Source organism: Phyllobacterium trifolii (genome assembly GCF_014192095.1).
GTDB lineage: Bacteria > Pseudomonadota > Alphaproteobacteria > Rhizobiales > Rhizobiaceae > Phyllobacterium > Phyllobacterium trifolii.
In genome coordinates this window covers 57,672-112,669 of record NZ_JACHXN010000009.1, presented here as the reverse complement: position 1 = coordinate 112,669, position 54,998 = coordinate 57,672, and the positions used below count along the sequence as shown (strand labels likewise).

Annotated in this window: 59 protein-coding genes and 8 pseudogenes (1 of these 67 only partly in view); 28 read left to right on the top strand and 39 right to left on the bottom strand. The window is 57.1% G+C overall.

Annotated elements, in window-relative coordinates; translation table 11 throughout:
• From FHS21_RS15250 to FHS21_RS15235, 4 genes are all read left to right on the top strand, one after another.
• On the top strand, positions 1–901 hold the 3' portion of the coding sequence (locus FHS21_RS15250; RefSeq protein ID WP_183662567.1) for an ABC transporter substrate-binding protein. Its footprint begins 74 nt before the window's first position; the window shows 901 of its 975 coding nt (coding positions 75–975); its start codon lies beyond the left edge, outside the window; the stop codon is at positions 899–901.
• A 104-nt stretch (positions 902–1,005) separates the two neighbouring features.
• Complete coding sequence (locus FHS21_RS15245; RefSeq protein WP_183662745.1) at positions 1,006–1,788, top strand: ABC transporter ATP-binding protein; 783 nt, start codon at positions 1,006–1,008, stop codon at positions 1,786–1,788.
• Positions 1,789–1,792: 4 nt separating this feature from the next.
• The gene (locus FHS21_RS15240) at positions 1,793–2,704 is read left to right on the top strand and encodes an ABC transporter permease (RefSeq protein ID WP_183662565.1); all 912 of its coding nucleotides are present in this window, start codon (positions 1,793–1,795) and stop codon (positions 2,702–2,704) included.
• Positions 2,705–2,810: 106 nt separating this feature from the next.
• The gene (locus FHS21_RS15235; RefSeq protein ID WP_183662563.1) at positions 2,811–3,644 is read left to right on the top strand and encodes a hormone-sensitive lipase; all 834 of its coding nucleotides are present in this window, start codon (positions 2,811–2,813) and stop codon (positions 3,642–3,644) included.
• An 86-nt stretch (positions 3,645–3,730) separates the two neighbouring features.
• Here the strand turns inward: FHS21_RS15235 and FHS21_RS15230 are convergent, their stop codons facing one another.
• Positions 3,731–3,997 (bottom strand): helix-turn-helix domain-containing protein, encoded by a 267-nt coding sequence (locus tag FHS21_RS15230; protein ID WP_112532543.1) that lies wholly within the window; start codon positions 3,995–3,997, stop codon positions 3,731–3,733.
• 266 nt (positions 3,998–4,263) lie between these two features.
• Between FHS21_RS15230 and FHS21_RS15225 the strand changes: the two genes are divergently transcribed.
• Positions 4,264–4,446 (top strand): hypothetical protein, encoded by a 183-nt coding sequence (locus FHS21_RS15225; protein WP_158482324.1) that lies wholly within the window; start codon positions 4,264–4,266, stop codon positions 4,444–4,446.
• Between the two features lie 43 nt (positions 4,447–4,489).
• Here FHS21_RS15225 and FHS21_RS15220 read toward each other — a convergent pair whose 3' ends face one another.
• Both FHS21_RS15220 and FHS21_RS15215 read right to left on the bottom strand, forming a co-directional pair.
• A complete protein-coding gene (locus FHS21_RS15220) occupies positions 4,490–5,131 on the bottom strand; it encodes a 3-oxoacid CoA-transferase subunit B (protein ID WP_112532544.1) in 642 nt (213 codons plus the stop codon).
• Position 5,132: 1 nt separating this feature from the next.
• Positions 5,133–5,855: a CoA transferase subunit A gene (locus FHS21_RS15215; RefSeq protein ID WP_112532545.1), complete on the bottom strand. Its 723-nt coding sequence runs from the start codon at positions 5,853–5,855 to the stop codon at positions 5,133–5,135.
• 79 nt (positions 5,856–5,934) lie between these two features.
• Between FHS21_RS15215 and FHS21_RS15210 the strand changes: the two genes are divergently transcribed.
• Positions 5,935–6,522: a helix-turn-helix transcriptional regulator gene (locus FHS21_RS15210; RefSeq protein ID WP_281386102.1), complete on the top strand. Its 588-nt coding sequence runs from the start codon at positions 5,935–5,937 to the stop codon at positions 6,520–6,522.
• Here the strand turns inward: FHS21_RS15210 and FHS21_RS15205 are convergent, their stop codons facing one another.
• On the bottom strand, positions 6,523–7,632 hold the full coding sequence (locus tag FHS21_RS15205) for a Fic family protein (RefSeq protein ID WP_183662561.1): 1,110 nt from the start codon (positions 7,630–7,632) through the stop codon (positions 6,523–6,525).
• Between the two features lie 69 nt (positions 7,633–7,701).
• A complete protein-coding gene (locus FHS21_RS15200; protein WP_183662558.1) occupies positions 7,702–8,916 on the bottom strand; it encodes an ROK family transcriptional regulator in 1,215 nt (404 codons plus the stop codon).
• A gap of 181 nt (positions 8,917–9,097) precedes the next feature.
• Here FHS21_RS15200 and FHS21_RS15195 point away from each other — a divergent pair, with 181 nt between their 5' ends.
• The 6 genes from FHS21_RS15195 to FHS21_RS15170 all read left to right on the top strand — a co-directional run bounded on the left by FHS21_RS15195 (position 9,098) and on the right by FHS21_RS15170 (position 15,172).
• Positions 9,098–10,336: an extracellular solute-binding protein gene (locus tag FHS21_RS15195; protein ID WP_112532583.1), complete on the top strand. Its 1,239-nt coding sequence runs from the start codon at positions 9,098–9,100 to the stop codon at positions 10,334–10,336.
• Positions 10,337–10,412: 76 nt separating this feature from the next.
• A complete protein-coding gene (locus FHS21_RS15190; protein ID WP_183662556.1) occupies positions 10,413–11,294 on the top strand; it encodes a carbohydrate ABC transporter permease in 882 nt (293 codons plus the stop codon).
• Positions 11,294–12,139, top strand: coding sequence for a carbohydrate ABC transporter permease (locus FHS21_RS15185; RefSeq protein ID WP_183662554.1), 846 nt, complete (start codon positions 11,294–11,296; stop codon positions 12,137–12,139). The genes FHS21_RS15190 and FHS21_RS15185 overlap by 1 nt, the downstream gene beginning before the upstream one ends.
• Positions 12,136–13,158, top strand: a complete 1,023-nt coding sequence (locus FHS21_RS15180) for an SIS domain-containing protein (RefSeq protein WP_246411048.1) — start codon at positions 12,136–12,138, stop codon at positions 13,156–13,158. The genes FHS21_RS15185 and FHS21_RS15180 overlap by 4 nt, the downstream gene beginning before the upstream one ends.
• Positions 13,159–13,163: 5 nt before the next feature.
• Complete coding sequence (locus tag FHS21_RS15175; RefSeq protein ID WP_183662550.1) at positions 13,164–14,099, top strand: carbohydrate kinase family protein; 936 nt, start codon at positions 13,164–13,166, stop codon at positions 14,097–14,099.
• Positions 14,096–15,172 carry an ABC transporter ATP-binding protein gene (locus tag FHS21_RS15170; protein ID WP_183662548.1) on the top strand — a complete coding sequence of 359 codons (1,077 nt, stop codon included), beginning with the start codon at positions 14,096–14,098 and terminating at the stop codon, positions 15,170–15,172. The genes FHS21_RS15175 and FHS21_RS15170 overlap by 4 nt, the downstream gene beginning before the upstream one ends.
• 2 nt (positions 15,173–15,174) lie before the next feature.
• On the opposite strand, the gene FHS21_RS15165 is transcribed toward FHS21_RS15170, so the two are convergent.
• The 4 genes from FHS21_RS15165 to FHS21_RS15150 all read right to left on the bottom strand — a co-directional run bounded on the left by FHS21_RS15165 (position 15,175) and on the right by FHS21_RS15150 (position 17,622).
• The gene (locus tag FHS21_RS15165; RefSeq protein ID WP_112532553.1) at positions 15,175–15,549 is read right to left on the bottom strand and encodes a YbaN family protein; all 375 of its coding nucleotides are present in this window, start codon (positions 15,547–15,549) and stop codon (positions 15,175–15,177) included.
• Between the two features lie 67 nt (positions 15,550–15,616).
• Positions 15,617–16,042 (bottom strand): hypothetical protein, encoded by a 426-nt coding sequence (locus FHS21_RS15160; protein WP_183662546.1) that lies wholly within the window; start codon positions 16,040–16,042, stop codon positions 15,617–15,619.
• A 109-nt stretch (positions 16,043–16,151) separates the two neighbouring features.
• Complete coding sequence (locus FHS21_RS15155) at positions 16,152–16,844, bottom strand: hypothetical protein (RefSeq protein ID WP_112532555.1); 693 nt, start codon at positions 16,842–16,844, stop codon at positions 16,152–16,154.
• Positions 16,845–17,157: 313 nt separating this feature from the next.
• On the bottom strand, positions 17,158–17,622 hold the full coding sequence (locus FHS21_RS15150; protein WP_183662544.1) for an Lrp/AsnC family transcriptional regulator: 465 nt from the start codon (positions 17,620–17,622) through the stop codon (positions 17,158–17,160).
• Between the two features lie 104 nt (positions 17,623–17,726).
• Between FHS21_RS15150 and FHS21_RS15145 the strand changes: the two genes are divergently transcribed.
• Positions 17,727–18,338 carry a LysE family translocator gene (locus FHS21_RS15145; protein ID WP_183662542.1) on the top strand — a complete coding sequence of 204 codons (612 nt, stop codon included), beginning with the start codon at positions 17,727–17,729 and terminating at the stop codon, positions 18,336–18,338.
• Between the two features lie 169 nt (positions 18,339–18,507).
• Here the strand turns inward: FHS21_RS15145 and FHS21_RS15140 are convergent, their stop codons facing one another.
• The 10 genes and pseudogenes from FHS21_RS15140 to FHS21_RS15095 form a co-directional block, all read right to left on the bottom strand.
• Complete coding sequence (locus FHS21_RS15140) at positions 18,508–18,843, bottom strand: hypothetical protein (protein ID WP_183662540.1); 336 nt, start codon at positions 18,841–18,843, stop codon at positions 18,508–18,510.
• Positions 18,844–19,370: 527 nt separating this feature from the next.
• Positions 19,371–21,032: an IS66 family transposase gene (locus FHS21_RS15135; RefSeq protein WP_183662538.1), complete on the bottom strand. Its 1,662-nt coding sequence runs from the start codon at positions 21,030–21,032 to the stop codon at positions 19,371–19,373.
• Positions 21,033–22,185: 1,153 nt separating this feature from the next.
• On the bottom strand, positions 22,186–22,326 hold the full coding sequence (locus FHS21_RS15130; RefSeq protein ID WP_183662536.1) for a hypothetical protein: 141 nt from the start codon (positions 22,324–22,326) through the stop codon (positions 22,186–22,188).
• A 923-nt stretch (positions 22,327–23,249) separates the two neighbouring features.
• A pseudogene (locus FHS21_RS15125) lies at positions 23,250–24,045 on the bottom strand (recombinase family protein).
• A 124-nt stretch (positions 24,046–24,169) separates the two neighbouring features.
• Positions 24,170–24,466 (bottom strand): type II toxin-antitoxin system RelE/ParE family toxin, encoded by a 297-nt coding sequence (locus FHS21_RS15120; protein ID WP_183662533.1) that lies wholly within the window; start codon positions 24,464–24,466, stop codon positions 24,170–24,172.
• Positions 24,463–24,768, bottom strand: a complete 306-nt coding sequence (locus tag FHS21_RS15115) for a type II toxin-antitoxin system RelB/DinJ family antitoxin (RefSeq protein WP_183662531.1) — start codon at positions 24,766–24,768, stop codon at positions 24,463–24,465. The genes FHS21_RS15120 and FHS21_RS15115 overlap by 4 nt, the downstream gene beginning before the upstream one ends.
• Before the next feature lie 526 nt (positions 24,769–25,294).
• Positions 25,295–25,999, bottom strand: a complete 705-nt coding sequence (locus tag FHS21_RS15110) for an IS6 family transposase (protein ID WP_183662529.1) — start codon at positions 25,997–25,999, stop codon at positions 25,295–25,297.
• Between the two features lie 343 nt (positions 26,000–26,342).
• Positions 26,343–26,683, bottom strand: a pseudogene (locus FHS21_RS15105) (DUF302 domain-containing protein).
• 222 nt (positions 26,684–26,905) lie between these two features.
• Complete coding sequence (locus tag FHS21_RS15100) at positions 26,906–27,208, bottom strand: DUF982 domain-containing protein (RefSeq protein ID WP_183662527.1); 303 nt, start codon at positions 27,206–27,208, stop codon at positions 26,906–26,908.
• Positions 27,209–27,539: 331 nt separating this feature from the next.
• Positions 27,540–27,764 carry a hypothetical protein gene (locus FHS21_RS15095; RefSeq protein ID WP_183662525.1) on the bottom strand — a complete coding sequence of 75 codons (225 nt, stop codon included), beginning with the start codon at positions 27,762–27,764 and terminating at the stop codon, positions 27,540–27,542.
• 819 nt (positions 27,765–28,583) lie between these two features.
• On the opposite strand from FHS21_RS15095, the gene FHS21_RS15090 reads away from it, so the two are divergent.
• Positions 28,584–29,366 carry a putative universal stress family protein gene (locus FHS21_RS15090; RefSeq protein WP_183662523.1) on the top strand — a complete coding sequence of 261 codons (783 nt, stop codon included), beginning with the start codon at positions 28,584–28,586 and terminating at the stop codon, positions 29,364–29,366.
• A 73-nt stretch (positions 29,367–29,439) separates the two neighbouring features.
• Here FHS21_RS15090 and FHS21_RS15085 read toward each other — a convergent pair whose 3' ends face one another.
• Entirely contained in the window at positions 29,440–29,760 is a 321-nt protein-coding gene (locus tag FHS21_RS15085; protein WP_183662521.1) for a hypothetical protein, read from the bottom strand.
• A 169-nt stretch (positions 29,761–29,929) separates the two neighbouring features.
• Between FHS21_RS15085 and FHS21_RS30705 the strand changes: the two are divergent.
• A pseudogene (locus FHS21_RS30705) lies at positions 29,930–30,113 on the top strand (PhnA domain-containing protein).
• Positions 30,114–30,431: 318 nt separating this feature from the next.
• Here FHS21_RS30705 and FHS21_RS15070 read toward each other — a convergent pair.
• A pseudogene (locus FHS21_RS15070) lies at positions 30,432–31,192 on the bottom strand (YoaK family protein); the annotation flags it as partial.
• 133 nt (positions 31,193–31,325) lie between these two features.
• Positions 31,326–31,589, bottom strand: coding sequence for a helix-turn-helix domain-containing protein (locus tag FHS21_RS15065; RefSeq protein WP_183662517.1), 264 nt, complete (start codon positions 31,587–31,589; stop codon positions 31,326–31,328).
• A gap of 130 nt (positions 31,590–31,719) precedes the next feature.
• Here FHS21_RS15065 and FHS21_RS15060 point away from each other — a divergent pair, with 130 nt between their 5' ends.
• The 4 genes from FHS21_RS15060 to FHS21_RS15045 all read left to right on the top strand — a co-directional run bounded on the left by FHS21_RS15060 (position 31,720) and on the right by FHS21_RS15045 (position 32,924).
• Positions 31,720–31,914, top strand: coding sequence for a hypothetical protein (locus FHS21_RS15060; protein ID WP_183662515.1), 195 nt, complete (start codon positions 31,720–31,722; stop codon positions 31,912–31,914).
• Positions 31,915–31,981: 67 nt separating this feature from the next.
• Entirely contained in the window at positions 31,982–32,368 is a 387-nt protein-coding gene (locus FHS21_RS15055; RefSeq protein ID WP_183662513.1) for a hypothetical protein, read from the top strand.
• The gene (locus tag FHS21_RS15050) at positions 32,365–32,670 is read left to right on the top strand and encodes a hypothetical protein (protein WP_183662511.1); all 306 of its coding nucleotides are present in this window, start codon (positions 32,365–32,367) and stop codon (positions 32,668–32,670) included. Before FHS21_RS15055 ends, FHS21_RS15050 begins: the two co-directional genes overlap by 4 nt.
• A 29-nt stretch (positions 32,671–32,699) precedes the next feature.
• A complete protein-coding gene (locus FHS21_RS15045) occupies positions 32,700–32,924 on the top strand; it encodes a hypothetical protein (protein ID WP_183662509.1) in 225 nt (74 codons plus the stop codon).
• A gap of 701 nt (positions 32,925–33,625) precedes the next feature.
• Here the strand turns inward: FHS21_RS15045 and FHS21_RS31540 are convergent.
• From FHS21_RS31540 to FHS21_RS14995, 12 genes and pseudogenes are all read right to left on the bottom strand, one after another.
• Positions 33,626–33,691: pseudogene (locus tag FHS21_RS31540) on the bottom strand (hypothetical protein); the annotation flags it as partial.
• A gap of 139 nt (positions 33,692–33,830) precedes the next feature.
• Entirely contained in the window at positions 33,831–33,953 is a 123-nt protein-coding gene (locus FHS21_RS31200; protein ID WP_281386101.1) for a hypothetical protein, read from the bottom strand.
• Between the two features lie 131 nt (positions 33,954–34,084).
• On the bottom strand, positions 34,085–34,336 hold the full coding sequence (locus FHS21_RS31360) for an acyl-CoA thioesterase (RefSeq protein WP_312879884.1): 252 nt from the start codon (positions 34,334–34,336) through the stop codon (positions 34,085–34,087).
• A gap of 25 nt (positions 34,337–34,361) precedes the next feature.
• Positions 34,362–34,580, bottom strand: coding sequence for a hotdog family protein (locus FHS21_RS31355; RefSeq protein ID WP_312879883.1), 219 nt, complete (start codon positions 34,578–34,580; stop codon positions 34,362–34,364).
• 98 nt (positions 34,581–34,678) lie between these two features.
• Positions 34,679–35,188, bottom strand: a complete 510-nt coding sequence (locus FHS21_RS15030; RefSeq protein WP_183662507.1) for a hypothetical protein — start codon at positions 35,186–35,188, stop codon at positions 34,679–34,681.
• Positions 35,185–35,718, bottom strand: a complete 534-nt coding sequence (locus FHS21_RS15025) for an NADH-quinone oxidoreductase subunit B family protein (RefSeq protein ID WP_183662505.1) — start codon at positions 35,716–35,718, stop codon at positions 35,185–35,187. The genes FHS21_RS15030 and FHS21_RS15025 overlap by 4 nt, the downstream gene beginning before the upstream one ends.
• A 12-nt stretch (positions 35,719–35,730) precedes the next feature.
• The gene (locus FHS21_RS15020) at positions 35,731–37,245 is read right to left on the bottom strand and encodes a hydrogenase large subunit (RefSeq protein ID WP_183662503.1); all 1,515 of its coding nucleotides are present in this window, start codon (positions 37,243–37,245) and stop codon (positions 35,731–35,733) included.
• Between the two features lie 19 nt (positions 37,246–37,264).
• Entirely contained in the window at positions 37,265–38,716 is a 1,452-nt protein-coding gene (locus tag FHS21_RS15015; RefSeq protein ID WP_183662501.1) for a hydrogenase 4 subunit F, read from the bottom strand.
• Positions 38,713–39,381 carry a hydrogenase-4 component E gene (locus FHS21_RS15010; RefSeq protein WP_183662499.1) on the bottom strand — a complete coding sequence of 223 codons (669 nt, stop codon included), beginning with the start codon at positions 39,379–39,381 and terminating at the stop codon, positions 38,713–38,715. The genes FHS21_RS15015 and FHS21_RS15010 overlap by 4 nt, the downstream gene beginning before the upstream one ends.
• A complete protein-coding gene (locus FHS21_RS15005) occupies positions 39,381–40,337 on the bottom strand; it encodes a respiratory chain complex I subunit 1 family protein (protein WP_183662497.1) in 957 nt (318 codons plus the stop codon). Before FHS21_RS15005 ends, FHS21_RS15010 begins: the two co-directional genes overlap by 1 nt.
• Entirely contained in the window at positions 40,328–42,349 is a 2,022-nt protein-coding gene (gene hyfB, locus FHS21_RS15000) for a hydrogenase 4 subunit B (protein WP_183662495.1), read from the bottom strand. The genes FHS21_RS15005 and hyfB overlap by 10 nt, the downstream gene beginning before the upstream one ends.
• On the bottom strand, positions 42,346–42,666 hold the full coding sequence (locus FHS21_RS14995; protein ID WP_183662493.1) for a helix-turn-helix domain-containing protein: 321 nt from the start codon (positions 42,664–42,666) through the stop codon (positions 42,346–42,348). The genes hyfB and FHS21_RS14995 overlap by 4 nt, the downstream gene beginning before the upstream one ends.
• A 167-nt stretch (positions 42,667–42,833) precedes the next feature.
• Here FHS21_RS14995 and FHS21_RS14990 point away from each other — a divergent pair, with 167 nt between their 5' ends.
• Positions 42,834–43,151: a hypothetical protein gene (locus tag FHS21_RS14990; protein WP_183662491.1), complete on the top strand. Its 318-nt coding sequence runs from the start codon at positions 42,834–42,836 to the stop codon at positions 43,149–43,151.
• Positions 43,152–43,394: 243 nt separating this feature from the next.
• On the top strand, positions 43,395–44,399 hold the full coding sequence (locus FHS21_RS14985; RefSeq protein WP_183662490.1) for an ABC transporter substrate-binding protein: 1,005 nt from the start codon (positions 43,395–43,397) through the stop codon (positions 44,397–44,399).
• Between the two features lie 8 nt (positions 44,400–44,407).
• Here FHS21_RS14985 and FHS21_RS14980 read toward each other — a convergent pair whose 3' ends face one another.
• Positions 44,408–46,171, bottom strand: coding sequence for an adenylate/guanylate cyclase domain-containing protein (locus FHS21_RS14980; protein ID WP_312879882.1), 1,764 nt, complete (start codon positions 46,169–46,171; stop codon positions 44,408–44,410).
• A gap of 245 nt (positions 46,172–46,416) precedes the next feature.
• Here FHS21_RS14980 and FHS21_RS14975 point away from each other — a divergent pair.
• Positions 46,417–46,665 (top strand): annotated as a pseudogene (locus FHS21_RS14975) (DDE-type integrase/transposase/recombinase); the annotation flags it as partial.
• Positions 46,666–47,311: 646 nt separating this feature from the next.
• On the top strand, positions 47,312–47,593 hold the full coding sequence (locus FHS21_RS14970; protein ID WP_183662488.1) for a hypothetical protein: 282 nt from the start codon (positions 47,312–47,314) through the stop codon (positions 47,591–47,593).
• Between the two features lie 159 nt (positions 47,594–47,752).
• On the opposite strand, the gene FHS21_RS14965 is transcribed toward FHS21_RS14970, so the two are convergent.
• From FHS21_RS14965 to FHS21_RS30695, 3 genes and pseudogenes are all read right to left on the bottom strand, one after another.
• Positions 47,753–48,058, bottom strand: coding sequence for a hypothetical protein (locus FHS21_RS14965; protein WP_183662487.1), 306 nt, complete (start codon positions 48,056–48,058; stop codon positions 47,753–47,755).
• 275 nt (positions 48,059–48,333) lie between these two features.
• Positions 48,334–48,486, bottom strand: a pseudogene (locus FHS21_RS30700) (IS6 family transposase); the annotation flags it as partial.
• Positions 48,487–48,705: 219 nt separating this feature from the next.
• Positions 48,706–48,897 (bottom strand): annotated as a pseudogene (locus FHS21_RS30695) (transposase); the annotation flags it as partial.
• A 294-nt stretch (positions 48,898–49,191) separates the two neighbouring features.
• On the opposite strand from FHS21_RS30695, the gene FHS21_RS14955 reads away from it, so the two are divergent.
• The 3 genes from FHS21_RS14955 to FHS21_RS31345 all read left to right on the top strand — a co-directional run bounded on the left by FHS21_RS14955 (position 49,192) and on the right by FHS21_RS31345 (position 51,838).
• Complete coding sequence (locus FHS21_RS14955; RefSeq protein ID WP_183662739.1) at positions 49,192–50,763, top strand: carboxylesterase/lipase family protein; 1,572 nt, start codon at positions 49,192–49,194, stop codon at positions 50,761–50,763.
• A 41-nt stretch (positions 50,764–50,804) separates the two neighbouring features.
• Positions 50,805–51,266, top strand: coding sequence for a DUF1254 domain-containing protein (locus tag FHS21_RS31350; protein ID WP_312879881.1), 462 nt, complete (start codon positions 50,805–50,807; stop codon positions 51,264–51,266).
• Between the two features lie 62 nt (positions 51,267–51,328).
• Positions 51,329–51,838 (top strand): DUF1214 domain-containing protein, encoded by a 510-nt coding sequence (locus FHS21_RS31345; RefSeq protein ID WP_312879880.1) that lies wholly within the window; start codon positions 51,329–51,331, stop codon positions 51,836–51,838.
• Here the strand turns inward: FHS21_RS31345 and FHS21_RS14945 are convergent.
• The gene (locus FHS21_RS14945) at positions 51,835–52,122 is read right to left on the bottom strand and encodes a hypothetical protein (protein ID WP_183662485.1); all 288 of its coding nucleotides are present in this window, start codon (positions 52,120–52,122) and stop codon (positions 51,835–51,837) included. The genes FHS21_RS31345 and FHS21_RS14945 overlap by 4 nt on opposite strands.
• An 82-nt stretch (positions 52,123–52,204) precedes the next feature.
• Between FHS21_RS14945 and FHS21_RS14940 the strand changes: the two genes are divergently transcribed.
• Together FHS21_RS14940 and FHS21_RS14935 are read left to right on the top strand one after the other, a co-directional pair.
• Positions 52,205–52,753: a transporter gene (locus FHS21_RS14940; protein ID WP_183662483.1), complete on the top strand. Its 549-nt coding sequence runs from the start codon at positions 52,205–52,207 to the stop codon at positions 52,751–52,753.
• Between the two features lie 1,125 nt (positions 52,754–53,878).
• Positions 53,879–54,934, top strand: a complete 1,056-nt coding sequence (locus FHS21_RS14935; RefSeq protein WP_183662481.1) for an ABC transporter transmembrane domain-containing protein — start codon at positions 53,879–53,881, stop codon at positions 54,932–54,934.
• Positions 54,935–54,998: the final 64 nt, after the last annotated feature.

Genomic DNA, 54,998 nt, shown 5'->3' with positions numbered 1-54,998 from the left:
CTCGGCCGAAACCAAAATCGGCATCGCACAATTCGGCAAGCACCCGCAGCTGGACGAAACGGTCACCGCATTCAAGGCAGAACTGACCAAGCTTGGTGTCACAGATGCCGTCTATGACGAATTGCAGGTGAATTTCGATGCGACGCTTATCCCGCAAATGGTCACCAAGCTCGTTTCCAGCAATCCGAAGCTTATCCTCGCCATCACCACGCCGGTTGCCCAGGGCGCACGGCAGATCGTCGGTAATTCCGGCACGCCTGTGGTTTTCGCCGCCGTCACCGATCCGGTTGCGGCCAAGCTCACACCCTCGTGGGAAGCGGGCGACACCGGCATGACCGGCGCTTCCGATCTGCAGGACGTCATCTCGGTGGTCAAGTTCATCAAGAAGCTGCTGCCGGACGCCAAGCGCCTCGCCTATCTCTACAACCCCGGCGAAGACAATGACGTTGCCGTGCTGAAGCTGATCACGGAAGCTGCCAAAGCCGAAGGCCTGGAGCTGGTTGAAGTCGGTCTCGACAACACCAACGACATTCCGATCCGGGTCAGCTCGCTCGCCGGCAAGGCCGATGTGATCTATGTTCCGGGCTCCAATCTGGTCCAGCCAGCGGTTCCGGCCGTGGCTGCAGCCGCGTTGAGCATCAATATTCCTATCGTCAATGCCTCGGCGCAGGCGGTACGCGACGGCCTCGTCGCAGCGGCTTTCGAAGTCTCCTACACCAAGGTCGGCCAGAATGCGGCCAAGCTCGCATCGGAAATTATCGCCGGCAAGTCACCGGCAAGCCTTGCCCCGATCAAACCGACCTATGAGGACCACACGGCGCTGATCAACGAGGCTGTTCTGGCAAAAACAGGTCAAAAGGTGCCCGATAGCCTCAAAGATTGTGAATGCTTCGTGAAATAAGCCTTCTCCTTTAGCCTGCAAACATATAGTTCCTGCGCAGCCAGCGCTGGAACTATTGAACGCAGGCTATGCACTGGTTTGAGGGCTTACACATGACAACCGACATGCTGTCCGTGAAGGGCGGCACCAAGATTTTCTATCGCGGCACCCTTGACGAGCGCCGGGCGCTCGATGGCCTTGATGTCGCGCTGAAGCCCGGAGATTTTTGCATCGTCATTGGCAGCAATGGCGCTGGCAAGTCGAGCTTTCTCAACGCTGTCTCCGGCAAGCTGCCGCTGGACTCGGGCCGCATTTCCATTGACGGACAGGATGTCACGCGGCTGAACGCCCACCGCCGTGCCCAATTCATTGCCCGCGTGTTCCAGGATCCGATGATCGGCACCGCGCCGACCATGACCATCGGCGAAAACATGCTTTTGGCGGAATTGCGCGGCAAGCCGCGCGGCTTTTCCTATGGGCTTACCGCCGCCCGCCGGGCCAAATACAGCGAGCAACTGGCGGAACTCAATCTCGGGCTGGAAAAGCGTCTCGACATGCAAGTCGGTCTTCTCTCGGGTGGCCAGCGCCAATCCCTGTCTCTGGTCATGGCGGTGTCGACGCGGCCGAAACTCCTGCTTCTGGACGAGCACACGGCAGCACTCGATCCGCGGACGGCAAAGCTGGTGATGGATACGACTGTGCGGGCTGTGGAAGCGTTGCAACTGACGACACTGATGGTCACGCACAACATGGAGCACGCGATCAAATACGGTAACAGGATCATCATGATGGACGCGGGCAAGGTTCTCGTGGAGATCGGTCAGGAAGAGAAAAACGGCATCACCGTTGCGGATCTTGTCGAGCGGTTCCACACCAAATCCGACGCTATCGCGTTGCAGGGAGGTTGAGGTCTTGGACGTGCTCAACAGTTTCTATGGCCTGATCCCGGTCACCATCGCCCAAAGCCTGATCGTCTCCTTCGTGGTGCTCGGCGTCATGCTGCCTTTCCGCATCCTGAACTTTCCCGATCTGACTTCGGAAGGCGCCTTTCCGCTTGGCGGGTGTGTCTGCGGCACGCTGATTACCGCCGGCGTCAATCCATTTCTCGCCTGCTTCATTGCGCTGCTTTGCGGTTTCGCCGCCGGCTGCACCACCGCGTTCATCCATCTGCGTTTCAGGATCAACACGCTGCTCGCCGGTATCCTGGTCATGACAATGCTCTACAGCATCAATCTGCGCATCATGGGCCGCACCAATATTCCGCTCTTCACCTATGATACCGTCTTCACCGTCCTTGCCGGCCCCTCCGCCAATTTCCCCTGGACCAAGATCCTGATTGTCGGTTTGCTGGTTGCGCTGGTTCTCGGCGCCATGCTGTACTTCTTCATGTCCGAAAAGGGTACGGCGATGCGCGCGGTCGGGGCTAGCCCCGATATGGCCGAGGCACAGGGCGTCAACGTCGGCACAGCGACGATTATCGGCGTCGGTGTTGCGAGCGCACTTTCCGCGACAGGCGGTAGCATCATGGTGCAGACTCAAGGTTTCGCCGATGTCAATATGGGCTTCGGCATACTTATCAACGGTCTTGCCGCGCTGATCATCGGCGAGGCTATTACAGGCCGCCAGACGATACTTCGGCAGGTTGTGGCTCCGGTTATCGGCTCGCTGGTGTACTACCAGCTGATCTCCTTCTGTCTGACGCTCGGTCTTGCGCCTGCGGATCTGAAATTTGCCACCGGTGCATTCGTGCTCCTGATGCTGGCGCTGCCGAACTTGCGCAGGTCCAGCGCTGGCGTGCAGATAAGGGAAAAGACCAGGGAATAGAGCAATTCCAGGAAAAGGGCTTTCCGTCCGGAATTGCGTAAAGCAAGAGATTCGGTGATTCGAAGAAAAACGGAATTTACTCTGGGGAGCCCGACCGGGGGGAGACATGGGTAGGACTGCAGCTATCGACTGGGACGACGCCTATTCGAACTTCGCGTATATTCCGGACGGCTTCGAATATCCGGCCAGATGGCTGGCCCATGCGGCGCAATTTCGCGAGGAAATGCAAGAAAAAGGCCTGCTCAAAGCCGACCTCAGCTACGGCCCGCATTCGCGTAACCGGCTCGATCTGTTCATGCCCTGGGGCGACCTGAAGGGCCTCGCCGTCTTCGTGCACGGCGGGTACTGGATGGAAGATTTCGACAAGTCCGCGTGGTCGCATCTGGCAAAAGGCGCACTCACTCATGGCTTCGCCGTGGCCGTGGCGTCCTATGCGCTGTGTCCGGAGGTTCGCGTCAGCGATATCACCGTACAGGTCGGGCTCGCTATCACCCGCGCCGCGAATGAGGTTTCGGGCCCGATCCACCTGACAGGACATTCCGCTGGCGGACATCTCGTTGCCCGCATGGTGACGGCGACGTCACCGCTGACCCAGGCAGTCCGGCATCGCATCCGCAAAACGGTGCCGATTTCGGCGATAGCCGATATGCGTCCGCTGCTGAAGACCGAGATGAACGATACGCTACATCTCGATGCAGTGGAAGCGCGGCTGGAGAGCCCTGCCCTGCTCGAGCCGCAGGAAGGCATCGACGTAACCGCATGGGTTGGCGCAACGGAGCGGCCCGAATTTCTGCGGCAGAATGCCTTGCTCGCCAATATCTGGTCAGGGTTTGATTGCCGGGTGGATGCTGTTGAAGAACCTGGCAAGCACCACGCCAATGTCATTGAAGGTTTGACCGAGCCTGATCACCCGCTGACACGCAAATTGTTGTGTCTGTAGCTCATCGCCCGGAATCAAAAAGCTGTCAGAGTTGGGATATCACTCTGACAGCTTTTGGGTGCCGATTTATTAGGGGTAGTAGAGTTTCAGGCGCTGAGGCGCTTGGAATCTTCAAGAATCATTGCGTTGCTCGGGAGACCAAGCGCATGTGCAATGCGTTCCAGTTTGTGCGGATCCGTATTCTGGCCGCTTTCGATCGTTTCGATTTCGAGGGATGTCAGACCGCACGCAACGGCTAAATCCTCGATGGAATATCCGAATTGTTCGCGAAATGCTCTGACAATATTTGTACCATTGGCAAGCGCCGTGGAAATCGTTTCTGGCAATGAATAGTCGCCGGCGGTTTTGTTCATCGCTTTGCTCCTAACGTGAAAGGTTTAGTTAACAAATCGGAAGGCAGAACTTATACGTCCATCGTCGCGGATCAACCCCTTTATGTCACTTCACATAAAACGTGATCAGGAAACGGAGCAGGAGCCTGCCTTATTGTGGCACCAGATTTCCGTAAGATGTCAAAGATGCCGACCGTAAACTCGACCAATTACTGAAGAATATCAGTGGATTGTTACGCTACTGTGTCACTCGTAACTGGCTATATATAGGACCGACGCGAGGAAAAATGAACCCTCTTCACCGAAAATATTCCACAGCCCTGTTTCTGGTGCTTGTAACATTCGCTCCCCTGCTCTCCGGCTGCGCCCGTGTCTATTATGGCAGCTTCCGTTATGACGCTACGTGTGTCGACCATGATCCCCGCTATCCGGGCGACGGCCCGGTTTGCGTGGTCAGGAAGACGCGGTAGAAGCTGGCGAATATTGAGGTCCGCCAGCTCTGTTTCTTCCCAATCAAACCGCGACGTCGAACACCGCCTGGGTTTTCGCCTTGATTTCCTCGACCGTTACGCCGGGCGCAATCTCGACGAGTGTCATCCTGGGCTCGCCGCGCCGCTCCACGGTGAAGACGCCAAGGTCGGTGATCACCAGATCGGTGACACGCTGCCCGGTTAATGGCAACGTGCATTGTTCCAGGAGCTTTGCTTCGCCCTTGGCCTCATGTTCCATGACGACGACGACTTTCTTGACGCCGGCGACAAGATCCATCGCGCCGCCCATTCCCTTCACCATCTTGCCCGGGACCATCCAGTTTGCGAGATCGCCATTGCGCGCGACCTGCATTGCGCCGAGGATTGAAAGATCGATATGACCGCCGCGGATCATGCCGAAACTGTCGGCCCCGTTGAAATAGCTGGTCGTCGGCAGCTGTGTGATGGTCTGCTTGCCGGCATTGATCAAGTCAGCGTCTTCCTCGCCCTCATAGGGGAAAGGCCCCATGCCAAGCATGCCGTTCTCGCTCTGCAGCTGAACGCTCATTCCCGTCGGGATATAGTTGGCAACCAGCGTCGGTATACCGATGCCGAGATTGACGTAAAAGCCGTCTTCAAGTTCCTGTGCGGCCCGTTCGGCCATCTGATCGCGTGTCCAGGCCATCTCAGTTTACCTCACTTTTAGCGACAAGGCGCGGGCGGGTCGTCCGTTGTTCAATATGTTTGACGGGGTTTGGCACGTGCACGATCCGCTTGACGAAAATACCAGGCGTATGCACCTGGTCGCCATCGATCTTGCCCGCGTCGACCAGATGTTCGACTTCGGCCACGGTGAACCTCGATGCTGTCGCCATGATCGGATTGAAGTTCCGCGCGGTCTTGCGGTAGACGAGGTTGCCTTCCGTATCGCCCTTGAAGGCGTGGACGATGGAAAGGTCAGCGAAAAGTCCACGCTCCATCACGTAGGATTCACCGTCGAATTCGCGTACGTCCTTGCCCTCGGCGATGATGGTGCCGACGCCTGTCTTGGTGAAGAAAGCCGGAATACCCGCCCCCCCGGCGCGAATACGTTCGGCGAGCGTTCCTTGCGGATTGAATTCCAGTTCAAGTTCGCCCGACAGATACTGCTGGGCAAACAGTTTGTTCTCGCCGACATAGGACGAGACCATCTTGCGGATCTGCTTGGTCTCGAGCAGCACGCCAAGTCCGATGCCATCGACGCCGGCATTGTTGGAGATGACGGTCAAATCCTTGACGCCGGAATCGCGGATCGCGTAGATCAGCGCCTCGGGTATGCCGCACAGGCCGAACCCGCCGGCCATGATGGTCATGCCGTCGAACAGCACGCCGTCCAGCGCATCGCTGACGTTTGATTGAACTTTTTTCAAGAAAAATCTCCCATTTCTCTATCCTCTGCGTGAACCGTATGGCTTGTACCGGCGCCGCAGATAGTCGTATTAATACTGCATGGCAGCACCGCAGTTACCCAGTTCCGACATCCTGAATTCTGGAAGCGCAAAACACTTCCGGCTGACGGACTTGCCGGTGCCGATGGTCTATGCCACGCACCGTATCATACGCGATTGCAATTTCGAATTCGCTGAGACTTTTGGCTATGAACGTCACGAACTGATCGACCAGAGTTTCTCGAGGCTTTATCCGAAAATCAGGGATTTCGTCCGCACCGGCGAAATGTGGCGCACGAACTTTGCCGGCGGCAAGGTATATCACGACGAGCGCATCATGCGGCGGCGCGACGGAACGAGTTTCTGGTGCCGGGTGCGCGGGCGCAGCCGCAATCTGGCGGATCCCTTCGCCGAAGCGCTCTATTGCTTCGAGCCCATGAATCGAGCGATTGCCGGCAACGCCAGCCTGATTTCCGACCGGCAGAAACAGGTGCTGACACTGGTATCGCAAGGCAAGACCAATGCGCAGATCGCCCAGGAGATCGGCCTGTCGAAACGAACCATCGAGGCGCACCGCGCCCGCATCATGCGTAGCTATGGTCTGCGCAACAGCGCCGAGCTCATCGCCTGGTTTTCATCCTTGCGTTAGTCAAACTCCGTCGAGATCGAGGTGGTAGCGTGTGTGTCTGCGCTCTCCAGTCCTGGTCAAACCTCCTTTGACAACCAGGTCTGTCAGGTCTCTCGTTGCCGTCGCGCGGGAGGTTCCGGTGATGCTGATGTAGTTTTCGGCGCTGAGACCGCCTTTGAAACCGTCGATCCCTGCGCGAAACATGCGGGCAATGACTTTTTCCTGACGCGGGTTGAGTTGCCCGCGCACCCGGTCGTAAAACTTGGCTTTGACGATGTAGAACTCCACCCGCTTCAGTGTCGTACGCTGTGCTTCCAGCACAGTCTTGGCAAAATAGACAAGCCATTCGGTAATCTCGTTGGTCTTGCTGCTGCGCTCGAGCATGTCATAATAGGCTTTGCTTGCGCGCTGGATGGTATAGGCCAGAGCGATGAGGCTGGGCTGGCCGAGGTTCTGGGCGAGAGACTTTTCACAGATTGCCCGGCCGATACGGCCATTGCCGTCTTCAAAAGGATGGATGCTGACGAAGTACAGATGCGCCAGCCCGGCTCGGGTCAGCGCAGGCAGAACCGTCGTCCCCGCAGGCGCCGTGGCGTTGAACCAGCTTGCAAACGCATTCATCTCTTGCAGAATGTTTATGGATGGCGGCGCCTCGAAATGGATTGTCGGCTTGTCGGGACGGCCTGACACGACCCGCATCGGCTCCTCGTGCGTGCGATAACCTCCAACCTGGATGGCATCGCTCCCGTCAGCCATCAACATCCTGTGCCAGTTGAACAATGTATCATGTTGGAGCGGATCGGCGAATGTCCGGTACAGGTCGACCATCATCTGCGAGATGCCGCGCTCTGCAGCCGGAACACGCTGATTGCCGGCCGCCAAGCCGAATTGTTGCCGAAGTGACGTCTGCAAGCTGTCGCGGTTGAGGAATTCGCCCTCGATCTCCGAGGTTTTCAATGCTTCGTCGCTGATCAGCTCGATCCGCAACGTGTCCCGGTCATCGGTATTCACATGGCGAAAAGCGCCGAAAAACTCGCCGGAATGCAGCAGGAACTGGCGCTCCAGTGGTTCAAGCGCAGTTGCCTCATAGGTGAAATTGGGCCAATCCGCCTGCTGCCAGTTCCAGATCATGACGCATAGATCGCCTTTCTATAACTCACCCTGACGTACATCATGAGCTATAGCAAGCCTTTCTATGCCTCATACCGTCTTGAGGATCGCCGAGAATCTTGGATCGAAAGTCCGCGCGATGGGTTCGGCGGCGGCGCCGAGTGCTGCGGACCACGGATCGGCAAGCCCCGCCTGCAATCTTGCTTCCGGATAGCGGCGGGAGCGCTCGGCAATCGAGGGCAGCAGCGGCTCGATCTTCTCGACAAGGCGATCGATGAGCACTCTTGGCGCACCACCGCAGAGAATGATTGTTTGCGGATCGAAGATTGATTCGAGAATTTGCACTGTCCGGCGCAAGCGCTCGGCGACACTGTCCATCCACTGTTCCAGCCTTGGGCCGCCGCGCAGGATAGCATCGGTGATCATGGCGAAAAGCTCCGGCTCGGATGGATCGAAATCAAGCAATTTGCAAAGTGCCGCCATGGAAGCATAATGCTCCAGGGGCTCGACGTCGGGACCGTCACCGGGCACAAGCGCAAGAATCATACCGATCTCGCCGGCGTTGGCATGCGCGCCGCCATAGAGTTCCCCGTTGAGGATCAAGCCCGCCCCGAGACCGTAGCCAAAGTAGATGCAGATTGCGTGGTCGAGCCCATGTGCCGCGCCAAGCAATCGTTCCGCAGTTGCTGCGGCTGCCGCGTCGTTCTGCAACGCAACTTCAAGGCCCGCTCCTTCGGCGATCCTGTTCATGAGCGGGAAGTTTTGCCACGCCGTCATCATCCATGGGTCGTCGTAGAGCGTATTGATGCCAAACGGCCCCGGCATGGCAACGCCGAGACCGACGAGCCGTTTTTCGGCCTCTGGCGCCTGTGCCGTCAGCGCTTCGCGCGCCTTCCTGATCAAGTCGAGAATAACCACAACGCCTTGCGCCGGCCCGCCGGGAGGCAGCTTTGCTTCCATCTTAACCAGAACATCGCCGACGAGGTTGACGATGACGGTGCGCGTCACGTGGCGGTCGATCTGCAGGCCGATGGCAAAGGCGCCTTCCGGCACGAGCCGATAGGGCGTCGCCGGCTGGCCCCTGCCCTTGCGCACGCTGGCCTGCGAACGCACCAGACCGTCGCGCGCCAGCTCCTCGATTATATTGGAAACGGCCTGCGGAGTCAGTCCGGTGGCGCGCGCAAGGTCGGCCCGCGACAGCGCACCATTGACGCGCAATGCATCGATCATGATGCGGCGGTTGTGCGCGCTGGCACCGCCGAGATTGGTTCCGCTCTTTGCCCGTATCGACCGTATGCCGTCCATCCGTCATCCCTCTTGACACCAGAAGAATATTCATCAACTAATAAGTCAAGTGAATTGATTTAATAAAAATCGATCAGGGGAATGTGAGCACTGGTTTGGCGAAACGCGTCACGAAAGGCTCTCGATTGCAACGACCAGGCGTCTGTCCATGACGGCCAGCGCTGTCAAACAGGAGGTAATGATGTTGAAATCCGTGACGAGCGCGCTTCTGGGCGCCACACTTCTGGGAGCGGCGTTGTCTTCGCCTGCCCATGCAGAAACCAAGATCAACGCGCTGTTCATGGCGCAGGCCGCCTATAGCGAGGCCGATGTCCGCGCCATGACGGAAGCCTTCACCAAGGCAAATCCTGACGTGACGGTCAATCTGGAATTCGTTCCCTATGAAGGTCTGCACGACAAGACCGTCCTCGCTCAAGGGTCGGGCGGCGGTTATGACGTCGTTCTTTTCGATGTGATCTGGCCGGCCGAATATGCAACCAACAAGGTCCTTGTGGATGTAACCGACAAGATTACGCCGGAAATGAAGTCGGGCGTGCTTCCGGGTGCCTGGACCACCGTTGAATATGACGGCAAACGCTATGGCATGCCCTGGATTCTCGACACGAAATATCTGTTCTACAACAAGGAAATCCTGGAAAAGGCCGGCATCAAAAACCCGCCAAAGACCTGGGCCGAACTTGCCGAACAGGCCAAGACCATCAAGGACAAGGGCTTGCTTGCAACGCCCATCGCCTGGAGCTGGTCACAGGCCGAGGCTGCGATCTGCGATTACACCACGCTGGTCAGCGCCTATGGCGGCAGTTTCCTCAAGGACGGCAAGCCAGTATTCGCGACGGGCGGCGGTCTCGATGCGCTCAACTACATGGTCGACAGCTATAAGTCCGGTCTCACCAATCCGAATTCCAAGGAGTTCCTCGAAGAGGACGTCCGCCGTGTGTTCCAGAATGGCGAAGCGGCCTTCGCCCTTAACTGGACCTACATGTACAACATGGCCAATGACCCGAAGGACAGCAAGGTTGCCGGCAAGGTCGGTGTCGTCCCTGCCCCGGGTGTTGAAGGAAAGAGCACTGTATCGGCCGTCAACGGTTCCATGGGCCTCGGCATTACCTCGACCAGCAAGCATCCGGATGAAGCCTGGAAATACATTACGTTCATGACGTCTCAGGCAACGCAGAACCAGTACGCCAAGCTCAGCCTGCCGATCTGGTCCTCTTCCTATGACGATCCCGCCGTCTCCAAGAACCAGGAAGAATTGATTGCGGCGGCCAAAGTCAGCCTTGCTGCGATGTACCCGCGCCCGACGACACCGAAATATCAGGAACTTTCGACAGGACTGCAGCAGGCAATTCAGGAAGCTCTTCTCGGGCAGGCCGCCCCTGAGGATGCATTGAAGACTGCCGTCGAGAACAGCGGTCTCTGATGGCATGATGAAGGCGGCGGGCAGTCCTTCCGCCTTTATTTTTTCCAATGATTGATATTGTGGCAGGCTTCATTTCATGACGAGCACCTGGATCACCACCCGCGCATGGCTCCTGATGCTGCCACTTCTGATCGTCATGGTTGCGATTATCGGTTGGCCGCTCGTCGATACGGTGCGGCTCTCCTTCACCGATGCCAAGCTGGTCGGCACGGAAGGCAGTTTCGTTGGCCTCGATAATTATGTGAAGATACTTTCCGGTTCGAATTTTCAGCGCACGCTGATCACTACATTCTGGTTTGCCGTTCTGTCCGTATCGGCGGAGATGGTCATCGGCGTTCTTGCCGCCTTGCTGCTCAACCAGCAGTTTTACGGCCGCTCCGTCCTGCGCGCGCTGATGATCATGCCCTGGGCGCTGCCGACCGTGGTCAATGCCACACTGTGGCGGCTGATCTATAATCCCGAATATGGCGCACTGAACGCGATGCTGATGCAGTTCGGCCTTATCGATGCCTATCGTTCCTGGCTGGGCGAGCCTGGCACTGCCCTCGCCTCGCTTATCGTGGCCGACTGCTGGAAGAATTTTCCATTGGTGGCGCTGATCGCACTGGCCGCCCTGCAGGCCGTACCGCGCGATATCACCGCGGCGTCCATGGTCGACGGCGCCGGTGCCTGGTCGCGCTTCCGCTTCGTCATCATGCCCTACCTCGCCGGGCCCTTGATGGTGGCGCTTGTCCTGCGCACCATCGAGGCGTTCAAGGTCTTCGACATCATCTGGGTCATGACGCGCGGTGGTCCGGCCAACAGCACACGCACATTGTCGATTCTCGTCTACCAGGAGGCGTTTTCCTTCCAGCGGGCGGGATCGGGCGCATCATTGGCGCTGATTGTTACCCTGCTGGTGACTGTGCTTGCCGTCGCCTATGCCGCCCTGATCCGCAAAAGCGCGGGAGTGTCATAATGGAACGCCGCAGCCTCACCGCATCGGTACTCGTCCATCTCGCCGCTTTGCTGCTTCTCGTCGTGATCCTCGCCCCCGTGGTGTGGCTCTTCATCATGAGCATTTCCTCGACGCCGGATCTTATCGCCAAGCCCTTGCACTGGTGGCCCGATACCGTCGATCTGTCCCGCTACGGTGTCCTGCTTTCTTCCGTGGCGAACAGCGCCGGTGAAGCCTTCGTCGCCTCGCTGTTCAACAGCATCAAGGTGGCCGGCATGGCGACTGTGGCGGCGCTCATCGTAGCCGTCCCCTCCGCCTGGGCCGTATCGCGCACGCCATCGGTCGGCTGGTCGCTTTACGCAGTTATCGCCACTTACATGCTGCCTCCGGTAGCCTTGGCCGTCCCGCTCTACATGACGCTCGCCTGGGCAGGCCTCCTCAACAACGTCTTCGGTCTGGCGCTGGTTTATCTCACCATCCTCGCGCCATTCACCACATGGTTGATGAAATCGGGCTTCGATTCGATCCCCCGCGAGATTGAAAGCGCGGCGACCATGGATGGCGCCCGGCTTGATCAGATCCTGCGGCTGATCACCCTGCCGCTCGCCGCACCCGTCATGGCGACCGCTGCACTGTTCGCGTTCCTGCTTGCCTGGGACGAATTCTTCTATGCCCTGTTGTTTACGTCGGACCAGCGGGCCAAAACCTTAACCGTTGCGATCGCTGATCTCGCTGGCGGACGCGTCTCGGATTACGGATTGATTGCCACAGCGGGTGTGCTTGCCGCCCTCCCCCCGCTAATCGTTGGTCTCTTCATGCAGCGCGCGCTGATCGCGGGCCTGACAAGCGGCGGTGTCAAAGGATGAGCATGTCTTCGCAAATGAACAAACCCATCGGTCTTATCGCCATCGAAAAAGAAATGGCGCGGCAGAATGCCGATGCGATTTCTTCCTTCGAGGCGGCAGCGCCACTTGGCATGACCATCGCCCAATCCCTGCGTATGACCGGGCGACTGCTGCTGCTCGGCATGGGAGGTTCACATGCGGTCGGCCGCGCGGTCGAACCGCTGTATCGCAGCCTTGGCATCGACGCCGTGGCACTGCCGCTGTCGGAGCAGCTTGGCCAGCCGCTACCATTAGTCGGCAAAACAATTCTTGTGACCTCGCAGTCGGGTGAAAGCGCCGAAGTCCTGCGCTGGTTTGCCGAGGTTGGCGTGCGGGCCGATACTTTCGGCCTGACGCTCGAAGGCGGCTCCACCCTTGCCCGCACCGTGCCGTCACTGACCGGTTTCGGCGGTACGGAAAATGCCTTCGCGGCAACGCGCAGTCTGACTGTCAGTTTTGCCCTGCATCTCGCAGTGCTCAGTGCGCTTGGCGAGGATCCGGCCGAAGCGCTCGCCATCTTGAATGCCGGGAGCAAGCCGAATGCCGATGCTGCGGTCGCCGCATTGTCGGACGTATCGGCTGTCGTAACCTCCGGTCGGCGCATGCAGGGTGTCGCGGAGGCGATTGCGCTCGGCCTCACCGAACTTTCCCGCATCCCGTGCTTTTCGCTTGAAGGCGGACAATTGCGCCACGGTCCGATGGAAATGCTCGGACCCAAGGTCGGCGTCGTCCTCTTCCGTGCCAAGGATGCAACATCGGAATTGGTTGCGCGCATGGCTGCCTCGGCACTGGAAGCCGGGTCGCCGGTTGTGGTGTTCGATGCATCCGGCGAAGCGCCGCTAAAAGGCACCACGACGATTGATGCGGGCGTGGCGAGCGGCGTAGCGGCCGTTTTTGCACTGCTGCCCGCCGCCCAGCACTTCATGCTCGGTTTTGCCGGCGCGCGCGTTGGCGATCTCGGCACGCCCGTTCGCTCGACCAAGATCACACGGGACGAGTGAGAGCGATGCAGCCGCTTGCCGTCATTGGAAACGTCAATGTCGATTTGATCCTCGGCCCGGCCGATCCATGGCCGACGCCCGGAACCGAGATCATGGTGGACTACGACGAACTGCGCGTCGGCGGTTCGGCCGGCAATGCCGCGCTGACCTGGGACGGCCTTGGTCTTGATTTCCAGATCGCCGCCAACGTCGGCAATGACCAGTTCGGCGAATGGCTGCGACAGGGTTTCGGCAAGCATTCGGCGCGCTGGCCGGTCGCCCCCATGAGCACGACCCTGTCCGTCGGCATTACCCACCCGAATGGCGAGCGTACTTTCTTTACAACGCGCGGTCACATCGCGGCATTGTCCTGGATCGACGTCATCACAACGCTCGATACCGAGCGGCTGAAGGGCGGCACCGCCATCCTTTGCGGCTCCTTCCTGACCGACGCCCTCGTTGCACAATACGACGAATTGTTCGATTGGGCCGATGCCAATGATATCCGCATTGCGCTCGATACCGGCTGGCCAATCGATGGCTGGACCGAGGCCAACCGCGGCAAGGCACGGGGGTGGCTGGCACGCTGCCACATCGCCCTGTTCAATGAGGTCGAGACGACGCGGCTCGCCAACAGCGTCGAGCCAGCCGCAGCCGCGCACAGGCTCAAGGCCCAGATGCCGGCGGATGCCATCGTTGTCGTCAAACGGGGACCCGATGGGGCACTGGCAGTCGGCGCCGATGACAGGCTTGTGTCGGTACCTGCTCCCCTGGTGCAGGTGGCCGATACGATCGGCGCCGGTGACGTGTTCAATGCCGCCTTCCTCGCCGCGTTGGCAAACGGCCAAACGCTCACGAAAAGTCTTGCGGCTGGTGTGCGCGTTGCCTCCAAAGCCATCTCTACGATTCCGCGCCGCTATGATGGAGCGGATCTGCAAACACCATCGGAGGAAGCTCTATGAGTGCGCTCGAGCTCATCAATGTTCGCAAGCGTTATGGCACCGTCGAAACGCTGAAAGGCATCGACCTGTCGCTTGCCAGCGGCGAGTTCCTCGTCCTGCTCGGGCCCTCCGGCTGCGGCAAGTCCACGCTTCTCAACATCATTGCAGGCCTTGCCGAAGCCAGCCAAGGGGACGTGCGCATCGGTGATCGCTCGGTAACCGGCGTGCATCCCAAGGACCGCGACATCGCCATGGTGTTCCAGTCCTATGCGCTTTACCCGAACATGTCCGTGGCGCGAAACATCGGCTTTGGCCTTGAGATGCGCAACGTCCCTGCGGCCGTGCGCACCGAGGCCGTGCAAAAGGCGGCAAAAATCCTGCAGATCGAAAATCTCCTTGGCCGCAAGCCGTCAGAACTTTCAGGCGGACAGCGCCAGCGTGTTGCCATCGGCCGGGCACTGGTTCGCGATCCGCAGGTCTTTCTGTTCGACGAACCCCTGTCCAATCTCGATGCGAAACTGCGCATGGAAATGCGAACTGAGTTGAAGCGCCTGCACCAGATGCTTGGCACCACGATTGTTTATGTGACGCATGACCAGATCGAGGCGATGACGCTCGCAACCCGCATCGCCGTCATGCGCGATGGTCAGATCGAGCAGCTTGCCACTCCCGATGAGATCTACAATCGCCCGGCCACACGCTATGTAGCAAGTTTTGTTGGTTCGCCGCCGATGAACATGCTGGATGCTACGGTCGCCGATGGCATCGCGCACATTGATGGCTCGCTCAGTGGCATCCCCCTCCCCCAGGCATTACGGGAAAATGCCGCAAGCGTTCGCGACGTGATCATAGGCATTCGTCCGGAAAGTCTGACACTGGCGTCATCGGAAAATGCAGGCCTTGCCATCGAGGCGAAGGTCGACGTGGTCGAGCTGACCGGCCCGGAGCTGGTCGTTACTTCAACGATCGGCAGCCAACGCCTGACGGCAAGCTTGCCTCCACGGTCGCAAATCGCAGTGGGCACGTCGCAACGCTTCAATATCGATGCAAGTGCTTTGCACATCTTCGACAAGGCCACCGGCAAGCGCGTCTAGACCTATGCGGCCAAGCTCGGGCGGGTCAAAACGTAAGCGGCGCAGGCGATGAAAAATAGAGCCACCATCCCGCCGAGCAGAGGTGACGGCCGGGTAAAATACATGAAAGTGGCGTAGCCCAATGCCATGCCGCCGCAAGCAATCCATTTTACGCGTCTCGGCACTGCTCCGTGCTCGCGCCATTGCACCAGTGTGGGCCCGAACACCGGATGCTCGAGCAGCCACTTTTCAAATCGCGGCGAGGAGCGGCTGAAACACCAGGCGGCAATGATGAGAAAGATCGTCGTCGGTATAACGGGCAAAAGCGCGCCAATGAAACCGAGCGCCACCATCACCCATCCGAGCAGGAAATAAAATGTCCGTTTGGTGCCGTTCATCCCGCGCGATTCCTGATAACCTTGGAACGGTTTACATGGCCGGATGCAGAATGTCAGCCCGTTGCATTCAAAGGCCGAGATCACCTTTCAGGCCGGGCACCGAATCCAGAAGCTGATCGACAAGTTTTGGATCGGCGTATTCCTTGGCATGGGCCAGGACCGCGGCTCCGGCTTCCTGGATCTGTTCAACGGTCAGCCCGCTCTCTTTCAGCGCGGCCACACCATTGACGAGCGCGCCGACCTTTTCACCCGCCGCGCCCCCAAGCATGCTGGTCACGCTCGACAGGAAGCCATCCGACCGGGCCCCGCTTGCCATGACATCGAAGTTTTGGGCAAGTTCGGTAGCACCAGGGATCTTCGCGAATATAGTTGCTGCTTGTTCTGGAGCCTCATGCTGGAGCACTGAGAGCACTGTTCCTGCTGCCTTCTCCGCCACTTGCGGATCGAGATTGGCTTGCGTAGCAATTGAATCGACGAGATCCTGAATAGGCATGACTTCTCCTGATGTTGATTGATGATGTCGATGAACAGTGAAGGTTCTAGCGAAAACGCCCGGACTGGGTGCCCGGGCGATTCTATCGCATCCCTAATTTCAATCAGGTTTATTCGGACTTGAGGCGCGTGTTGCAGGCGCTCCAGTATTGTGGCCAGGTCATGCCGCGGGTTTTGTTGCTAGCCTTTGCCTGCTGCCACTGATCGCCGCATTCGCTGATGCGAGCCCGGAATGCGACCTGAGCGGGAGACAGAGGCTTGCCATCGGCGGAGGTCTGTGCCTTGGCCACCTGTGTCTTGGTTGTTTTGGTAGCAGCCTTGGTGGGTGCTGGTTCGTCAGGAACGGTCGCATCCGAATCGTCCGATTTCAGACTGTCGCTGCAGGCCGAAAGGAACTGCGGCCATTTCTGGCCATTGAGCGTGCCCGCCGTTTTGGCAGCCTGATACTGTGTGCTGCATTCCTTGGTGACGGCTTTTGCCGACATCCCGCCGCCGGTGGCTGCGGTCGCCGTTTGCGTCGTCTTGGCCGGTTTTGTAGCCGTATCCTTTGCCGTCTTTTTGGCAGGTGTCTTTTCGGCGGGCGCGGCTGCCGCTGCGCCATCATCGGTTTTCAGCTTCACGCTGCAGGCTGACAGAAAGTCCGGCCATTTCTGGCCTTTCAGCGTACCAGCCTCCTTGGCAGCTTGATATTGTGTGCTGCACGTCTTGGTAACGGATTGTGCCGATGCCGGGAGCGTGAGAAATGCCAGGCCAGCGCCGGCAATCACCGTCGCGGCGAGTATGTTGAAACGAAACTGGTTCATCGTGATCTTCCTTGCGATCGTGTACGCGTTTCCCCCGGCGACGCACCATGCGTTCCGGTTGGCAATGCTGCGATGCGTTCGTCCCTTGGATCAAATGTCGATTTGAGGCATTCCTCCGAAGCCATCGCTTCGAAAGCTGCACCGTGAAAATGTCTTGGGTTTAGCAATTCTGCAGGTAAATGACGCATCAGGTTAACCCGTGTCAGCGATCGACGGCATTGCCAAAGTCAGAATGCCGCGTTCATCTTTTGATTGCAAGCACGGATATAATGCTACCGTAGGTATCAGGCTGCGCGGGTCGAATGCCGGAATATCATAGTGGCAGAGTGTATGTCTGCTTCACGATCTGGCTTGGCACGTCGGTTTTGACATTCTGAATTCCATTTTTCCGCGTCAGGTGCGCGGCCTGGAAACGCCGGTAGTCATCGAGATCGGCGACGACCACGCGCAGCAGGGCGTCACTCTCCCCGAGCATGATATAGCACTCCATTACTTGGGGGAGCTGCTTCATTGCGTCCATGAAGTGATCGATGGTTTCGGCATCCTGTGCCGTCAGCCAGACCCGCGCGAACATCGACAGACTGAGGCCGATCTTCGCGGCATTGAGAACCGCCACATAGCGATCGATAATCCCGGCCTCCTCCAGGAGCTTGACCCGGCGCAAGCAGGGCGAGGCTGACAAGCCCACCTCTTTGGCAAGCTCCACATTCTGCAACCGTCCATCGCGTTGCAGGGCGCGAAGGATACGCCGATCTATGTCGTCCAATTTTGTTGGCATGTGATGCTAACTTTCTGGCCCATGAAGAATCCGATGCCAAATCTAGGTCACACAATGGCATCTTTGCAACCAAATTGCGAAACCGCTGTCCTATGATTCCAATCATGGAAACAGGAACAATGATTTTCTTCACCGCAACCGTGCTGCCGTTGATCTGCACGCCCGGCCCCGACATGCTCTTTGTGGCATCGCAAGCTTTGTCGGGTGGAGCATCCGCTGGCTTGCGTTCGACCGCAGGCATTTGCCTGGGTTATATGGTTCATTCCGCCCTCGTCGCCCTCAGTGTCGCTGCAATAATCGCCGCCTCCCCGATGTTGTTTGAGGCGCTGCGTTGGCTTGGTGTCACGTACTTGATCTATCTGGCTTTCCAGCTTATCCGATCTGCGATGAAGGTGGGGCAGATCACCCTTTCGGCCGTACCGGCCAATGGCCAGCTTCGGCGGGGATTCCTGACTGCGTTCCTCAATCCTAAAGGCATGATGATCTATTTTGCCATCCTGCCGCAATTCATGCAGCATGGCGGAAGCATTCCTCTGCAGGCGCTCATCCTGTCTGCGATCTTCATCGCCCTTTGTGGGATCGTCTATACGAGCTTGAGTGTCGCGATCGCCGCAGTCGGAAGAAAGGACCGCTTCAGCGATTGTCGCCGCAGATGGGTAGAAGGGACAGCAGGCGCATTGTTACTCATTGCCGCTGGTCGATTGGCGGCAAATTAAGAATGATTTGGGATTTATGGTGCTGTGGCCATTGCCGGTACGCGGGGCAAATTGCGGGGCGGGGATAGTTTAAAGCCACGGCGTGATGAGGTACGCGCGCCACGGTGCGAAAATTACCCGTCAGCTTCACCATCCGGTGTGGCACTTGTTTGCCATTTCTGCGGATCTGCTATCCCGGTACAGTAGTCTCTTTCGGTCGAACCCCGAAAACAGAACATTCAACCGGTCCGGCAACCTTGCCTCGATGACCTGTTGCCGTTGCCAAGGATCGAGAAATGAGGCTGCCCGGGCAAGACAGCGCGGATCCTAATTGTCTTTGCCACGGAGTTCCAAAAGCGCTGTCAGCAACCCCGGCTTCAATACTGGTATTTGCTAAGGAACGCACATGGTAGCCGTACCATTCATCACAAAAACGCCTGATCTCAAGCGCCTCCCTCGCCGGCCGGGTACCGATGGCATCAATCATACTTTCGGCGTCTGCAAGACTGTTCGGCCCGATGTTCATGAAGCACATCCTGTATCTATCGACCTGTTCAGTTGACAATGACCCTATTGGATTTGCGGATGCCTCCAATGGCGGGCATATATAGATGGTGATTGCCATGGACGCAACAGTCATCGCGACCACGTGAACCCAGCGCCTATTCAATTCCCAAAGCCTTTTTGACGGCGGCACGGTTCTTCGGCGAATCATCGAGGATACTTCGCCTTGTGCAATCGGTCTGCATTATTTGCTGCGAGGTACGTCTTCAAAGTATGCACAGCCGGTCCCATGGCTCTTCTTCATTAACGGTCGATTCAAACCCTGCTTCCATCATCAGAGGATAGATTGCGACGAATTTTCGAATTCGCTTCAAACGGATGAGTCTTCTGAATTTCTGCGATGTTCAAGCCGACAAGACATTTTACACACCAGGCTTTGCCTCAAGATGAACGCCCTCGTTACATTTTGAACTGCTTCAAGAAAATACCTCAGCGCCCGGAGCGTCGGCGGTTCCGTTTACCTAGGAAATCAATCCCAGCTTACCAACCTTACGTGAGCCTGGCGACCAAATCGGCCAGGGGTGGAATCCCCTGATTGACTGGGTCGAGACCAAGACGATCACCGAGGTAGGTGTAAAAGGAAAGACCGAGCTTGCGACAGGTCTTCACCAGACCGAGCATTACATCACGTGCTAGGCGGCCTTTTATGCTCATGGTGCCGCCGGAGATTTTGCGCTTGGTGACACAGGCGCGCAGATCATTCTCGGAGGCATTGGTATGCAGCGGGATCTCTGGCTTCTCGAGGACCTTCAGCAATTCGCCTTTGCGCCGGTGCAGGCGTGCGAGCAACTGGTCGAGCAGTTCAAAGCCGGTGCGTAGGGTGAATATTCGGTCGAAGCGAGCCCGGAACGCCTGTGCTGCTCCCGGAGAGGGTTTGTCTTTCCACACCTTCAGTGCCCGGTAAAAGCACCAGATGAGATCGCGGATCATTTCGACGCTTTTCGCCTGTTTCGGCGTTGCCGGCATCAGCTTGTGTATGAGCCGTTCGGCATGCACCCAGCACAATGCATGGTTAGCGATACGGAACTGCCCGGCATCGTCAGAGACAACAACGGTCTTGCCCATCAACCCATGATGGCGAATGGCTCCCCAGATGGCTGCCTCACTCAATAGCCGCACCCGCTGCTTGTCGAAGATATCGATGGAGCAGCTTGCCAGATGTTCCAGCCACGCCGCCTGTGAGGACAAGACCTTTTGCGGACGAGCATCCAGCTTTGCGATCAGGGCAGGATCGATCTGTCGGGTGCGCATATAGTCGATCGCTGCATCGTTGATGACATAGTCTTCATGGCCTGCCCGCAGCAGCGACAGAAAGTTCAATCGCGATTTCGACCAGCCGGTGCGGAATACTGTAAAACGCTCACCGCCGATCTGGGTGGTCACACCATCGCGCCGGCAATGGCGGGCACCGGTATCGTCGACGGTGATGTATGGCGCTGATACAAGGCCGGCATGCAGGACTGCATGATCTTCCGCGGCAAACCGGTCGAGATCCGCCGTCAACATGCGCACCACCTGCCGCTTGGAAATATCAACGCCGATCCCGTTCAGAATCGAGGTCAGTCGCTCCATTGTTATCTGGCCTTCGGCATGCATGGCCAGGCAGAAGCGCCGCAAGCTTGGCCCGACGCCACCGATGATGCCATCTGGCAAGGCCCCAAGAATTATCTTGCCGTCCTGGGTGACCCAGCGTTCTCGCCTGTAACGTACAACTTCAGATGCCAGAACCAGCTCGCGCACTAGAATGGTCCTGTAGCCCTTGAAACGCGAGCCTTCCGGAACATCCGCTTTCAAGGTCACCTCGCGGGTTACCCGACTATGGTCGCGCTTGGCGCCTCTCCCCGGGCCCTTGCTCGGCATTTCGGCCTTCGGCGGCTGTGTTGCCTTCTCCATACCGGATGACGGGAAGGGCGGCCGCGGCGGAAGGTTCTTCAGGCGGGCGATCTCGTCCCGCAGCATCTGGTTCTCAAGCCGCAAGCGGTCATTGTCCAGTCGGAGCTGTTCATTGTCTTCACGCAGGCTTTGGTTCTCGACACGAAGTTCCGCAAATTCCGCGTCCGTCTTGTGGGCCTTGCAAACCAACCCGACAACGAGTTTGCGCATCGCACCGAGCGACAAAGTCTCGACAGATTCAACCGGTGGCAGCTTCATAAGCTCGTTGAATCATAAATCACTACTGTTGGGAATCCGGCTCGCCCCGCAATTTGCCCCGCCTACCCATTGCCGTCTCCAATCAAGGAAAAAGCTTGAAAGCTAGTGCATTGATAATTCGTCAACTTTATTTCGCAACGGAAGCCAAGAGCGGGATAACTTCCGTCTGATGGACTGCAGGATGGCGGCTATAGCATGTGGGAGATTGAACGAGGGGCGAGCGCGCGAGCATCTGATTTGAAAACGACGATGTCACGAAAGGACCGCGTCTGTCAACGTTTTCGGAAGTGTGGAGCCCCCTGCCCTTCGCGTTTAAGCCGGTCTCTTCAGGGAAAACTTCAGTCTATTCTTTTTACAAGAATGTTCAAAAATGGAATGAAAACTCCGATAAATGTTATGAGCGTCGCTTTATACGGAACAAGAAGGCCCGCGCAAAACCGGATTTGATAGTCGGTTGGGGCGGGTTCACTGAGTTCTTGCCATGAAAGTTCTCAGCTGAGAACTTTCATGAGGTCGCCTTCGTTTACCAATGGCGAAGCAGTCGGTTCCCTAAAAGTTCTCAGCTGAGAACTCCAGTGCCTTGCTCTGGCCGCTTTAACGGCCGCGATTTCTGTCAGGATTGTTGTAGTCCATAATTCTGCGAGCTGGAAGGATACATCAATTCGGCTGGTGGATATCTACGAGATCTAACGTCGAAGAGCGGGCGGAGAATTTTCCCTTGGGCCAATTCTTATGGGCGCTGCTCCGAATGCGCTAGCAGGGCGAGAACGTTGCCTGATAGTCGACCAGCGTGTGTGCAAATCCACCCTGACATCTGTCAAAGATTTTAAGGGCAGAAAGAAAGGATGTCATCTGGGCGGTCTTTGAGGATGCTTTTTCGAACAACCTGCAACTGACCGGACCAGATGACGCCCCGCCCGGTGAGGGCCATCCGAGCATTTGCCCCTAGCTCTGAGGATGCACTCGATGTCTTTGGTCAAGTGTATCCTGCAGCGAACCTTGAACATCAATTCGGTCGCTTAGGTGAGCCTTTGACGGAAAAGGCGAGGGCAGGGAGCTTTGCGCAGGGCCAATGCTGATGGCGGGGTAGAAGGCAAGTGGCGCGCATCCGTAGTAGGTGGCCGTGTACGCGATCGTAGGTACAAGGGATTGGTTATCCGCCGGTTCCTGGCTGTTGCAGCGGAGTCGTGGGACCGAGGTTGGGTGGCGCATCCTCCGTCGAACAAAAAGCGAGTGCAGCCAGCAGCGCAAATCCCATGACCAGCGCGAGGAAGAAGAGGTACCGTTCTCTCATCTGTCTCCACCGCTTGGGCGCAATCCGAAGTGCATGTTCCAGCCCAGACCATAACCTGAATGGAGAGCGCCAATATGTCAAATTGCTGGGTCTTAATTTGATTGCTTTTTTGGCGGTATCCGGATTTGACCCCGCCGGCGCAGCCCGGTGTTTCGAGATGGTGCTCGTATGTCTTTCCAACCTGGGCCGCGGCCCGTTGCCTCGACGCCTGGTCGCCGCTCATCATTCCTTGGCGGAACTGCGAATGACCAAGCAGAAAAATCCAGCGCCAGCGGCCGCTGAGTGGCCCGCCATCGATGCGATAGATCCGGCCGATATCGATACCGTTCGGTGCAATCGCCGTGAACAAGTGCGAGGGCTCTTTTGCTCCAATGCCGGTTTTCTGCCAAACGATGTTGTCCGTGACTCTCAAACTCTGTCCTCGCCCTAGTTGTTTCATCCGGAACGAGGATACCTAGCAAACGTGTCATCAAGATATGGTGACGAAATCTCTGGAGATCGTAGCGGCTCAAGCATGCATCGGCGCTAGCTGCTTTCGTTGTTGCGTTGGCCTTATGCATTATTTCGATCATCAGGTGCTTCGATGTCGATGGAATCCAAGGCCACGGGATAGTCTTAGCCTGCTCGCCGTTGCAACCGCGGGATTGGTCTAAGTGTCTTCGATGGTTTCGGCAGCGACAATGAAACTCTCGTCCAGGGCGTGCTTGTTCAAGAGTTCGACAATCCGATTGAAGTCTTGGGTTCCCGATTCCACCATTCTTTATAGCCGGGACGCCTGTGCAACGTTCAGATCGGATACGCCGAGACGCAGTGTCCGCATCCTTCGCGACATCTATCACCAAATCCGCTGTTCCTGTTGCGTGGCGGCCCAATCAGTAGCCATGGATTTCTCTAATCTAATAGAATGAACGGGGCAAATAACGTCAATTTCTGGCCTGTATAACAATTCTGGCCCGGTCAAGCAGGTGTTTTACCGACGAAGCTGCCCGTGTCGATGATCCGCGCGCTGTCACTCGTGCATCGCCACAAGCTGCCTTGCAATATCAAGGAATGTTAGATCCGGGTTGGTGTTGGCAATCCCGGCGATCAGTGGCATCAATCGTTCTTGCGGCGTGCGCCGAGGTGAGGGGACAATCAATCCTGGATCAGCAAATCCCTCGCGCACCAGCCGTTTGACCGAACGACGTAGGCGATCAACCGACCATTTCTGCCCTGTCTCGCAGTTAAGACTCCGCGCCACGTCTTCTCAGGGATGATCCGGCCGCATGCGTTGCACGATTGGCAACCATGATGACATGGTTGCGGTGAAATCCGCGCGATGGCTCCTTCTCGTGCCGCGACGCCTTAGCAAGCGGATTCGGCGCAGTTCACGGAAGCCGGGGTTGCAAGAAACTTACCGCGGGCTTTCGCTGCTTTAACCCCCGCCTTCGTCCGTTCGGAAATAAGCGCCCACTCGAGCTGCGCCACGGCACCAGGAATCTATAGCGAAAACATCGGATCGTGCAGCGAGCGGGAATGCGCCTTATTGTCCTCCAACTCCTCGATGGCAGCGAGCAGGTGGCTGACAGAGCGTGCCAGACGATCGATTCGCACCACGACCAATGCGTCGCCGCGTCTAATTTTGTCGATCAGCTTTGCCAGCACCGGACGCGCCTGTGAAGCACCAGTGCGGCGCTCTTCATAGAGCGTGTCGCAACCGGCCGCCCTCGACTCGATCATCTGTGCGTCGTTGGCCTGATGTTCCGTATAAACGCGGGCGTAGCCGATGAGGAGATTGATCGGTTTCTTTTGGCTGGGAACCAATTTTGAATGCGCCTGCGAACGGACAGAGATGTGGGCGAGTCTATTTTATGGTATTCTCATCTGGCCACATTTGCGCGCTGTGAAGAATGCGCAGGACGCGGACCATATCGGCTGTCACAGCGTAAGCAGCAATATATGGCGGTCGGGGAATGACTAATTCACGCGTCCCGGCGAGACGGTCGGGCCTTCCGCTCTCTGGAAAGTCTAGAAGCCGGCGGGCCGCCAAGACGATTTGCTCATCTACATGGATCGCTGCTCGCGGATTTTCGGCTTCGATATACGTGAAAATGTCATCGCGATCGGACAGAGCGAATTGCGCCCAAACGAGCTTCGTCACTGAGAGGTCGCCGCCTTACGTAGCGCCGCGGAGCGTCGATTCGCAAAATTAGCCTCGGCATCGGCGTCGTCAGTGTCCGGTCGCGTGTCATCGAGGGCTTGTTGCACTTTTGCTCGAAACCACGCGTCATAGACGCTGCTGTTGCTAATAAGTTCCAGAGGCAAGGCACCTTCCCTGGCAGTGCGTGTCAATAGGATACGGACTGCATCTGAGACCGTAAGGCCCATGGCCTCCAGAACCGCTGTGGCACGCTCCTTCACCTCTGCGTCTATTCGTGTCTGGACCAAAGCGTTTGAGGGCATCTTTGAATCTCCATCATTGGCTTGGATAATGTAATGCATATGAATCACAAATGCCAGATGAGACAGCGTCGGTCCAGCTTCAAAAGCGGCGGTTTGTACAATATCGGAAGTTATGGATAAACGGTCGTTTGAAAATGCCGATAATAGGAAAGGAGCGGCCCTATAGCCGCCCAAACCGCCGAAATACAAGGAAAACGGGTGTTTGGACGACCACAGAGACGCATATCGCTTCGGTTGCAGAATCGGCAGAGGGAACCATCCATGGAATTCATTTTATAGTCAGTCGAGAAGAAGGGAAGCGTGGGTTAGATGCGGGATAGCAACAAATATTAAGTAAAAACAATGCACGACCATCCACGAAACGTTCGACTGTGAAATTTCAAATCCGGGTAAGCGGGGCAGATTTCCGGGCAGATAGATTTTCAAGCACAGCGAATTCTGATTCAAGTGGCATGAAGCTGCCATCCGTTGATTCGGCGTTGTCACCTTGTTGGCAAAGAATGTATGGAAGCAGTGATCTGGGTTTTCAGGCGAGTGCTTCGGTCATGGTTTTCCACTCGGCCATGGCGCCGAGGCGATGCAAGTGAATTTGAAATGCGGACTGGCTTGTGCGGGGTGGAACGAAGAGATTGCGGACTGCAGAGAAGATCGAAACGAAATGCTGCAGGCTGCCCGGCGAACGGAAGCCCTGCATCACTCTCTCCCGTTTTCGCAACGGCACGTGGGAGTTCTCCGCCCGGTTATTCAGCCCTTTGTGCGACCGATGTTCGACGTGGGCCATGAGCTGACGGCGGGCAGCTCCGTAAGAACGCAGTTTGTCGGTGATCATGCGCTTGGGCGCCATGCCTTGTTTTCTCAGCAGTCGTTTGAGCAATCGCCTCGCTGCCTTGGTATTGCGGCGGCTCTGGACAATTTCATCGAGGACATATCCGTCCTGATCAACAGCACGCCATAGCCAGTGCTTTCTGCCATTGATGCTGATGACCATTTCGTCGAGGCGCCAGATATCATCACGGCCCGGTTGCTTGCGATGAAGGCGATGCGTGTAGTGCGGACCGAACTTCTTTCCCCAACGCCGGATTGTCTCGTACGAAACCACAATACCACGCTCCAGCAACATTTCCTCGACCAGACGCAGACTCAAGGGAAACCGGAAATAGAGCCAAACTGAATGAGCGATGATCTGTGGTGGAAATCGATAATTCTTATAGCTGATGCGAGGTTGCTTCATACCTCTGCTTCTACCCTGCAAACCTTAAGCCATAAACAAGGTGACAACACCCTTTCACCAGATGCAGCTGGAAGGCACTGTACCTTAACTTGCCGGTTATTTTGATGACCGACAATGCTTTATGAACAACGCTTGCTCGCCTCTGTATCGCCGCCATCGTTTTCCAGCCGAAGTCATCGCCGACCGGTGCCTGCCACATTGTACAGCACTGCGTTTCTCCTATCTCCAACCTTGGCGCTCAGTTTGATGCTGCGTGAGGAGCTTTCTTAGCGTCGAGTGAACGGAGCGTGAGCCGCGTCAAGCCCCGAGTCTTCGAAGAAGATATGCTCGCCCTCTGGCCAAGTCAGATAGTGGAAACGACCATTTCAAGCATTGCGCGGACTTGCCCAGCCAATGCCTTGAGACGATCGTTTGGGATGGCCAGCATCGAGGCTACTGGATCGATCGCGCTGACCATAACTTGGTCTACGCCGGTCGATCGAACTATCACATTGCAAGGCAACATAGCACCCACTTGGGGTTCAATTTTCATGGCTTCGTGAGCCATCTTCGGATTGCAGGCGCCTAGGATAAGGTAGTTTGCGACGTCCTCGTTTATCTTCTTCTTCAACGTCGTCTTGACGTAATCTCCGTGAGAATGCCAAAGCCTTCGGCGGCAAGCGCTGCGCGGGTCCTCTCAACGATCTTGCTGAATTCTTCGCCCTGAAATGATCATCGATTGGTGTTGATCCAGCGCAAACTAAGCCGCAGCCCAATTTTAAATCTTGTGATGACCCATGTCTTGAAACCAGCTCAATCCGCAGCTGTCGCGCGGTACTCGGCCGTTCATGCTTCACAGCTGCATTTAATGATATGATAATGAAGTTGGAGGGATTCTCGAATTAACTACAATCATGCCAGGTGCCCTCAAAATTCGAACATTCTGCTTTCTCGCGCCAATGCGTGCTGCCAATTGCGTTGGCGAACAAGACGTTGGCTGACGTAAATATCTACCTCCAGCGCTGCGTCGATAAATGCAGTTCTGGCACAGTCAATCGATGATCTCCCGGCATAGGCATCCATGCATGTTCGCAATGCCCTCTTGTAGTATGGTCCATCTTTATGGGGCCACCTGAATACCAACACGCCCGCGGCCTGCTCTACGGAAGAAACAATTTGCGTTTTGCTATCAAGTTCTATGTTGACAGATGAAAACGGCTGTTTTGGCATATGCTCAACTCCCCGAGCGAGCCTCCCTGGCTTTTAGCAAAGTCCGTCATTGGGCTTCGCATGGTCGATCAGCTCACCAAATTCAAAAGCGGTCATTGATATAGCGCAAACTTGGGCCATTTCCCCCGCATCGATCTTGCAAGCGCTAAACTTCCAACCGACGCAGCGGCGCCCAGTTTTTGTCCCAGGAGTGAAATTGGGCAATCTTGCGCGCTCAGTGGAAGAAACCGCCATCGGAATATGTGTAGTGAATTGCCCGTTTCGGAATGCTCGCTGCATGTTCAGCTTAGAATACCTGGAGCAAACAAGGGGATCCGACACAAATGTGCGATTACAGATATCGCTGTGTTCGGTTGCACGCGCGACCGATACGCGCCGTGCGCTCAATGACAAGCTGCTGGGCACGTCTTGAAAGGTGCATTCCATTCTTCCTTTCTACCAATGCAACAAGACTTTTCAGCCGGGCAAGCATCTGGCATTGCTTAATGATGCCTTTGTGCTTGAAGCCCCTCAACGCTTGCCACTCATCTTCTGACAAATCACTCATTTTAAGCATGACTCGTTCCAACTATGATTAAAGCAATGCGCCCGCGGAAAGGGGGATGTTTAGTTTTCTGTAGCTATCTGCGCATTGATATTGATCAAACGAACCGGCATAGCGGGCGGCGTACCCGCGTCGCCTAGCATCGCCGTGCCTCTCTCATTGATTGTGGATTCAAAATCAACAAACCCGTTACCTCATATAATTTTGAATTGGACTTCAAAGCCGCTTTGGCCATTTCGCGGGTTTGGCTGTTATCCTTCATTGACCGCAAGTTCTTGTTTTTTGTTCCAAACTCGCTTGGATTTCTTCTATCAAACGTCGCTCACTCCGCCAAATAACAACGATACATTTCCCCGGTTTTGGCTTCGCATCATATAGCACCCCGATTCTTTTGATCTTAATAAGCTGTAGGGATGGCTTTTTTGCCGGAGGGTCGCCACGTCGCAGTCGAGCACATACCGCCAAATCGAGTACGTGGATTTCGCCTTCGCAATCAATGCCTTCCAGGTGTGCACGTCGTCAGTTGGAGAAGTTGGACGACCAGGTTCGCTTTATGCCAGGCCAGACAAAAGACCATGAGATCGCCCCCGTTGGCGTCGTGAAATGTATTCGCGGCTTTCGGCTATGATCGATCTGGCCGTCATCCTCGATGCCATGCGCGCCCTGAGATAAATAGGTGGGATCCACATTTGATCCAGCGCAATGCTGATGTGCAATTTAGATGCTAGTGATTGAGCTGAAGAAATCATCGCTGCACTTGGAAGCTCTACGCAGGTGTCTTTTCCGCGCGCTTTGGAAGGACCCTAGAGCGCCTTTTTAGCGGAGGAAACTATGTCGTATAAGGATATTGTCGTCTACCTAGATGCCAGCGACCTAAACGAGCCGAGGGTCGAGACTGCGATCAAAATAGCCAAACAACACAAGGCGAAGTTGATCGGCGTCGACATCAGCACGGGTGAAGCTTTCGAAGGCGAAAGACGCGAACAGGCGCTTGCTATCCAGGACACGTTTGAGAACATGGTTCGGATCGCTGGGGTGGAAGCGGAGTGCCGGGTGGCCGGTACTTCAGCCACAACTGCGCAGCAGCTTTTCTCGCATTGCGCGGATTTCATCGTCGCCAGCCAGCCCCATTCGGACAACGCTCATCTTGCGGCCGCAGCAGTCCCCAAAGACGTGCTGCTCACGTCGGGCGTCCCGATGCTCATCTTGCCGACCGGGTGGAACGCCAAGGAGCCGATCGGGCGGAGCATCCTCTTGGCGTGGAATTTCAGCCGGGAATCGACACGCGCGCTCCATGACGCAATGCCGCTGCTCATCAAAGCTGAGAGTGTCGCGCTTTTTGTCTTCGACGCAAGCTTCGATCCACGCCGATCCGACGTGCTGGACGTGGTGGCTCACCTCCAACGACATGGGATCAAAGCTACGGTCGATGGTTGGCGGGACACCGGCAAGATCGATGCGATCAGCGCGCTGTTCGCAAGTCTGGATCGCGATGACGCCGATTTGATCGTCGCCGGGGCCTACGGACATTCACCTTTGCTGGAATCCGTATTTGGGGGTGCCTCCGAACAACTTCTTAATAACATCTCGATGCCCGTGGTGATGTCACATTGATCTGAACCAGCCGGCTCCGATATTGGAAGGCCCAGCGTTATTAATTCACAATTGGGTCGATGCCGCCTGCCAGTCATCCCGTCGGCGACAACTGCCGATAACAGCGATTGCCGTGCGGTTTGATCGGTAGCGAAGGCACGTTTCGAATTCCAACAGCCTGAAAATCGAGTGCTTCCACAGCCCTCTCCAGCAGATCGGCGGCCTGGTTCTGCCGACGGAAAACTTCCTCAAACGGTGTCGGCTCGCCATTACCGGCGTGATCATCCCGACTCGCGACGCGCATCATCAGGCCAACGTGAAAGGACAGGATGTAGTCAAGACTGGGGAAGTGGCGCTGAGAATAGAGGTTGGTCATGTTTGTGATGACCCACCAGCGGTCCTTGTCGGTGCTCACATCCCAAATTTCGTAAGGTTCACCCATTGCGTACTCGGTTTTAACCACCAAAGTCGCGGTGATAGGATTGATCAGGGGGGTGGGAAATATCTAATCGATAGTCCCACAGCTTGGAGCATCGTCCAGAGTCTGCAAGCTAGGGTTGAGGCAGGTTGATGAGGGAAATACAATGAGTGACAACGTCGTCCGTGACAGCAATGGCAACCAGTTGAATGACGGTGATTCCGTAACAGTGATCAAAGACCTAAAGGTCAAGGGTACCTCGACTGACCGGAAATTCCGGTGAGGTCGAGTGCAACACCAAGCAGGTTAAAGGCTTGGTGCTCAAAACGGAATTCCTCAAGAAGAGATAATGGGAGTGACAGCAGAATATATCATCCGTTCTACGATACACTGGTCCAAATGGTGAGCGCTGGCATGCCCTCGCAGAGCCTACTGCTTGATCACGTCAGGAATAGGAGCGGCAAGATGAGCACCAAATCGGGGTGAGGTACGCCTGATGGTCATTCGTTTCATCATGCTTCAGGTTCGAATTTCTTATACGGCGACCCCTCCTGTAGCCTCCAAAGCCTATCGATATGGTCCTATTTATGACAATGGATGCAGTTCCGATATCATGGCGAACGCCCGCGATCAGTGGCGCACGGAGAGGCCTGTTTGATGGGTCAGAGATCTTTTCGCCAGGCATGCTTCAACCTGACGTTTAAATCGTCGAGAACAGGCACGATTGCCAGCGTCAAAAGGATAGCGGCAAGGATGAGTGATGCGGCGAAGCCAAGTTGCTTGAAGCCTATTGCACCGGCCACGCCCCCGGAAAAGAACAACCCAACAAGCGAAGCGAGCAACTTGAGTTTCTTGCGGTCGGCTCTGACGAAAGGTTTGCCCGAATCGTGCCGTGAGGCGTTCCAATAGAAGAGCTTGCCAAGTTCGATGCTCATGTCGGTCACCAGACCTGTGACATGGGTGGTGCGGATTCTTGCACCCGAGAGTTTGGTCATGATCGCGTTCTGCAGGCCCATGATAAAGCAAAGCAGCATCACCGTTGCCGGCACGAACAACCCTTCGTGCTGTCCGAGATTGCTGCCGAGCACACCGAAGCAGATCAACAGTACAGCCTCAAACACCAGCGGCAGGGCATATTCGCTTTGCAGGTTCAGGCGACGACCCCAATTAACCAGGACCGCTGAACAGGCAGCGCCCGTGACAAAGACAAAAAGGCTGCAAGCCCGGCTAGTGCAAGGTCAATTTCGCCAAGCATCAGATTGTCGGCCATCGACGAGACGATGCCCGACATGTGCGAGGTATATCGGTGAACCGCCAGAAAGCCCCCAGCATTCGCTGCTCCCGCAACAAAGGTCAGGAACCGGGCAAGATGCCGATCAGACTTCTCGAACCGCTCTCTGCCCGCAAGCCTGCGCAAATATGGGATCATCGTTCAAACAGCATTAATTATGATGATGGGTGGGCCAGGGCGAGAACTATTAAAACCGGGGACGGTGTTGGCTTTCGGACTTGCGGTGTCTGGCCATTGTCAGAAGACGCGGCCCGAATGATACTCTTGGTGTCTAGTTGAGTTTTTGCGGTAGATGGCGAAACCTCACCCCTCGACCGCCGCTATCGCTGCGCGCGTGCTCGCCGATCAACTCGATCCCCGCCCGGTCAAGGGCGCCGACGACCTTCATCAGGCTGTCGACGATCCCCCGCACATCGCCCTCGCTGGCTTCCATTCTCTGTATGGTCGGCACAGAGACGCCTGCCATTTCCGCCAGGGTTTTCTGATCGATGCCAAGAAGCGCGCGCGCAGCCCGCAATTGGTTTGCTGTGATCACAATGATATCCGTGTTGATAGATGAACAATAATATATTGCATCCTATCACTGATGTGTGAAACATCAATATGAAATGATAAAATACGTTCGCCCTCTTGGCAGAGGGCGCGTCGGACGTTATCATAACTCCATGACTGAGCGATACCGCCCACAGCAGGAACATAACGATACGTGGACCGTGATTGACGCTCAAACGGAACGGGCGGCGGAAATGGGCAGTCGCACCATCGTTGGCATGAACCAGCAGGATGCAGAGGAACTTGCCGAGCTCCTGAACAAACTGGAAGCGCAAAAGCAAGGAATGGATACCGAAGCGGATCGCTGAGGCGGCGGCCTTTGCATCTTGACGCACCTAGCTGCGGCCGCAGTACCGGTGAACAGCAGGAAATGTGATGAAGCCACAAAAGCAGCCGTTTGCCGTCGAAATCAAGCTCAGCCGCCGAAAGCAGAAGTCAACCGTACAGTCGATCTGGAGCGATATTGATTTGCGCGCCTATCAGTCGACGGAGAGCGATCCGGAGAGTTCGACCAACAAACCGGAGACTTCGGCAACGCCTATCACAGATGAGGTTGAGGTCAACGACATGATCGAAGATTTGAACAGGGAACCAATCACACCGTCGTCCGTTGGCATCGTCACATCCAGCGGCCTTCGCTATGTTCAGGTCTACAACAACGCGGCTCAGCATGCACTGATTGGACCGTTCAGAACGCTCGAACTAGCGCAAGGTGAAGCCGCTAAATGGATGGCGCGCTTCCAATTAGAATCCCAACAATGATCCCGGCGGCCCGCAGGCGGCGCTTCGATCGGCATTTTGCCGATACAATGAATGATAAGCGTTACCCTAAAATGGAAGTGTCCCCCATTTCTGGCAGGTTTGCTCGAAGTGGAATCGCGGTGGACGTTCGGATTTACAGAGCAACTCCTTCGGCCGAGGATGCATCCTGGACATTGGAAGTTGTGTCCGAGGAAGGGAAGTCGAGAATTTGCGGCAACACGCTTCCCACGGATCATGATGCGTTCAACGTATTTTACCAATTGGTTGAAAAAGGTGGAATTGGTGCGCTCTTGGAGGAGTAGGCGCATCGCTTTAAACGCCGGAGAACGCAATGGCCAAACGTAAGAGACCAACACCACCGCCCATTGGCGTGCAACCGATCATCCAGCCAAATGCATGGGACGCCAAGCTTTACCAGACTTCAGATCAGGTCATGAACGCTATCAAGCAAGAGCGCGCGCAGGTTCGTGAAAAGACTGCTCACCTGCGAGAGGAGCGACTGAAAGCGGAACAAGCAAATGTGGAAGAGAACCCTGCGGCTCCGAGGCGAGAATAGATTGCTAAAGCTCTATCGCGTATGAAGGCAAGTCGAGCCGATCAAAAGAAACGCTAGTTCGCCAGCGCTTGGCAGCGACTGCGGCGAGCGGTCGTCTTATGGCGTCCACATCTGCAGGATAATGTATACCAATATCGCTATTGGTGTCGCGATACTCAAAGTAACGAGTGTGTCGTTTGCGATATTTTCCAATCCCTCTGGTGTTCATGTTTGTCAGGAAATGCCATAATTAAGCCCTCCATTTTTGGAGTATATTTTACCACGATCTCTCGTGGAAAGCGTCGTGATCTAAAGGCTATATCTAAAAGTTCGCGGAGGAGCGTCCCCCGGCGATTCGTCCGGACTAGCAAAGACCCGATAGCGCTTTTCAGCGTGCATTTGGTCAGTCGCGTCTTCGAAAAACCGACGATAGTTCATGAATTGATCCTGCATCATGAACTCACCAGCGTCTCGAGCTCAGCAGATACACGTCGCGACGGTGGGCATTTTGCCACGCATGGATAAACAAGAGCGCTTGGCACCAAATACGCCTTCGTATCTGGCCTGGAGGTGGTCATGTCTTGCCGATCCACTTGCTCATGTTAATCAGGTGGTTCGAAATCCGCCAGTCCGGTAGATATGATGTGCGCGTTCATTGTCGGCGGCAACGCGCAGCCGAATTTGTTCAAAACCTTTTTCGGAAAGACCGGCTTCCAGAGCGGTCAGCGCTCTCTTCCATAGCCATTGCCCTGATGCGCTGGAAGAATATGGAAATCACTGACGAAAGCCGAACGTGAATTTTTATCCGGGCGGTACCAAACATAACCAAGACAATGTCCCTTCCGCGCTCATCGTCGGTGATGCAGAGCACACTTGATCTGGTGTGTCCGGACCATCGGCCAGATCCTCAGCGATTTCTCGTTTTGCCTACACGAAAGCAGCGGTATCGTTCAGGCCATAGTTCGTCGAAATTTCCGCCTCGTAATCCGGAATGAAATAGCGCAGATATTTTGCAAACTCGCTGGCGCGCATAGGCCTGAATACAATCATCAACCGTGTTCCTATTATTCAATTTCGGGCATAACATCTGGGTCGGTCACGCCATCGGCTTTTTCCCGGGGATCGGGTTCGACCGCGTAAACTAAGTGCCCATTTCAGTCTACGGTATACATCATGAAAGTTCAGACTGGTTTGCAGCATTTTTCCGGCTCAAGCATTTTGTGGACGAAACAGCAGTCCCCACTCCTTCGGAAACGCCGCGGACGGCCATCCCTATCAACGAGGGCGCATTCGACCCGTGCCTCGACTAGAACATCGGTGCCGCGCCGGATCGTTTGCAGCAAAATTGCGCGCGCGCCGGAAATCACAGCCGTTTTAGTTTCGATGGTGAGAATATCGTCCACTCGCGCGGGCTGCCGGAATTCGATCTTCATCCGCCGCATCATCCAGATGACCTGGTCACCTTGCCTTCAGCAAGCTCAGCGTGATGCACGCCGACCAGCCGCAATACTCGATCCGCCCCCGCTCGAGGAATTCGAGATAGCGTGGATGATAGACCGTACCGGAAAAATCGGTATTGGCATAATAGACGCGGGCTTCGAGCAGGTGCCCGGTCTCGGTTAGGCTCCCGGCCAGTGCGGCCCCGTCATCAACGGGTAAATCGCTTTGATCGCGCATTTCGGTTCCCTTTCCGACTTTGCATCGGGCGACGCCAGTGGAAGTGAGCCAACTTGATTGCGGGCATCAATCTCCGCTGCCATGAACAACTTCGCTGATCAGAATGCCTTCCGCGCGGCATGTGCATTCGCGCCGAAACACGCAAGGCCGATACTCATCCCGCCCGACCAAGCAATTGACGCGGCGCAGGCGCCTTCATAATAGCGACCCACCTCGATCCACGCATGCGGCGGCGACCGAAGTGTGAGGATTGCAAATCCGATTGCCGCCAGCCAGAGCTGGACCAGCAGGGCTTTGCTCGCGTGATCCGGTTCGGCTGGCTGCATCAGCCGGGACGCACGGCGGATATGCGCAGCGGTGAAATCGACAAAATGGTTACTGGTCAGTGCAATTCCGATTGCCGTCAGAAGATAGATCCAGGTCAGCAGAGGCGAGACAGAAGCCGGCAATGACTCAGCATTAGGGCAAATCTCCGCCAAAGTCGGAGCTATCAATCCGGAGCGTGTGACCAAAAAAACCAAAAGCGCCGCCATTGCAACGGCCATGAGTTGTGCGCATGCCGCGACAAGCCCAGCCTGGAATAGCCGGATTATGGATCCTGCCCTCACAGGACACTGGTCCTCATGTTAATATGGTTCAATAGCGCGAGCAATCCTTTCAGTATATCGATCGGCGGCGGCGGGCAGCCTGGAATGTGGAGATCGACCGGCACCACTTCCGAGACACCGCCGACAACAGCATAGCTGCCCGCAAAGCAACCGCCGTCAAGAGCACAGCCGCCGATGGCGATGACCCATTTGGGATTGGGCGTCGCATTGTAGGTTCGCTCCAAGGCCTCGCGCATGTTTTGGGTAACGGGCCCGGTCACGAGCAGCACATCGGCATGCCGGGGCGAGGCGACAAACCGGATGCCAAGGCGTTCGATGTCGTAAAAAGCGTTGCTGAGGGCGTGTAACTCCAGCTCGCAGCCATTGCAGGATCCGGCATCGACCGCGCGGATCGACAGGCTGTGGCCGAGACGCTGGCGGGCCGTCTCTTCGATGGCCACCGCGAGCGCGATAAGGGTTGCGTCATCCGGTTGTGGCAGCTGTTCTGTCAGCGGTGGCCGGATCAGGCTTTCAAAGAAGAGTTTGCGCATGACGGTTTGCCTTTATAGATCGTGACCGGAATAGGAACAGTTGAACGATTTGTTGCAAAGCGGGAAGTCGGCAACGATATTGCCCTCGATCACCGCCTCGAGTAGCGGCCACTGGAACCATGACGGATCACGCAAATGGCAGCGATCAATCCTGCCGTCATCGACAAGACGCAGCCAGACCAGTATGTCACCTCGGAAACCCTCGACAATAGCCAGACCCTCTCGCGGTTGGTGAGCGTCCGGAATTCCGGCACGCACCGGGCCGTCCGGCAGTTGTTCCAGCATCTGCTCGACGAGCGACAGGCTTTGTTCGACCTCGCGAATGCGTATCCAGATGCGGGCATTGACGTCGCCCTCCTTGAGGACGGGCACCTCGAAGCGCAGGTGATCATAGGGCGGATAGCAAAGAGTGCGGCGGACATCGAAACTGCGTCCCGAAGCTCGCCCGACATAACCGCCCGCGCCGTATTGGCGGGCAAGGTCAGGTTTGAGCACACCTGTCCCGACGGTTCGATCCTGCAGCGATGCGGTATTGTCATAGAGTTCGACCAGGGGTGGGAACCGCTGTCTGATCTCGGTAATGAGCGCCTGAAGGGCAAGCGCTCCCGCATCGTTCAAATCCGTTGTGACACCGCCAGGAACAATCTTATCGCGCATCATGCGGTGGCCAAACGCGCTATCGGCGGCGCGCAAGACACGCTCGCGCAGCATGCTGCAATGAGCGTGCATCAGCGCAAACGCAGCGTCATTGCAGATGGCACCGATATCGCCGAGATGGTTGGCCAGCCGCTCCAACTCGGCCATCAGCGCCCGTAACCAGAGGGCCCGTGGCGGCACCTCAATCTCCAAGGCAGATTCGGCAGCTCGCGAGAAAGCAAAGGCATAGGCGACCGTGCTGTCGCCCGATGTTCGACCGGCGACGCGCACGGCCCGGTCGAGGCCCACTCCCGCCATAAGAGCCTCGATCCCCTTGTGGACATATCCGAGGCGCTCTTCGAGACGGACAACGGTCTCCCCGCTCGCGGTGAACCGGAAATGTCCAGGTTCGATAATACCCGCATGTACTGGGCCAACCGGGATTTGATGCAAACCGGCTCCTTCGGCTGGCAGGAATTCATAAGGGGGTGATATGGGCTGTACATCGCTGCGACGTCCCAATGGAGACCGCAAGCCCCAACGGCCGTGGTCGAGCCACGGCCGCGGATCAGGTATGCCTTGCGGTTCGAGCCCGGCCAGATCTCGGAGCGCACGTTCCAGACGAAGTGCGGGCGGATGATACCGTGCGATCGAGGGATAGCCGTCTTCAAGGTCTTGCAGGCGGATGATACCGACCGTGGCCGTCGGCTCTTCGAGGAGCGCCATGTGAACTGCGTTCGCTTCCCCCCAAAGACCAAGCAGGGTCCAGTGACCATCCGCCAGCGCACCGGCCGCAGCTACCCAGCCCGTCTGATCGACGACGGCGGACAGCCAGGGACGATGGCGTTCAACCGGGCTGCCCTGCAGGATGAGATCGATAAGTGAGGGCATGTCGACTAGCTTCTCCACTTCATCCTAAAAGGTTGGCGATATGCTGGAACCAGGCGACCAGCGGCGGCGGCAGATAGACGCCACCGCCAAGCACCAGGGCAAGATGGGAGTACATTGGCATGTAGGATCCCTCGACCGGCGCAGTGCTCCCACGCGGCTGGCCGAAGGCAACACCGGTGAGCCGCAACAGCAATGCGCCAAAGGCGATCAGAAGCCCGAACACAAGCGGGATCGCCAGCAATGGCTGCCGGGCGAATGTGGAGCTCACCACCAGGAATTCACTCATGAAGATTCCAAGCGGCGGCAGGCCGGCGATGGCGACGACGCCGATCACCAAGCCCCAGCCTAGACCGGGATGGCTCTCGGTGAGGCCACGAATGCTCGACAGCCTCTGTGTGCCCTTGATCTGGGCGATATGGCCGACGGCATAAAAGATTGCTGATTTGGTCAGGCTGTGCATCACCATATGCAGAAGTCCGGCGAAATTGGCGAGCGGACCGCCCATGCCAAAAGCAAAAACGATAATACCCATATGCTCGATCGAGGAATAAGCGAACATGCGTTTGATGTCGCGGCGACGATAGAGCATGAAGGCCGCGAAAACGAGTGACGTCAGGCCCATTGTCACCATCAACGGTCCTGGCGCGATCGCTTCCGGACTTGCGGCGATCAAAATCTTGAAACGCAGAACCGCATAGAGCGCGACGTTCAACAGCAGGCCCGACAGCACCGCCGAGATCGGTGTCGGTCCTTCCGCGTGAGCATCGGGCAGCCAGGCGTGCAAGGGGGCTAGGCCGACCTTGGTGCCGTAGCCGAGCAGCAGGAATACGAAGGCGACATTCAAAAGACCTGGATCGAATGCGGCAGCGTGTTGGATCAGCAGTGTCCAGGCCATGGCATCGTAGCCTTCTCCTACCACGGGCTGCGCCGCCATATAGACGAGGATTGTGCCGAAGAGTGCAAAGGCGATGCCCACACTGCCCAGGATAAAATACTTCCAGGCGGCCTCCAGTGCTTCATGCGTGCGGTAAATGCCGACCATCAAGACCGTGGTGAGGGTGGCGAGTTCCACGGCGACCCACATCAGGCCGACATTGTTCGATACGAATGCGAGGTTCATGCCGAACATCATAATCTGGTACATGGCATGATAGAAACGAAGGTTCGCCGGTGTCAGCCGGCCGGTTTCCAGTTCATGCGCGATATAGCTGGCGCTGAAGACGCTGGTCGTAAAGCCGACAAAGCTGTTGAGCACGATAAAGACGATGTTGAGATCGTCGATGAGCAGATATCGGCCCGGCTGCGGCCGCTCGGTGACGAAAAGGAGTAGCGCCGCAACGAAGGTCAAAAGGCTTGCAAACACGTTCAGTCGGGCTGAAATCCTGTAGCTGGGGAGCAGCGCCAGGAGTACTGCAGCGCTGACTGGTATCACAAGGACGGCTGTTACCGGATTGAACGCGAGCGCATTCATCTGCGTCGTTTCCCCTTGAAATCGTCGAGCGCCCGGACGTCCACCGTGTCGAACCGCTCGCGGATGCGGAACAGGAACACACCGATGACGATGAAGGCGATCAGAATCGAGAAGGCCACACTGATCTCGACGACCAGCGGCATGCCTTTGGCACCGGTGGCGGCGAGCACCAGTCCGTTCTCGAGCGACATGAAGCCGACAATCTGGCTGACCGCGTTGCGGCGTGTCACCATCACTAGCAGTCCCAGCAGCAAAACGGCCAATGCGAAGGCGAGGTCTTCACGCGCCAAAGGATCGGCGGCTTGTGTGACCCGCAGCATTACAACCATGGAGAGTGCAACCAGCCCCATACCCACAAACATGGTGGGGCCAATACCAACGACCGTCTCGATCTCGCGGTGAATGCCCAATCTTCGGATCATGCGGTGCAGCGCAACGGGGATGATGATGGCCTTGAAGCCGAGGGCGATTGCGGCCGTCACGTAGAGATGCGGTGCGTGTTGGACGTAAGCCTGCCAGGCCACCGACAGCGTCAGCACCAGGGAATGCAGGGCGAACATGTTGAGCAGCGAGTAAAGACGGTCCTGATACAGCATCATGAAGCTGACGAGGACGAGGCCACCGGCGAGCAAATGGGCAATATCGAAGGTGATGCCGCCGCTCATTATAGGCTCCTTGAAACGAACAGCAGGAGGGTTGCGAGCATGCCGAGCATGAGAGCCGCGCCGAGGAATTCTGGTACGCGGAAAACCCTCATCTTGGCGGTCGCAGTCTCGAACAGGGCAAGAAAAACGCCACCCACCGCGAGCTTGGCGAGATAGGCAATCATGCCAAGTATGTGGGCCGTGGCTCCGGTGCCCAGGACCGCGAGTTGCCAGGGCACGAATATGCAGGCGATCAAGGAGATGTAGAGCAGCAGCTTGAGGAACGCCGCTAACTCGATCATCGCCAGATGACGGCCGGAATATTCGAGCACCATCGCCTCATGCACCATGGTGAGTTCCAGATGCGTTGCCGGATTGTCCACGGGAATGCGGGCGTTCTCGGCGATTGCCACCATGATGAGCGCGATGAGCGCCATTCCGAGCGAGACACGCAGGCCAACATGCGAAGAAATCATGACGTCCGCAATCGTGGAAAGCTGGGTTGAGCCGGCGACCAGGGCGAGCGTAAAGATAGTAAGGAGCATCGCAGGCTCTGCGAGTGTTGCGATCATCGCCTCGCGGCTTGATCCGATGCCGCCGAAACTCGTACCGATGTCCATGCCGGCGAGGGCCAGGAAAAAACGCGCGCTCCCAAGCAAGGCCACAATTACGATCAAGTCCGCGGTCCAGCTGAACATCAGCCCCGTGGCAAAGGTCGGGATGAGAGAGACGGCGACCCAGGTGACGGCGAAGATCAGATAGGGGGTCACACGAAAGAGCCAGGACGCGTTCTCCGCAAGTACGACTTCCTTGCGCAAAAGCCGTAAAAGGTCGCGATAGGGCTGGATGACGGACGGGCCTTGCCGCCGCAGCAACCGTGCCTTGATTTTGCGCACCAAGCCAGTGAGCAGCGGTGCGAGCAACAGTACCATGGCCATCTGCATGCCTTGAGCGAGGAGATCGAAGATCACGACCATATCGCGAGCACCAGGAGCAGGAAGACAAGCGCCAGGAAGACCAGGCTGAGGTATCGCCGGATGGTCAGGAACTGCAGGTGGTTGAGCCGTTCGGCGGCAAACCAGACAGCGCCGGCGATCGGCTCATAGAGTCCGCCCCAGATCAGATCGCGCAGCTCAAGCGTGAAACGTGCAGGTTTAGGATCACCGGGCGCGGGCATCTCGACCGTTTCCTTCGCCTGGAAGAGCAGCGTGCCGAACACCCGCCGTATGGGTTGTGCGAAACTTGCGGAAGTATATTGGGTTTGCGGGCTCAAGTCCGGAAAGCCACAGTCCCAGGCGGGTGCGCGGCGCAGTGCCCGTGAGGCAAGACGATGGACCATGTAAGCAGCGAGCGACGCGGCGAACGCGGTGAACAGCAACACAAGCAGCCCGTTGTAGGAGCTGCGGCCTTCAGCAATCGGGACGATCGACAGCCATGGCGCACTTGTCTGTACCGGCATGCGGCCGCCGACGAGCGTGAGCGTCACGGGTGCAAGGGCGTCGATGGCAATTCCCGGCAGGATGCCGGCGAGTAGGCACAGGGCGGCAAGCACAAACATGGCGCTAAGCGAAAAGCGGTCTACTTCCTTCGCCAGTTGGGCGGCAAGGGTCCGGGGGCGGCCAAGAAACGTGACGCCAAACGCTTTGACAAAACAGGCGGCAGCAAGCGCCGCCGACAGTGCGAGCAGTCCGCCAACGGCCGGCACCATGATCTTCAGCCCCCATTGGGGCAGATCAGGACTTTGCAGGATCGCCTGAAACGCCAGCCACTCCGAGACGAAGCCGTTAAACGGGGGGAGGGCGGAGATCGCGACGGAGCCGACCAAAAAAGCAAAGCTGGTAAGCGGCATTCGGTGAATGAGGCCGCCGAGCTTGTCCATATCCCGCTCGCCTGTCGCGGTAAGGACGGCCCCCGCCCCGAAGAAGAGCAGGCTCTTGAAAAAAGAATGATTGAGGACGTGGAACAGTGCAGCCGCAAGCGCCAGGGCTGCCGCCAAATTCATGGCGTTTGCCTCAAACGCAAGTGCGAGGCCGAGGCTCACGAATATGACGCCTATGTTTTCGATGGTGCTGTAGGCTAATAGACGCTTGAGGTCCTGCTCCATCAGTGCATGCAGGATACCCACGACGGCAGTAACACCACCGAGCAACAGCACGATCATGCCCGACCACCATGCTGGTTCGCCAAGCAGGTCAAAAACAACACGGATGAAGCCATAGACCGCGACCTTGGTCATGACACCGCTCATGAGGGCCGAGACATGGCTTGGGGCAGCCGGGTGTGCAAGCGGCAACCAGACATGCAACGGCACAAGACCAGCCTTCGAACCTGCACCGATCAACATGAGGATCAAAACCAAGGCACTGACCGCCGGCGCGTGGCCAGCCGTGCGCATTGTGGCGAAATCATAACTCCCGCTTGTTCCGGCGAGAAGGCCGAAAGCAAGCAAGAGCGCAAACGTGCCGAAGCTTGCCATGACAAGATAGATGTAGGCGGCTTTTCTGTTGTCGCGTTCGCGATGATGCGTCATCACCAGCCCCCAGGAGGCAAGCGACATGAATTCCCACGAGAGCAGGAAGGTGAAGGCGTCCGCAGCCAAAACCACCAGGTTCATGCCGGCGAGGAAGACCGGAAAGAACGGTAATAGCCTCTGCGGCGCGGTCTCATGACGGCCGTAGCCAAGACCGTACAAGCTAGCCGCTGCACCCCCGAGATTGATGACAACGAGGAAGAAGGCAGCCAGTGCATCCAGCCGGAAGTGCGCGCCCAGCCAAGGCAGGCCAACAGGTAGGACGAGGGCTGGCAATAGGCCCGATGCTGCCGGAGTGACCAGCTGAAGCAGGACGACTACGAACACGGCTGCCGAGGCACTCAAGCTCGCCCCGTAAATGATCGGCGTCGCTCCGGGCGATCGCGAGATCGTCACGGCAAGGACCGATATTGCCACAAGAGCAGCAATGCACCACAGAACGAGGGCGACGGGGGTCATTTTGGCGCGACTATGCCGCGCATAGCCCCGGTACGCTTCGAACGTTTGCGGCGGTAGGGTGCGATGTGGATCAGCTTTTTAAGGCGCACTCCGCGCCCGCCATCCTGGCTGACCGCGCCCTCATTGATGACCTCGACTCCAGCGGCCTCGAGCGCAGCGAGCAACCGCATCAGCGTGTCCACATGACCGCGGACTACATGGCGGCTTGCCTCCATACGCTGGATCGTCGGAACGGACACGCCTGCGAGCTCTGCCAGTTGGCGCTGGTCGATACCGAGAAGGGCTCTGGCGGCCCGTAGCTGGGGGGCAGTAATCACGATCGAACCATCGTTTATCTTGCGCTAGCTATGATATTCACTTTGTACGACATGTCTATTGATGTTTCAAACCGTTATTTTGATGCTTCGACGCTTTCATAGCACAACGATATCCGCGTCAGCGCGTCGAGGCACGTGGATGGGAAATGTCTTGGCGAGGGACAGCCGTGCGAAAGAATCTGATTCCGCGTTTTGACTATGGTGTGGCCTGGACCAGCAAATTGCAGCCGCAGCACGCAATTTGGAATGAGCTTCAATTCGATCTCGAACTGAAGCGGCACCCGAATGCCATCGCCGTACTGTTCAGGCTACTTTTCGAACTGTCTGTCGATAATTACATCGACCAGCATCGACTGGCTACCGTCCACCCCAACGACAAATTGGGATCAAGAATCATCAAAGCTGCCGAGGATCTCAGAACGAGGGGGAAAATCACTGAAAAAAATCTAGGCGAAATCAGGAAACTCCAGCACCAGGACATGTAACTTTCAACTGACACACTGAACCAATTGATCTTCAAGGCGCCGTTTGCGCGGCAGCAATGGTTTTAACAAGTGTCTATGAGCGCCCGGGAGATACCGTTGCGCCCTATTGCCGTTCGGCTGCTTCCTGATAGTATGTGAGGAGGCTCGGAGGGATGTCTAAGTTCACGAACGTGCGCGCAGCCGCGTCGGTGCCGTGACCCGCCATAAGGCACTCATCGCCCATTCAGGTCTGGAGGCAAACCCATGAAGCAGGGTGCGGGGATCGGGCGTCGGGCGCTGGTCAGGGCGATGGCCGGAGCACTTCTTGTACTCTCATTCCAGGGTGCGTCGCTGGCCGGCGCCGCCAATCTGCCGGTGATCGCCTTCTTCAGGAGTTCGCCTGCTGCACCCTTCGCTTCCCTTGTAGAGGCCTTCCGCAAAGGGGTGGCCGAAGAGGGGCTGGTCGAGGGCGAGACCGTCGTGATCGAATATCGCTGGGCTGACAACAAGCGGGAGCTGCTGCCGCAGATCGCGGCGGAACTGGTTTCTGCCCAAGTCTCCGTGATCGTGGGCAACAGCGTCGCGGTCGAAGCGGCGCGGGCGGCTACATCCGACATCCCCATCGTTTTCGTGTCGGCCGACGATCCGGTCAAAGCCGGCCTCGTCGATAATCTTGCCCGGCCGAACGCCAATTTGACAGGGGTCACGTTCTTCGGCGGCGGTGAGCTCGCGGGTAAGCGAACCGAGATCCTGATGGAACTGGCGCCCGCCGCCGTCGATGTCGCCTTGTTAATCGACACGAAATATCCCGGGTTCGAAGCAAATCGCGCCAAGGCCGAGTCCGCAATCACCTCGATTGGACGGCGGCTGATTGTTGCAGAAGTCAGCGGCGTCGAGGAACTTGAAGCCGCCTTCGGCCGGATGTCCGCCGCCGGAGCCGATGCCGTCGTTATCGGCGGTAGCCCCTTCCTGACGAGCCAGCGCTCTACGATCGTCAAACTCGCGGCCAAGCACAAGCTCCCCACCATCTATGACCAGAAGGACTATGTAATCGACGGCGGTCTAGTCAGTTACGCCTCGAGCTTCTCAGAGGCCTATCGTCAGGCGGGCGTCTATGCCGCGCGAATGATCAAAGGCGCAGCTCCTTCTGAATTACCGGTCATCCAGCCGACCGTCTTTGAACTTGCGGTCAACCTTTCCACAGCCAAAGCGCTCGGAATAGAAGTGCCTCGCTCCATTTTATTGCTGGCGGACGAAGTGATTGAATAAGCTGATTATTAGCACACCCGTCGTTCTTTCATCTTAATGGCGAATACGCGGGTGTCTGCCTCGAACCCTTTCAACAGGCGCTCTCCAAGGTCATCCAGTGGAGTAGCAGGTCCGATCTGCCGTGCGGTGGCAGCGTCGATGAGGATTTGCCCGTCTTTCGCCGCGGAGCAAAGGCGCGACGCCAGATTGACCACGGGTCCGATAGCCGTGTATTCGAGCCGCCCTTCATAGCCGATCCGCCCTACCGTCGCGGCACCGGCTGCCATCCCCATGCCGAACCCAATGCTATAGCCCACGGAAGTCCAGCGGAAGACGAGTTCCTGAACCGCCTCCTGCATATCCACCGCCATGCGCGCTGCACGCCCCACCGGATCGTCACACGGCACCGGCGCATTCAGCAGCAGCATAAAACCATCGCCAGAAAAGCCGGTTTGCGTCGCTTCGTGCTTCTGCACCAGCCGACCGAGCACGGTGAAGAACTCTTCCAGCACCGCCATGATTTCGCCCGGCTCCGTTTTCGCCGAGAAGGCTGTAAAATTGCGCAAGTCTCCGAACACAACCACGACATCAGCCTGCTTGCTTTCCAGCAGCTTTTCCGATCCCTCGATCTCAATCAACTCTGCGACTTGCGGAGCAAGAAACTGCCTCAGCCGGGCGATACGCTCCGAACGTTCTCTCGAAAGCGCGATTTCGTCGGCCATTATGTTAAATCGTTCCGCCAGTTCCTCGAGCTCATCGCCGCTGTCGATGCGAACGCGATGATCGAACTGTCCCGCACCGATCTTGGCGGCGCCCTGTTCCAGCAGGCGGATGGGACCGGTGATTCTGCCTGCGAGCACGTATGCGAGTGCAGCCGACACCCCGATACCTGCGATCAGGAGGATGCCGGTCCGCCACAACGCGGCGTAGATGGGAGCGAATGCCTCCGATAGGGGTTGCTCGACATACACGGTCCAATTCGGTCCGGGAACGATGGCACTGCCGGCGATCACCCACGCCCCGCTATCCCCGCGCCGGACTATCACCGTGTCCGATTGGACCGGCGCCTGTGCTACATCGTCGGCCACAGCCTGCCGCCCGGGAACTGCCATAAGGTCTCCCGGGTCCTCGCCACGAAGCACCCGGACAATTTCGGGGTGCGCGATCAGCCGCCCTATGCGATCGCGGACATGAGCGTGGCCCTTCTGGCCGACCCTGATGTTGGCGATCACGCTCCAAATCAGCTTCAGGTTGACTTCCGCGATCGCCACCCCGGTGCTGTGCTTCTCGCCGGCAATCGCGATAGCCATATAGGGCTCCGATCCTCGCGAGAAATAGACCGGCCCAAACCGGCCGCCGTTTTGCATCAATTCCTGAAAGCTGGTTTCGCGCGACAGATCGCGCCCGCTGTCCACGATGTCCGGGACGACGCGGGAGACGCGCAGGAGTTCCTTGCCCTGGCGGTCGGCCTGCGCGAACTCGGTGATGGCGGGCGCTTGGCGCAGCAGGCGAAGGGCGTCGAACCGCCGTTCTTCGGGGCTCACAGAGGCGACGGGCAACTGGACGGTCCATCCCATCTGGTCAATGATTGAGTTCAGGAAGCTGCTGATGCGTTCTGACGATGCGCGCGCCTCCGACAAGAGCCTAGAGTCAATGGAGGCGCGCTGGTCGCGATACCCAAGCCAGGCCTCGATCGTTCCGCCGACAATGATGGGCAGCAGAACTGCAGCAAAAATCGTCGTGAAGTATTTCCTGAATAAGCTACGCCTCAATGGTCGGATAGCTATTGTCACTGCTGATCGCCTATGCCTGTTGGCTTTCTGAAACGCGGTTTCCGGACGATCCGGATCGATCATGCGTGGCTTTCAGCCGTTGCAGGGCGGGAGCAATTGATTGTGACCCTGTCTATTCGACGAAGAATATCGCTACCGCCTCCGCGCCACGGCCCTGCGTATGTCTGCACTTTCAAGTTGATCTAGATTTGCGTGACGGTCAATGCGTACGATTCGACAGGCAGAACGTATTGGAGCCTCACCCCCGCGCCATCGACAGCGTTGGTGACACGGTCGAGTTTTTCTTCAGCGAAAATCGCGATCTTGCTGCGGCAAAGCGGTTCTTCAACAAGGCTCTCAACCGTCATGGCCGCCCTGATCGCGTCGTCATGGATGGCAGCCAGACAAATCGGGAAGCTATCCTTTCCTGTGATACGACTGACAGGCTGAAGGGCGGATATGGCAGGAATGCACATGACCCGATCACGATCAGGTCGAGCAAATATCTCACGGATGTATTTGACACGGGCATTTGTTTAAGAGAGATCGTTTTATCTCCCGGCGTTCTCCGCGATAGACACTGAAGAACGCGCTGACGTGCCGTAAAGCCAAATCTGTTGGCCATCAGCGCATGTTTGCACGGCTTGGCACACAGTCGCTCTCATTCACCGTCTGCGGGATGGATCGGCTATTCCTTTAGCAGCGTCCCCACGTGGTAGCAGCGTCCCCACGTGGCCGATCGTTATCTGCGTGAACCTTAATATGAATCGAAGTCCAGATGCTAGCTCTCCAACCTTCATATTTGTCTGCCATGACGACCATCCATAAGCGAATTTTCGACAAAATGGACGCCAACAAGGATGGCAAGATGATGCCCGAGAAAGTCCAGGCGTTCATGCGGCCGTCGGCATTGAGTGATTCAGCGGATTGACAATTGAAGGTCCGATCTCACCAACGCCGCCCGCCCTAACTGGCAAGTGCCGATAGTTTTGACGCCAAGGGAGTGAACATAAGAGCGCCGAAAAAACTTCCTCACTCGGGACATGTTGGCCGCGCGGTAATCCTGTCACATATGAATAATCTCGCACCATGCTCCGTGACTTGGATGTCGTGCCTATTGGGACGGGTGTATAACCGATCCCAGCAGAGGAGGAAACGGCAATGAAATTTTTCGCATGGCAGAGGTTCGTCGACGAACCGTATCTCATAACGGAGATCGAGATTGTCCCCATCGTAAGTAAAGACAAGGTAGTTATCATCCATGTTCGCACTCGCGAACCGCGCCAAGCGAGGGCTGCACTTTGGGCCCTCAAGGATGCTGTCACTGACCTTCTTGAAGCTTTGAAGGACGGTGATCTTGGTGTGATCGATGAGAACGGCGTACACGGATATGTCCGAGATCGGCCATTGGACGTTCCAATTCCGCCTGCGTTGGCTGAATAAGGCGAAGCATTCGCAAATAACTGGCTGGTTCAAACGCCACCGAGTTCCTTTAGGGTTTCGGCCTTGATCTCACCGATGACCGCGCTAGAGCAAGGCGTTTCGAATACATTCTTTGCGCGGGCTCTAGCTACATTGGCTGGGCTGTCTTGAACGCGGTTGTCAGCGCATCTCCGCATCGGTGGCTTCGAGCAATCGGTTGGCCGCAGCCGGCCGCGATATATGCAATGGCCACATCACACCTGAATGGTAGACGTGCGGTGCCTTTATTTGGGTGTATTTGCCCGTGTTCCATTCCTCAAGCAGTGCATCGATGGCCGCTCTCAAATCCAGCAACGTCTGATGCGCATTGTGCGGGTTGCGTGTATATATATCGACCGTCAACGCCGTAGCATCAGTCGCAATTTCGCAAACATAGACAGCCGTTTCCAAGCGGTTGTCTTTCATGAAAACTTCTGGAACTTTCATGCTCTATCGCTCCGTAGCCAGCGTTCTGCGACGTGAATCAACTTTACCGCAAGGCGCAATCCGCGCATCGCTATTTCGGTTGGTTTCCCACGCGTTTCTCAATGATCGCCAAGGAAGATTTTGATCCTTTCGGACGCGCCAACAAGCGGTTGTAACGTGCGATTTTTTAATAGTGGCACGGCACCGGCAGTCGGGCATTGATTTCGATCAAAGGCAGAAGTGTTATCTTATATGCGCTGGGGATCAACGCGACCCAAGGGCCTGATGCCGTAACGTTATGCGGCAAGAACTGCAAACTGTTCGGCCAGGGACGGATTAGGATTAAATGCGTACCACGCCTGTCGTTTACGCATCATGTGGATCATTTCGATGTCGGAGAGGATCATACGGGCGGTGGTCTCCGATTTGAAACCAAACATCGGCCGCATTGGCAAGATCGAGTTCGATGACGCCAGGGCGCTCGTCCAATGTCGGACCCTTGCCGGCAACACCGATTTCGGGCGAGCCGAACTCTCCGCCGCGTGAACCACCGCGGTGGAGGCGACCGGCATTGTTATCGCGGGCCCTTCGTCATCGCATCGCCCAAACACACCGATCGGGATAAACTCCTGGTCCGCAGAAGGTTCCGGCAAAAGCACCAGGGAAGCAGGACGGTCACCATGCTCTCCAGCCTCGGCCGCACGTATCCAGCGAAGAAGCAGATTGCTGTTGATCCCGCGGCGGCGTGCGACCTCTGCAACCGAATTGCCGGGAACCTGCGCTTCTTCAACAATCCGCCATTTGTCTTCCGACGACCAAAATCGCCGACTGGCCTTCGGCCCGTAACTCTTTTCCGACATCAAATACCGCCATAGTGTCCACTTAACTCTTGGTGGACACTATCCCACTCCAGGGCATTGCCCGGTAGGCGGTCGTCACGCCACGCTTACTTATATCTGGACCCCGACAGACAGCCGCGAACTCAGGCCGCTGCGGCGGGAAACCTCTATTCTCGCAGCCTGATCACCAAGTGTTCTCAAAAGTCGAGCAAGTTCACTACTTTCGCGTCGTGAACCACATGCTATTACTACTCCACTGTCCGGGTTACTGTCCTGCAGACACATCCGTTAAGAGAGGATGCCGAACAAATGTCGATGTATCTTCAGGTGACCTTCCGGTTTCTGCTCTCCAGCATTGTCTTGGCCGCCCTGATGGTATCCACGGCGCTCGCCGCCGACCTTACGACGGTCAAGGTCGAGAGCGGAGTAGTTCACGGTATTGCGGCAGCTGACGTAATCAGCTTCAAGGGCATTCCCTACGCCGCGCCGCCAATCGGTGAGCTGCGCTGGCGCGTGCCTCAGCCGGTGAGGCCGTGGGAGGGCGTGCGGGAAGCCAGCAAGTTCGGGCCGGCCTGCATGCAGACCGACGACCTGCCGAAATCCGAGGATTGCCTGACAATCAATGTCTGGCGGCCGACCAAGGACTCCCGCGAACCCTACCCGGTGATGGTCTGGATTTACGGCGGGGCTTTGGTGCGAGGGAACACCGCCTTGTACCCGGGCGACGCTCTCGCCGCGCAAGGTCTCGTGGTCATCAGCATGAACTATCGTCTGGGTCGGCTCGGTTTCTTCGCCCATCCCGCCCTGGCGGAGGAATCGCCCGGCGAGCCCATCGGCAACTACGGCTACATGGACCAGCTTGCCGCGCTGAAATGGGTTCAGCGCAACATCGCCGCCTTCGGCGGAGATCCAAACAAGCTCACCATATTCGGCGAGTCGGCCGGCGGCGGTTCGGTGATGTCGCACCTGGTTTCGCCGCTGTCGCGCGGCCTGTTCCGGGCAGCAATTTTGGAGTCGCCTGGAATACCGACGGGACGTGTCGAGTCGGTTCCGGCGACACCGCTTGCCGAAGCCGAAGCGACGGCTGTCGCCTATGCCCGGTATGTGGGCGTCAATCGCGACGGAGCCGGGGCGCTGAAAGCGCTTCGGGCCCTTCCGGCCGAAATGCTGGTCGAAGGAGCCTCGGGCGAAGTGGTCCTCACCTCGCTGGGAAACGGACAACGCCTCGTGGGGCTCGCCGGATCGATCATTGACGGGAAATTCCTGACCGATTCTCCAGAGGCTGTCTTCAAGGCCGGCGGGCAGGCGATGGTGCCCATGATCATCGGCGCCAACGATCGCGACCTTGTCATCGGCGAAGCGGTCACCAAGGAAGACCTGTTTGCGCTGTTTGGCGACTATGCCGCCGAAGCCAGGGCCATCTACGACTCCGAAGGCAGCGAGACGCTCGAAGAACTGAAGCAGCAAGTTCTTGCGGACCGGACTCTTGTCGAGCCTTCGCGCAACATAGCGAACCTGGCGGCGACGGGAGGCCAGCCCACCTGGCACTACCGGTTCTCCTACGTGGCGGAGGCGTTGCGTAGCAATCCCAAATGGAAGGGCGCGCCGCACGGCATGGAAATTCCTTACGTGTTCGGTATTCCGGCAGCGATCGTTCGTGACAAGGTGACCAACGCCGACAAGGAAATGGCGAAGCTGGCGAGTGCCTACTGGGTTGCCTTTGCCAAAACCGGCGACCCAAATGGGGAGAGCCGGCCGGCCTGGCCCAGGCACAACCCCTCGGTGGACAGCATAATCAACTTCACGAATGGCGGCATTGTCGTTGGGCCTGACCCTCTCAAGGCGCGGCTCGATCTATGGCAGAAGGTTTTCGACGCGAACAAGTGAGCACGGACGACGCAAATCCGAAACGGTGAGGAGATCTTGTAATGACGCGGGCTAGTGCAACCTTGGGTATCGCAGGTTTCATTGCAATGGTCGGGGCAGCCATGCTGGTGGTGTCTCCGGTCCTGGCCGCCGACGAGCCAAAGACAGTCACCGTCGGCAACTTCGTCCGCGCCGAGACCGACTTCTACTTCAAGACGCGAGAGTTCGGGAAACTGAACCATAGCCGGACCATGGCCGCGATCGACAAGCAGGACGTGGTCCGGATGAACCGCGACACGCTCTACTCCTCCGGCATCTTCGACCTCGATGCGGCTCCCGTGACCATTGCGCTGCCAGATCCAGGCAAGCGCTTCATGTCGATGCAGGTCATTTCAGAGGACCACTACACAGTCGAAGTCGTCTATGCTCCGGGCAGTTCACTTACACAAGGGACAAGGTCGGGACGCGCTATGTCTTCCTGCTGGTCCGCACGCTTGCCGATCCCGAGGACCAGACGGACCTGAAAGCCGCCAACGCGCTGCAGGATGCGATCGAGGTCGAGCAGACGAGCGCCGGGAAGCTCGATGTGCCGGACTGGGATCCGGTGTCGCAAGGCAAGGTGCGCGATGCCCTCAATGCTCTTGCGCCGCTGCGCGGAGACGACAAGGGCGCCATGTTCGGCACACGTGCCGAGGTGGATCCGGTCGCACATCTCATCGGCACCGCGATCGGATGGGGCGGAAATCCGGACTATGCTGCGGTCTATAAAAGCTTCTATCCAAAGGACAATGATGGCAAGACGGTTCACAAGCTGACGGTCAAGGATGTTCCAGTCGATGGCTTCTGGTCGGTCAGCGTCTACAACGCCAAAGGCTTCTTCGAGAAGAACGACCTCAACGCCTATTCGTTGAACAATCTAACGGCAAGGCCGAACTCTGACGGCTCGTTCACCGTCCAGTTCGGCGGCTGCAGGGAGGGAACTCCGAATTGCCTGCCGATCGTGGAGGGCTGGAACTACACCGTACGGCTCTACCGCCCGCGCAAGGAGATCCTCGACGGCGGCTGGAAGTTACCGGAGGCACAGCGCGGAAATTAAGTGGGGGCGTGTCGCCAACGCGCGATGTTCGACATGTTTTTTTCTTTTAAGGGGATCGAGTGTGAGGGGGATTCGTCATCTTGTCTGTAGCGGCGCTGCTGTGTGCCTATCATGACGCGGCGGCCATAGACGACGGGCCGCGCGGCTACCAGCTTGTGCCGGAAGGCACCAATGCGATCACTGTGATCGGGCTCTTCCATGAGGGCAACCAATCTTTCGGTCCAGGCACGGCGCTCCGCGGCGCCGATATCGATATTGGTGTCGGCCTGGTCCAATATACCCATTCCATGAACATAGCCGGTAATCTAGGTGCTCTGTTCGTCGTGCTTCCGGCCGGCAAGGTCTCCGGCAGGCTGGAGACTGCCTTTGGCGATCTCGAAGGCGAGAGCTCCGGGATCGGTGACTTCATCGTGGGCGGCTTACGATCCCGGACTTTCGATCGGGCCGCTGGGCAAGGTCTACGCACCAACCGGGGCATTCAGCGGGGACAAGATCATCTATCTCGGCGCGGATCGATGGGTTGGCCAGATCGGCTTGCCGATAAGCTACTATTTCGGAACATCGATGCTCGACCCCGACCTGGCGACGCTGGAGCTCGTACCTTCGATCACGTTCTTTGACGACAGTGGCGACACGAGCCAGGACCCGATCCTCACGCTCGAAGGCCACGTCACCCGCAATCTCGGTAGAACGTTCTGGGCCTCGCTTGACGCGCTATACGTCTACGGAGGTGAGACATCAACCAACGGTATCGCCAATGACGACGCACAGAAGTCTCTGGGGCTGGGAGCTACTCTCGGAGTCAACGTGACCTCGTCGTTCTCCATAAAGTTCAGCTACGGAGAATTCGTGTATCACAATACCGACGGCCTGGATGGCCGAAGTTTCCGGGTCGTCTCGAATTTCGTGTTTTGAGGGAAGTTCGTCCTGATGGTGACGCCGAGGGCAATCTAGAAGAGACGCGGAGCGTGTTCCCAAAATCCAAACAGGACGTTTAATGCGAGCTACACCCGTGTACGTTGTCAAAAGTCGGACAGTTTCACCACTTTCGTGTCGTGACGCCACTAACTGCAGCGTGAGCGTGGATCGAGCGATCAGGGCTTGGATGATTGCCAGGCGTATCCTTTTCTGCAAGATCGGCCATGGGGCCTCAGCTCGCCCCAATCGCTGAAGCAGCGCTGCGCCCTTGGCTCGTGGATGCCCCATTTGGCAGCGACGGCGGAAATGGTGCCTTCCCGCTTCCACCTTCGATCAATCCCGTCTGAACGCCGCATGGAGCGATATTCTCCATTCTGGAGGCAAGCTTGCTACGCACGGATGCTTCCGGAGCATCTGGCGAAGGTCTGAATTCTGAAAAACGCGCGATTTGTGCTAACGGCCCCAACTTCGCCCTTGCTGCTAAGCGAAATGCTACGATGTCATCTCTTTAGAAAAAGCATCAGTCCCGGAGTGAGTTTGATCGATATCAAGGCGATGTTCTTGGGATTGTCAAAGATACCTATGTTGTGATGAGGTGCGGGCAAATCCCAGTGAAGAAGAAACCAGGTCTGCGCCGCTAAGTCATAACCGTTGGATCCGCGTCACTGCTGCGCTTCAGGCTCGTCCCTTCGGCAACTGCAGACAGAAGCAGCGGGTCCATACTTTTTAATGGTCCTGCAAAGTCGACTGACTCGCTTGGGAAGATTAACTGTCACCATTCGATAGGTGTGTCCGTACGTGACAGCACCACGATTCTCGTAGCAATGCGATCCGCTCTGTATGGGTTTTCTGCATGTCTTGTTTGATCCAAATCAGTGCGGACAGCCCGCTAAGGCGTACGAAGGTAACGATGTTCGTCCCAAGGATGAGAATGGCTGACGTCTGATGCGCGAAATCAGCAAGAATGTGTTGAAGGGCGGGTCGCGCCCAAGGTCGGACCATACTCGCAGGTGTCCCAGACTCACGCCGATGCCGGCTATAACGGTGCCAAGTGCGGCGCTCTGCTTAGGACAGATTCGAACAAAAGATCGTATTGGAAATAACGGGGTTGTGCGGTGAAAAATGCCTACCTTCACAAATAGCCTGTGGCTTAACACTGTCTTCCCGGCAAAGCTGATGCCTGAAACCCTTTTGTTGTTCGTCCGCCGTTTCAGCAGCTGGCACCAAATTGCGCTCGCGGCGATGTCGATATTGATTTTCCTGCTGGATGCCGCGCCGCTCGAAATCCAGCGTCGCATAGTCAATGGAGCTGTCAAAGGCGGCGATTATCGTCCCATATTGGCGCTGTCCCTGATCTATATAGGACTGGCACTTACCCAAGGGTTTATCAAACTCCTGATGAACATATATCGCAGCTGGGTTGGCGAGAAAGCCGTCCGAAGTTTGCGTCTGACCGTCCAGACGCTAACAAGTCGTATGCCATTGGACCGCGCCGGAGCCGAGGATGTTGGCATTGAGACCTCGATGATGCTTGCCGAAGCCGACGCGATCGGTGGCTTCGTGGGGGTCTACACGTCAGAGCCCTTGCTGCAGGGAGGACTGCTTCTAACCGTCGCCGGATACATGGTTTACATTCAACCTTCCATGGCTCTTGTGGCTCTCGTGATGATAACGCCCCAATTGATCTTTGTACCGCTCATCCAGGCGGCCATAAATCGCCGAGTCACCATGCGGATCAAAACCATGCGCGCGGTGAGTGGGGGAATTATCTGGGACGATGTTGACGGTCAACTGCCAGAAGAGCTCCAGGGGCAGAGGATCGATGATATTTTCTCTTTGAACATGGGGATCTTCGAGCTCAAATTCTCCATGAACTTCCTGATGAATCTCTTGAACCAGATTGGTACTGCAAGCGTCCTCGGAATTGGCGGCTGGTTTGTTGTGAGCGGACAGACCGAAGTGGGTACGGTTGTAGCATTTTTATCGGGATTGTCTCGGATTAGCGAACCATGGAGCGAGCTGGTCAATTGGTTTCGCGATTTGACCGTCACGGGTGCAAAATATCACCTCATCGCGAGTGCCATACGTGATATTGACACCCACCGGGTGCATCTGCTTGCCCGTGATCATGAGCAGGCAAATGCGGAGGCAATGATTGCACGCTTCCCGGGTAGATAGCTGTGCTTGTTTGGACAGCGCAGTCGGGTCCTAGACGTCAACGGAATGTCCCGGGCCAGAAATT

What these genes read in the sequence shown, in the direction of transcription:
- FHS21_RS15095 (WP_183662525.1), bottom strand. Translation starts at nt 27,764, where the DNA reads ATGCTTAAAATGAGTGATTTGTCAGAAGATGAGTGGCAAGCGTTGAGG.
- FHS21_RS15050 (WP_183662511.1), top strand. Translation starts at nt 32,365, where the DNA reads ATGATCCCGGCGGCCCGCAGGCGGCGCTTCGATCGGCATTTTGCCGAT.
- FHS21_RS15060 (WP_183662515.1), top strand. Translation starts at nt 31,720, where the DNA reads ATGACTGAGCGATACCGCCCACAGCAGGAACATAACGATACGTGGACC.
- FHS21_RS14945 (WP_183662485.1), bottom strand. Translation starts at nt 52,122, where the DNA reads ATGGGTATATTGGACCAGGCCGACACCAATATCGATATCGGCGCCGCG.
- FHS21_RS31355 (WP_312879883.1), bottom strand. Translation starts at nt 34,580, where the DNA reads ATGCGCGATCAAAGCGATTTACCCGTTGATGACGGGGCCGCACTGGCC.
- FHS21_RS15245 (WP_183662745.1), top strand. Translation starts at nt 1,006, where the DNA reads ATGCTGTCCGTGAAGGGCGGCACCAAGATTTTCTATCGCGGCACCCTT.
- FHS21_RS15020 (WP_183662503.1), bottom strand. Translation starts at nt 37,245, where the DNA reads ATGCCCTCACTTATCGATCTCATCCTGCAGGGCAGCCCGGTTGAACGC.
- FHS21_RS15100 (WP_183662527.1), bottom strand. Translation starts at nt 27,208, where the DNA reads ATGCCAAAACAGCCGTTTTCATCTGTCAACATAGAACTTGATAGCAAA.
- FHS21_RS15185 (WP_183662554.1), top strand. Translation starts at nt 11,294, where the DNA reads ATGGAACGCCGCAGCCTCACCGCATCGGTACTCGTCCATCTCGCCGCT.
- FHS21_RS31350 (WP_312879881.1), top strand. Translation starts at nt 50,805, where the DNA reads ATGACGCGGGCTAGTGCAACCTTGGGTATCGCAGGTTTCATTGCAATG.
- FHS21_RS15230 (WP_112532543.1), bottom strand. Translation starts at nt 3,997, where the DNA reads ATGAACAAAACCGCCGGCGACTATTCATTGCCAGAAACGATTTCCACG.
- FHS21_RS15225 (WP_158482324.1), top strand. Translation starts at nt 4,264, where the DNA reads ATGAACCCTCTTCACCGAAAATATTCCACAGCCCTGTTTCTGGTGCTT.
- FHS21_RS15180 (WP_246411048.1), top strand. Translation starts at nt 12,136, where the DNA reads ATGAGCATGTCTTCGCAAATGAACAAACCCATCGGTCTTATCGCCATC.
- FHS21_RS15090 (WP_183662523.1), top strand. Translation starts at nt 28,584, where the DNA reads ATGTCGTATAAGGATATTGTCGTCTACCTAGATGCCAGCGACCTAAAC.
- FHS21_RS15155 (WP_112532555.1), bottom strand. Translation starts at nt 16,844, where the DNA reads ATGAACCAGTTTCGTTTCAACATACTCGCCGCGACGGTGATTGCCGGC.
- FHS21_RS15195 (WP_112532583.1), top strand. Translation starts at nt 9,098, where the DNA reads ATGTTGAAATCCGTGACGAGCGCGCTTCTGGGCGCCACACTTCTGGGA.
- FHS21_RS15205 (WP_183662561.1), bottom strand. Translation starts at nt 7,632, where the DNA reads ATGATCTGGAACTGGCAGCAGGCGGATTGGCCCAATTTCACCTATGAG.
- FHS21_RS15055 (WP_183662513.1), top strand. Translation starts at nt 31,982, where the DNA reads ATGAAGCCACAAAAGCAGCCGTTTGCCGTCGAAATCAAGCTCAGCCGC.
- FHS21_RS14970 (WP_183662488.1), top strand. Translation starts at nt 47,312, where the DNA reads ATGAAATTTTTCGCATGGCAGAGGTTCGTCGACGAACCGTATCTCATA.
- hyfB (WP_183662495.1), bottom strand. Translation starts at nt 42,349, where the DNA reads ATGACCCCCGTCGCCCTCGTTCTGTGGTGCATTGCTGCTCTTGTGGCA.
- FHS21_RS31360 (WP_312879884.1), bottom strand. Translation starts at nt 34,336, where the DNA reads ATGAAGATCGAATTCCGGCAGCCCGCGCGAGTGGACGATATTCTCACC.
- FHS21_RS15170 (WP_183662548.1), top strand. Translation starts at nt 14,096, where the DNA reads ATGAGTGCGCTCGAGCTCATCAATGTTCGCAAGCGTTATGGCACCGTC.
- FHS21_RS15190 (WP_183662556.1), top strand. Translation starts at nt 10,413, where the DNA reads ATGACGAGCACCTGGATCACCACCCGCGCATGGCTCCTGATGCTGCCA.
- FHS21_RS14985 (WP_183662490.1), top strand. Translation starts at nt 43,395, where the DNA reads ATGAAGCAGGGTGCGGGGATCGGGCGTCGGGCGCTGGTCAGGGCGATG.
- FHS21_RS15005 (WP_183662497.1), bottom strand. Translation starts at nt 40,337, where the DNA reads ATGGTCGTGATCTTCGATCTCCTCGCTCAAGGCATGCAGATGGCCATG.
- FHS21_RS31200 (WP_281386101.1), bottom strand. Translation starts at nt 33,953, where the DNA reads ATGATTGTATTCAGGCCTATGCGCGCCAGCGAGTTTGCAAAATATCTG.
- FHS21_RS15165 (WP_112532553.1), bottom strand. Translation starts at nt 15,549, where the DNA reads ATGAACGGCACCAAACGGACATTTTATTTCCTGCTCGGATGGGTGATG.
- FHS21_RS14965 (WP_183662487.1), bottom strand. Translation starts at nt 48,058, where the DNA reads ATGAAAGTTCCAGAAGTTTTCATGAAAGACAACCGCTTGGAAACGGCT.
- FHS21_RS15210 (WP_281386102.1), top strand. Translation starts at nt 5,935, where the DNA reads ATGGCAGCACCGCAGTTACCCAGTTCCGACATCCTGAATTCTGGAAGC.
- FHS21_RS15235 (WP_183662563.1), top strand. Translation starts at nt 2,811, where the DNA reads ATGGGTAGGACTGCAGCTATCGACTGGGACGACGCCTATTCGAACTTC.
- FHS21_RS15110 (WP_183662529.1), bottom strand. Translation starts at nt 25,999, where the DNA reads ATGAAGCAACCTCGCATCAGCTATAAGAATTATCGATTTCCACCACAG.
- FHS21_RS15150 (WP_183662544.1), bottom strand. Translation starts at nt 17,622, where the DNA reads ATGCCAACAAAATTGGACGACATAGATCGGCGTATCCTTCGCGCCCTG.
- FHS21_RS15200 (WP_183662558.1), bottom strand. Translation starts at nt 8,916, where the DNA reads ATGGACGGCATACGGTCGATACGGGCAAAGAGCGGAACCAATCTCGGC.
- FHS21_RS15010 (WP_183662499.1), bottom strand. Translation starts at nt 39,381, where the DNA reads ATGAGCGGCGGCATCACCTTCGATATTGCCCATTTGCTCGCCGGTGGC.
- FHS21_RS15045 (WP_183662509.1), top strand. Translation starts at nt 32,700, where the DNA reads ATGGCCAAACGTAAGAGACCAACACCACCGCCCATTGGCGTGCAACCG.
- FHS21_RS15115 (WP_183662531.1), bottom strand. Translation starts at nt 24,768, where the DNA reads ATGCCCTCAAACGCTTTGGTCCAGACACGAATAGACGCAGAGGTGAAG.
- FHS21_RS15140 (WP_183662540.1), bottom strand. Translation starts at nt 18,843, where the DNA reads ATGAACATCGGGCCGAACAGTCTTGCAGACGCCGAAAGTATGATTGAT.
- FHS21_RS15220 (WP_112532544.1), bottom strand. Translation starts at nt 5,131, where the DNA reads ATGGCCTGGACACGCGATCAGATGGCCGAACGGGCCGCACAGGAACTT.
- FHS21_RS15015 (WP_183662501.1), bottom strand. Translation starts at nt 38,716, where the DNA reads ATGAATGCGCTCGCGTTCAATCCGGTAACAGCCGTCCTTGTGATACCA.
- FHS21_RS15175 (WP_183662550.1), top strand. Translation starts at nt 13,164, where the DNA reads ATGCAGCCGCTTGCCGTCATTGGAAACGTCAATGTCGATTTGATCCTC.
- FHS21_RS15025 (WP_183662505.1), bottom strand. Translation starts at nt 35,718, where the DNA reads ATGCGCAAACTCTTCTTTGAAAGCCTGATCCGGCCACCGCTGACAGAA.
- FHS21_RS15160 (WP_183662546.1), bottom strand. Translation starts at nt 16,042, where the DNA reads ATGCCTATTCAGGATCTCGTCGATTCAATTGCTACGCAAGCCAATCTC.
- FHS21_RS14955 (WP_183662739.1), top strand. Translation starts at nt 49,192, where the DNA reads ATGTATCTTCAGGTGACCTTCCGGTTTCTGCTCTCCAGCATTGTCTTG.
- FHS21_RS15135 (WP_183662538.1), bottom strand. Translation starts at nt 21,032, where the DNA reads ATGAAGCTGCCACCGGTTGAATCTGTCGAGACTTTGTCGCTCGGTGCG.
- FHS21_RS14935 (WP_183662481.1), top strand. Translation starts at nt 53,879, where the DNA reads ATGCCTACCTTCACAAATAGCCTGTGGCTTAACACTGTCTTCCCGGCA.
- FHS21_RS15145 (WP_183662542.1), top strand. Translation starts at nt 17,727, where the DNA reads ATGGAAACAGGAACAATGATTTTCTTCACCGCAACCGTGCTGCCGTTG.
- FHS21_RS15130 (WP_183662536.1), bottom strand. Translation starts at nt 22,326, where the DNA reads ATGAGAGAACGGTACCTCTTCTTCCTCGCGCTGGTCATGGGATTTGCG.